Below are 56,251 nucleotides of genomic sequence, written 5' to 3' on the forward strand. Positions count from 1 at the left end.
ACGTGGCGAATTCGGTCTGAGTTCGCCAGCGAGGAGCCGCCGAACTTCTGCACGATCACAGTCATGAAATGTCCTTGTGCACCATTGCGATTCGCTAAACAGACGTCGTCGCGCGAGCGAGAGCTTTGGCGAGTATCGGCACCAGCGCAGCGTCGGTGAACATGGTGTAGTGGTTGCCGGGCACGGGCACGATCTCGACCTCTCCGGCCAGATGCGCATACCAGGCGTCCTTGCCGGTGAGCCGAATGCGCAGCGTCGCCAGCTCCTCTTCTGGATGGGCTTCTATTGCATCGAAAATTACGCAGCGTCCGGCGAATCGGGAGTCGGGATAGTAGCCCTTGAGCGCATTGTGGTTCTGCCACCAGGTGCGGGCGAAACCGGTGATATCGGCGTCGGAGATGTTCAGCCAGTCCGGCCGGGCGTCGAGGAGGCCGGGTAGCTCGGCCAGCGAATCGGCGGTCCTGCCCGGGGCGATGGTCAGCCCGGGGATGGCCGCCGAGATCATCTGGGGCAGTGCGGTGAGGAATTCGCTCTCGCTCAGTTCGTCACCGAGATAGGCCAGCGGGGCGTGAGAATCGAACAGGTACAGCTCGGTGACGCGCTGACCGTCGGCCTGCAACTGCAAGGCCATTTCCAGCGCTACATTGCCGCCGAACGAGTATCCACCCAGCCGGTAGGGGCCTTCTGGCTGAATTCGCTTCAGCTCATTCACATTTCGCCGTGCGAGCTCCCTGATGGTCGTCACCTCACCGTGCGGCGGCGCGGTGAACGCGATCATCGGCCCGGAGTCGGCTAGATGGCTCGCCAGCCGGCTGTAGCCGAAATTGGTGCCGCCGGCGGGCGGTACCAGGAACAGTGGGGTGCCGGCTCCTTCGTGGATAGTGACGGTGCCCAACGCCTGTGCGGTGCCATCGATGACCGCTCGCAAGTGGTTGGCCATGGCGCGCAGGGTGCGCAGCCCTTCGAAACCCTCGAAGTCGAATTGGACGTCGAAGTGGTCGCGCGCCGTGGTTACCAGGTCGACCATGGCGATCGATTCGCCACCGGCGTCATAGAAATCCGTGTCGAGCTCGATGCTGTTGTCTTCCAGCAGGTTACGTACGGTGTCGAGGACGAATCCGTCGATATCGTCCGCCCCGGCGCTCGCCGTGCGGGGCGGGTCCGAACGCACCTGCTCGGTCACGACCGGTCCATCGGGTGCGATCCAGTAAGAATCGGTGTCGAAGGAATAGGCTGGCAGTGAGATACGGTGCGCGGGTACCGGATCGGTGTCCGTGCCCACCGGCGCGGGCAGCTCGCCGGCGCCGAACCGTTCGAGAATATCGGCGACTTCGCCGCTGGTCTCGGCGTCGAAGGCGAGCGTCTCGGTGAATGACTTGCGCCCGGTGCGCAGCGTCCAGGCGAGATCATCGATGCGCACCGCCTCGCTCCGCAGATGCGCCGCCAACCGGGCTGCGCCGCGGGCCAGCGCCGCGGCGCTGCGGGCGCTGAGCACGATTCGGTGCGATCCGCTCGGCTGCGGACGATCATCGGGTGCGGGGGTGTGGCGGACCAGCACGGCGTGGGTATTGGTGCCCCCGAGACCGAACGAGCTCACTCCCGCGGCGAGCAGCGGCTGCTGCGGCGAGAACGGTGCGGTATTGATGGCGTATCCCGAACCATCGAGCCGCACTTGCGGATTCGGCTCGGTGAAGTTGATTTGCGGCGGCACGACCTGGTGGTGCAGTACCAGTGCGGTCTTGATGAGCCCGACCACGCCCGCCGCGGCGTCGAGGTGGCCGATATTGGCCTTGATGCTGCCGAGCAGGCACGTTCGCGGCGCACCGCCGGGGGCGTCGGCGTGGGCACGAGACAGCGCCCGGAACTCGATGGGATCGCCCAATGTGGTTCCGGTGCCGTGGGTTTCCACATAGCCGATCGTGTTCGCTGCGACGCTCGCAGCGGCCAGGGCCTCGCGGATCACCTCGGCCTGTCCGGTCACGCTGGGCGCGGTGAAGCCGATCTTGTTCGAGCCGTCGTTGTTCACGGCGGTGCCCGCGAGTACCGCGTACACATTGTCATTATCGGCGAGCGCGTCTGCCAGTCGTTTGAGCACGACGACGCCGCAACCATTGCCGCGCACGGTGCCGCCCGCGTCACGGTCGAAGGGGCGGCAGTGTCCGTCGCGCGCGCCGATACCGCCTTCCTGATAGAGGTATCCGGCTGTCTGCGGGTTGACCACCGAGACGCCGCCGGCCAGCGTGATGTCATTGTCACCGTTGCGCAGTGAGGTCACGGCCTGATGGATGGCGACCATTGAACTCGAGCAGGCGCTCTGCACGGTGACCGCGGCGCCGCGCAAGCCCAGTTTGAAGGCGATGCGGGTGGCGAGGAAGTCCTTGTCGTTGCCGATCAGGATGGGATAATTCAGATCCTCGACCCGGTAGCGGGCGTTGCGCTGAATATTGTTGAGCAGGTAGGTGCTCAATGTGGTGGCGGCGAACACGCCGATGCGGGCGGAATTGCCCGAGGCCACGATCGCCGCGTCTTCCAGCGCTTCCCAGGCGGTTTGGAGCAGCACGCGATGCTGTGGGTCGGTGATCTTGGCTTCGTACGGGGTGAATCCGAAGAATCCGGCGTCGAACTGATCGATGCCGGCGAGCTCGGTGCCCGCCGGAACGTACTGGGGATTGTCGGCGAGGGCAGCCGGCACGCCGGCTGCCAGCAGCTCGTCGCGATCGAAGCGCCGCACCGATTCCACCCCGGCGAGCAGATTTCGCCAGAGGGTCTTGTGATCGGGCGCGTCGGGCAGGCGGGTGGCCATTCCGATGATCGCGATGGGCTGGTTCGGGAATTGGTCGCGCATTTTTGCTCCGTTTATCAGCGGTACGAGTTCGAAATATGTTCGGGGTTGAGGATCAAGGCGGAAATTCGATCGAGCAGATCCATGAGTTCGCGGACCTGACGGCTCATTCCGGTCTCCCACCCGGTTGGGAGCGTGTGTTCCTCGTTGTGCTGATCGCCGATGTCACCGAGTGCTTCCATCAATTCCAGTGATTGTGAAATGAGGTCGCCGTTCAAATCTTTCAGAAGATAGTTCGATGTGTCTTCGTGAGTTGCCATGGATTCCCCCTCCGTAGCGGACGGTGCCGTGATTAGAACTCGACACCGTGTCAGACACCGGGTCTGACGCCCGTCGGAAGCCTAGCAGCCGGGTGCTGGGCCGGGGCAATATGTGTGACTGGAAGACACGTGTGTTCTGTGTCACTCGACGGATCGGCGATGTGTCGATGGCATGAGAGCGGGGGCGGCCGTCAGCCGCCCCCCGCCGTCGAATGTGCTTGCGTTCGTGCCGGTTCAGGCCGCTACAGCAGCGTTGGTTCGGATCCGGTCGAGATGCTCGGCCTGCTGCCGGGGCGTGGTGAACTCGAACAGGTCCACCATCTCCAGCGCCTCCGGTCGCGCACAAGCCGCACGAAGCGACTCGAGTACGCGCACCAGTTGAATCGAGGTCCCGCCGGCGTCGAAGAAGGCATCGTCATCGGCGAAGTCGGTGCGCTCCAGTGCATTCGACCAAGCCGCGCGGACGATTGCGAGGGTGTCCGGAGCCGTCGCGCTGGTCGGCGTTTCGACGAGCCGGGCCCCGCGCGCGGCTTCCGCCTGGGGCCAGGGCAATTCCGCGTCGGCGATCTTCCCATTGACCGTCAACGGCAGGGCGTCGAGCCGGACGTACCGGGTCGGCCGCATCGCCGCGGGCAGGCGATCGCGCAAGGCCTGGCGCAGCTGAGCATCGCCGATCTCGTGGGACTGGACCAGGAAGGCGACCAGCGCCGGTTCGTCCGGATTGCGGTTGTCTACCCGGACCGCGCATTCGCGCACCCCGTCCAGGGACAGCACCGCGGCTTCCACTTCGCCCAGTTCGATTCGCACGCCACGCAATTGGACCTGCTGATCCATGCGTCCGAGGTAGACCAGGTCGCCGTTCTCGTCCACCCGGGCCAGGTCGCCGGATCGATAGTGGATGCCGGGACGCCCGGGCAGTGTGACGAACCGCTCTGCGGTGAGATCGTCGCGGCCCAGGTAGCCGAGGCCGACGCCGCTGCCGTAGACGAGCATCTCGCCGGGGACGCCCGGTGGTACCGGGCGCAGATCGGCGTCGACAACGAGCACCCCCAGGTCGGGCAGCGGCTTGCCGATCACGCTGGGCCGGCCGGATTTCAGATCCTCGACATCGATCCGGTGGTGGGTGACGTGCACGGTGGTCTCGGTGATGCCGTACATGTTCACGAGTTCGGCTCGGTCACCGCACAACTCGAACCACCGGTCGAGGCTTTCGAAGCGCAGCATTTCGCCGCCGAAGACGACCAGGCGAACCGCGAAACGCCGGGCGTGTTCATCGGTCATGGCCTGGGTCAGCTGCCGGAACGCGGTCGGCGTCTGGTTCAGGACAGTCACGCCCTCCTCGGCCAGGAACCGGGCGAAGTCGGCCGGTGAGCGCCGCGTCCATTCGGGCACGATCATCAACCGGCCGCCGGAGAGCAGCGCGCCGAACATCTCCCACACCGCGAAATCGAAAGCATAGGAATGGAACAGCGCCCAGGTGTCGGTGTCGTCGAAAGCCATGCAGCGCCTCGCCGAGGCGAACAGGCGCAGCACATTGGCGTGCGTTACCGTCACACCCTTGGGGGTTCCGGTCGAACCCGAAGTGAAGATGACGTATGCGGGACGCTCGTGGCGATTCTCCGCAGCTGCGGGCGTGGTGTTCGGCCGGGTCGACGCATCCTGCAGCATCCGGCGCAGCTCCAAACGATCCACGGAGGCGATATCGGTGAGCGCACCACGACTGGCGATGACCGGGAGCGCGTCGAAGCGTTCGAGGATGCTCCGCACCCGCTGCGGTGGCGCCGCGGGGTCGATCGGGACATATGCCTTGCCCGCCTTGAGAATCGCCAGCAGCACTGTCACCAGATCGACCGACCGCTCCATCGAAACGCCGACGTAGTCGCCGTCGATCGTATCGAGGATCCACCGGGCCACCTGGTTGGCGCGGCGATCCAACTCGGCGTACGTGTAGTAGCTCTCCTCGTATCCGACCGCGACGGCATCCGGCGTACGCGCCACCTGATGCTCGAATTGTGCTGTCAGCGAGGGGAATTCCGGATCGATGTGCTCCGTGATGCCGGTCCGCTCGTCGGCCGCAGCCAAATCCGCTGCGTCCAGCCACGGCACGTCGCGCAGCCGCGCGTCCGGGCGGGTGGCCAGATGGGACAACACGGTGCGCAGGACTCGTTCGGGGCGGCACGGCGTCAGCGCCGTGCTGATCTGCAGGTAGTAGGTGTATCCGTTGTCGTTCTCCTCGACATTCGCCATGAAAGGGCAGATGGATTTGGTGCGGCTCAGCGGGAGCGGGTCGATCTGATAGCCGGGCAGGCTCAACGACATTCGCTGCTTGTAGAAGGTGAAGCTGCTCGAGGGCGGGGTACGCCCGGCCTCCGCGGAGCCGAAGACCGCCGCGGCGTTGGCGGACAGATCGAAGTCCTCGAATTCGATCAGGCGTCCCATTTGCCGCTCGACCTCCAGGCAGAGGTTCTCGAAGGTGTCGACAGCGGACAGATCGACAGTGAGCGGCAAGGTGTTCACGTGATAGCCGTATGCCTTGACCATCCGGCGATCGCGACGCCGATTCGACAGGGGGACACCGGTTGTCACGACCGAGGTTCCACTCAAGCAGCCGAGTACGAGTAGGTGCACGGCCAAGAAGAAGGTGAACTTTCGCACGCCCAGTGCTTCGACCGCGCCGTCGATATCCGCGCTGAGCTGCGTGCCCAGCTCGAGGGTGTGATGTGCGCCGGACAGCGCGCCGTCGCGGTCGCGGCCGGCCTCCCACTCCGGCACCGACAGTGTCTCGAGGCGGCCCACGGTGGAGCCGAAAAACTCTATGGCCGTCCGCATTCGGGCGGGGTCGGCGGCTGCATTCGTTGGAAGGATCGAACCACCGGGCAGTTCGGCGTCGGGCGAGCCGTAGACCAGCATGAGGTCCGCGATGATGTTGTAGAAGGTGGAGGCGTCAGCGATCATGTGCGATGCCACGATGGCCAGGTATACGCCGACCTCGTCGCGGATGATCTCGGCGTGGTAGAGCGGCCAGCGGTCCATCGGAATCGGAGTGTCGAGGCGGGCCGATATCTCCGCACGCAGCTGCGCGCCGGCGTCGCCGGTGCGCACTGTCAACGGGGTTCGATAGCGTTGGGCGGCATCGTATTCGGCCTGGATCGTCCCGCCGTACTCGACGAAGTACTCGTTGAGCGGTTCCGCACGCTGGGCGACCGTATCGATCGCAGTCCGCAATCTGTCGATATCGATATCGCCTTTAATACGAAGCAGGAAACCGACATTGAATGCCGGATCCTTCGGAAATAGTGTTTGCTGAGTGTGAAGCTTCCGCTGTGCGGATGTAATCGAGCGACGACGCACGGTCACCGGATCCTCCTCAAAGATGATGCGTCGAAAAATCAGGGGAGCGTCGTTGCAATCCACCTGAACAGGTAGGGAGCGCGCTGTCCCGCGCACCCATCGAGCAGTACGATCCCAGGATTGTCACCGATGACCTTGGTGGGCAAGTCCTTTCGTCACGCCCCGGAATTCGCCGATGCGGCGGCGGTGCGCGTGACGCAACCGGTTGCTTGTCCCTGAATGCCGAGCGAGTATCGGCGGCATCTGAACTACGGCAAGAAATGAGGTGACAGCGATGGAATCGTCTGCCATTCACGACCGGCGGTGGGCAATACTCGGTGTCCTGGTTTTCAGTCTGCTCGTTGTCGTCATGGACAATACGATTCTCAATGTCGCATTGCGGACCATCCAGGCCGATCTGCCCGCGACCCAGGGGCAGATGCAATGGGCGGTCGACAGTTACGCATTGGTCTTCGCGGCGCTGCTGATTCTCTCAGGTGTGCTCGGCGACCGACTTGGCCGCCGCCGCATGCTGCTGATCGGGTTGGCTGCGTTCGGCCTGGCGTCGGTGCTGTGCGCGTTCGCACGGACGCCACTGGAGTTGATTCTGTGCCGCGGATTGCTCGGCGCGGGCGCGGCGGCAGTGCAACCGCAGACGCTCTCGATCATCCAGAACGTCTTCTCGTCCTCGGAACGCGCCAAGGCGGTGGGCATTTGGGCGGGCGTCTCCGGTATGGCCATCGCCCTGGGACCGATCGCGGGCGGGGTGCTGCTGAAATACTTCTGGTGGGGATCGGTGTTCCTGGTGAACATCCCGGTGGTGATAGTCGGATTCGTGCTGACCAGACTGCTGGTGCCGGAATCGCGGGATCCGCGCGACGGCGGCTTCGATCCGCTGGGCATCGCGCTGTCCTCGGCGTCGATGGCGCTGGTGATCCACGGGATCATCGAGGGCGGCAATAGCGCTGAGTGGCTGCGCTGGCAGAGCCTGGGCACAATCGGCTTGGGCCTGCTGCTGGCCGCACTGTTCGTGCGGCACGAACGCCACGCCGCAAATCCGATGATCGACCTCGCCATGTTCGGCCATCGTCATTTCGCGGCCGGCGTCGGAGCCATTGCCGTGGTGTTCTTCGCGCTGATGGGCGCCACCTTCTACCTGTCGTATTTCCTGCAGGCGGTGCGGGGCTACACGGCATTGGCCACCGGCGTCGCGTTGATCGCCGTCGCGGCCGGGGTGATGATCATGTCGACCCAGTCGCCGCGTCTGAGCCGGCGCTGGGGAGCGAATATCGTTGCGGGCAGCGGAATGACGGTGCTCGCCGCTGCGATGCTGTCGTTCACCCTGGCGACCGCGACGATGCCGCAGTGGGTGCTGGAATTCCAGATGGCCCTCATCGGTATCGGGCTCGGCATGACGATGACGCCCGCGACCGAGGCCATCATGAGCACGGTCAGCGCCGATCGCGCCGGCGCCGGATCGGCGGTGAACAACACCATGCGGCAGCTGGCCGGGGCGCTCGGAGTCGCGGTGCTGGGATCCCTGTTGACCATGGGGTTCCAGAGTCGGTTCGGCGAGGAACGGCCCGCCGAGCTCGCCGTTGCGCTCGATCGGCCCGCCGCGATTCTGAATCTGCCCGAGAATGCCAGGGTCGCACCGCAGTTACGGCCGGACTCGCATGAATCCATCAGCGGTGCACTGGAATTCGCTCAACGATCGGTCGTCGCTCTACGGCACCGAGAGCAGCTGGCCGCTGATCAGCTCCCCGAATCCGTAGTCGATCAGCATCGGCGTGTCGCGGAGACGGAATTGCGTGATTACGTCGACGCGGCCGACACGGCCTTCGTGCACGGCATGCGGATGTGTGCGCTGGTAGGCGGTCTGAGCGGCTTGGCCGGTGCTGGACTGGCCTTCTGGTTGCTGCCCCGCCGCCGACGGGCGGCCGACGAGACGGCGATCACCGCTGGGGAATCTGCGAGGACTGGGCTGCCCAAGGCGGACGTGTCGATGGCGAACGAAAGGTGAGACCGATGGCGGTTGCCCGCAAACGCGGCGATGCGTTGGGTGTCGCGGTGCTCGGCATGGGCAATGTCGGCGCGGAGGTGGTGCGGACATTGCACGAGCACGCCGAAGAACTGAACAGGCGGATCGGCATGGCACTGGAACTCCGGGGTGTCGCGGTCCGCGATCCGCACCGGAATCGAGGCCTGCCCGAGCGGCTGTTGACGACCGATGCCGAGGCGCTGGTCGCCCGATCGGATGTCGACCTCGTGGTCGAGGTGATCGGCGGCATCGATCCGGCCCGGCGATTGATCAGGTCCGCGCTCGAAGCGGGGAAGTCGGTGGTGACCGCGAACAAAGCGCTGCTGGCCGACTACACCGGTGAGCTGGCCGCGGCGGCCGAGAATCACGGCGCGGACTTGTATTTCGAGGCCGCTGTGGCCGGGGCGATTCCGATCGTGCGTCCGCTGATCCAGTCACTCTCCGGCGACCGAGTGAACCGAGTGGTCGGCATTGTGAACGGCACTACCAACTTCATTCTCTCCGCCATGGCCGACACTGGCGCGGGCTATGCCGAAATGCTCGCCGACGCCCAAAGATTGGGATACGCCGAAGCCGATCCGAGCGCCGACGTGGACGGGCTCGACGCGGCCGCGAAGGCGGCGATCCTGGCGTCGCTGGCGTTCCATACCCGGGTGACCGCCGGTGATGTGCACCGGGAAGGCATGTCCCGGATCACGGCGGCGGACCTGCGGACCGCCGCCGAATTGGGTTGCACCGTCAAAATGCTCGCTGTCTGCGAACGGGTCGACGCCGGACCGGGCGAACCCACACCGGAGGCCGGCGGCAAGGAACGAGTCGCGGTTCGAGTCCATCCCGCGCTGATTCCGCGTGCCCATCCGCTGGCTGGAGTCGACGCCGCATTCAATGCCGTGGTCGTGGAGGCGGAAAACGCCGGCCGGCTGATGTTCTACGGCCAGGGGGCCGGCGGCGCTCCCACCGCTTCGGCTGTCATGGGCGACCTCGTAATGGCGGCGCGCAACAAGGTCTTCGGCGGTCGCGCGCCCGGCGAATCGTCCTACGCCGAATTGCCGATCGCACCTTTCGATGATGTGCTCACCCGGCATCATCTGACTCTGAACGTGACCGATCGCGCCGGCGCGCTCGCGGCGGTAGCGAGCGAATTCGCCAGGCGCGGAGTCAGTATCGCCACGGTACGGCAGCGTTTGACGGGCACTCTCGCACAGCTGACCGTCGTCACACACCGGGCCCGGGAGTCCGTGCTCGCTGAGATCGCCGCCGCGTTGTGCGAATTGGACTCCGTCACGTCCGTGACCAGTGTTCTGAGATTGGAAGGCACCGAGGAATGAGCGCAACCACACGGGCCGTCACTGCGAGTCACATGAAAGACAGTGTCGTGCAGACTGTTTGGCCGGGATTGATCAATGCCTATCGGGATCGTCTCCCGATTCCGGCCGACTGGGAAGCCGTCACCCTCTTCGAGGGCGGTACTCCACTGGTGCCCGCACATCATCTGTCCGAGCTGACCGGCTGTGAGGTGTACCTCAAGGTCGAGGGTGCGAACCCGACCGGTTCGTTCAAGGACCGTGGCATGACCATGGCCATGACCGACGCCAAGTACAACGGCAAGACCGCGGTGCTGTGCGCCTCCACCGGCAACACCTCGGCCTCGGCCGCCGCCTACGCCACCCGCGCGGGCCTGCACTGCGCGGTGCTGATCCCGCAGGGCAAGATCGCCATGGGCAAGCTGGCGCAGGCGGTCATGCTGGGCGCGAAGATCATTCAGGTGGACGGCAACTTCGACGACTGCCTGGAGCTGGCTCGCAAGGTGACCGCGGAATTCCCGTCGGTCGGCCCGGTCAACTCGGTGAACCCGGCCCGTATCGAGGGTCAGAAGACCGCGGCCTTCGAAATCGCGGACGCCCTGGGCAAGGCTCCCGACGTGCACGTGCTCCCGGTCGGCAACGCGGGCAATATCACCGCGTACTGGAAGGGCTACAGCGAGTACTACGCCGACGGCGTCACCACCTCGCGCCCGCGCATGCTGGGCGTGCAGGCCGCCGGTGCGGCGCCGCTGGTCAACGGGGCTCCGGTCAAGGATCCCGAGACCATCGCCACCGCCATCCGGATCGGCGCGCCCGCGTCCTGGAACCAGGCCATGGCCGCCAAGGAAGAGTCCGGCGGCGCGTTCCGCGCGGCCACCGACGAGGAGATCCTGGCCGCGTACCGCCTGGTGGCGTCCAAGGAAGGCGTGTTCGTCGAACCCGCCTCGGCCGCTTCGGTCGCCGGTCTGCTGGCCGCCCGTAAGGAAGGCTGGCTCGATTCCGGCCTGAGGGTGGTCTGCACCGTCACCGGCAACGGCCTCAAGGATCCGGACAACGCCCTCGAGGGCATGCCCGAGGTCCAGCCCATCGCGGTCGATCCGATCGCCGTCGCACACGCACTCGAGCTGGCTCGACAGTGAACGCATCCGCTGGATCAAGAATGGCCCGGACGCTGCCCGCCGGGTTGTCGGTGACCGTCCGGGTCCCGGCGTCGAGCGCGAATCTCGGACCCGGATTCGATTCGCTGGCAATAGCTTTAGGACTTCACGACGAAATCGAGGTCACCACTGCCGACTCCGGATTGACGATCGAGATAGAGGGGGAGGGCCGCGACGAGGTGCCCAGGGACTCCTCCCATCTGGTTGTGCGGGCGGTTCGGCGGGGTTTGGCCGCGCACGCCACGGCCGCGGCGGGCCTGCACGTGCGGTGCCGCAACGTGATTCCCCATGGGCGGGGCCTCGGCTCTTCGGCCGCCGCCGTCGTCGGCGGACTGGCGGCGGGACAAGCGTTGTCGGCGCTGATCGATCCCTGTCCGGCCGGGTCTGATCCTGGTGATCTGGTGCGGCTGGCCGCCGAATTCGAGAACCATCCGGACAATGCGGCTGCCAGTGTGCTCGGCGGCACGGTGGTGGCGTGGGCCGAGGACACGCAGTCGGTCGAACCGTACTATCGCGCGATCCGGCTGCCGGTCGATCCGGCGGTGCGTCCCGTGGTGCTCATACCTCCGCATCATTCGTCGACCAGCGAAACACGGGGATTGCTACCGGAATTCGTTCCGCACCGCGACGCGGCGTTCACAGCGGGCCGGGCCGCCCTGACGGTGGCCGCGCTGACCTCCCGCCCCGACCTGCTGTTGTCCGCCACGGCGGACCGGCTGCATCAGGACTATCGGGCGTCGGCGTGGCCGTCGAGCATGAGATGGGTCGCCCGTCTGCGCGCGGCCGGCATCGCGGCCACCATCTCGGGTGCGGGACCAACGGTATTGGCGCTGTGTGTCGCGGAATTCCCGGCGGAATTTCACGAACGCGCCGCCGCCGAGGGGTTTCTCGTGGTCGAGCCCGGAATCGCAGACGGTCTGCAGGTGATCTGAAGGGTGATCGGGTTCAGAGTCCGCGCAGGACTCGCCCGGCCGATCGATACCGGTAGGCGACCTGTGAATGTTCATTGACCACCTGGTGGATCCGATCCACCAGGGCGGTCAGCCGCCTGGTCGAGCTAGCGACCTGCGTCTCCCACTCCAAGGCGCCGCCCCGCGCCCGGCTCGTCGCATCGATTTTCACCAGGGCCGATGCCAATTGCTGTGATGTCGACTCGAATTCGTGCCGGATGGCGACGAGCCGGTCGCGCAATTGCGCCGACTCGGTCATCGCGTTCTTCACCGTCTGGCGGGCGCGGTATGCGGCTTGGCGGCAAGCGGGTGCGCAATACACCTGCGGTCGGCCGGTCGGCGGTTGCACGTATCGATTCGCGCAGACGGCGCACACCGGAGCGACGGCTGCGTTCAACGCCGCGTGCGTAGCGGTCCGAGTCATGTGAGTTCTCCGTTCCCCAAACGGTTTCCGTGATCGGTTCGGGCTCCGGGAGTGATTCGAAGTCACGATCCGAAGCGCCGCAGTGTCAAACTAACAGAAGTCTGACACTGTGTCGAACTGTTGTCAGTCGAGGTGTCGAACAATATGCTGACTGATGCGAGCAATCGCGATCACCGGAGCGGATCCGGATCGACGAGCGAGTTGGGGGAAGGTCATCAGCGCTAGCGGCGTTCCCGCGCGAGTGCGCACCAGGGAGGTCGAGGACTCTCTCGGTGTCGCGCTCGTGACCCTCTTGGGGAATGGAATGTCCTTCTCCGACATCACGATCCAGCAGTTGGCCGATCTGGCGGGGATTTCCCGTCCCATGTTCTACTACTACTTCGACGACAAACACGATCTGCTCGCGCACACCTTCGCCGCGGCGGTCCCACTCGAGCTGCGCGCGAAACAGCAGCTCGGTGGCTGGGCCTCCGGGGCGGTGCAACTTCGAACGGCTCTGGTCGCCGTGGCGCACCTGATCGACCGGGATCGAGAGCTTTTCGCCGCGGCACTTCAGGTGTCCGGTCACCACGAGGCGATCTCTGCGGTGTTCCGATCGACCTGTGAAAGCATCCGCGCCATCCTCGCCGACCGGCTTCGTTCCATCCAGCTCGGTGACGGAGACCGCGGGGCGGACCCCGACCTGACCGCGATCGGGCTGACCATGTTCGTTCGCGGGATGGTCCGCCAACTCATTCTCGACGACGGCGACCCCGACACGGTCGCCGAACTCGTCGACGTGACCACCCTGGTCATGGGGCGAGTGCTGATCGGTACCCGCGCGGCCGAGTGAATTCCCTTATTCGCGTAGAACATAGGAGAAGGCAATGACGGACTTGCTACCCGTGGTGTTGGTACACGGCATCCGGCTCAGCGGGGGTGCCTGGCGGGTCGTGGCCGCGCAGTTGGAACGGCAGCGACCGGTGCTGGCGGTCGATCTGCCCGGACACGGAACGCGCCGGGGCGAACGGTTCACCCTGTCCGGAGCGTCGGAAACCGTCCTCGAGGGGATCGACCGGCTGGGCGGTCGCGCACTGGTGGTGGGGCACTCGCTCGGCGGCTATGTGAGCATCGCGGCGGCAGCGAACGCGCCCGAACGGATCGCAGGACTGGTGGTCGCCGGTGCGACCTGTGTCCCCAATCGGCTACTGACATCGCCGTTTTCGCTCATGCATCGCATGCTGTCGACGCAGCCCGATGGCGGCGAACGGATCAGCGGGCGGATCTTCGACGCGGCACTGCCCGGTGAGGTCGCCCGCGCGGTCAAGGACGGTGGAATCGCCACCGAGGTCATTCCCGACGTCGTTCACGAGTTGACCGCCTTCGATGTACTCGGCGCGTTGGCCGACTACCCAGGCCCGGTCTGGCTGGTCAATGGAGGGCACGACCATTTGCGATTGCACGAGCGGCGCTTCGCCGGCGCGTGCGCGCACGGCCGCTTGAACGTAGTTCCCGGTGCCGGACACTATCTGCCACTGACTCGTCCGCAAGAGTTTTCGCGCACCGTCTTGGATGCCGCCGCCGCCGCGGAGGCCTCGGCGCTGGAGTGAGCCGGGGACCAGCGGGACGTCGAAGCCGGCGGTCAGGGTTCCAGTCGTGGTGAAGTAGTGCACGTTGCCATCACAGGGCACCACCGGCGGAGGGGCCATCCGGAGTGGGAGCGGTGGTGTCACGGGACCTACCGTCGCGCTTTGACTGCTGCCGGGGACGGCATTGGCACCGAGCAGGACGGCGAACGTTCCAGCCCTCGAAGTAGCAGCGAGAGCTCACCTGCTGCGGTGAGTTCGGTTCTGCGGGGGTGATGGTGAGCGCCACCTTGGGGGCCTGTTTCGTGGGTTCTTCCGGACCGAAGATTTCGGTGCGGGGGGATCGCTGGGCGGCGGCGACACTGCCGCGCAAGGTGCACGAATCAGGCCGACGGGGGTGGGCTGCGTTGCTGACGACTCATTTCGACGATGCTCTCGCGAATGCTTTGAAGATCGCGGCGACCAGTCCGTCGTCGCACAATTGCCAGCCCTGGGCGCTTGTCCGCCTGGGGCCGGAGTCCTTGCTGCTGGCTTCGGACCGGGACCGGGAGCTGCGGACCTTGCCCGCTCACCACGCGGAAATGCGGGTCAGTTGCGGACTGTTTTGGCGGCTGTTGCATCTGGCGCTTGCGGCGCAGGGCTGGGTGGTCGAAACCGAGTCGATGCCCGAGCTGTCCGAGCTGCCGCCGACCTGGACTCCCTTGCGCGTGGCGCGGTTCCACTTCACCGGCGCCCCGGATGGACCTCTCGATGACTTGCGGTCGATAGCAGGGCGACGGCACACGAACCGGGGTCCGTACCGCGATCGGTCGGTGCCGTCCACCGTTCTCGGGGAACTCGGGATGCGGGGCGCGGTCGCCGAACCCCCAGTCCTCATTCGCCACCTGACCATCGAACGAGACCGAAACCTGTTCGCCGCCTTCGTGGCTCGTCACGGCGGCAAGGAATTCGCTCATCGGGCGGCCTGGCGGGAGGCGTATTCGTTCATCCGCCGCACCGAGACCGAAGCGCGGATTCGGGGCGACGGCTATGCCTTCACCACGTTGTTCGGGCCGCTGTCGGCGGGCAGTCTGCTGTTGCGCAGGGTGGTGCTCGCCCCGGCCGCCATGAGCGCCTTACGGCTGACCGGATTCCCGAGATTGCTGTCCGGAAAGCTCGCCGCGATCGTCCGGCGGTCGCCGGTCATCGTGTCCATGAGCCTGCCTGATTCCGCCGACCCGGAGTGGGATCTGGTGACGGCGGGCGGGGTGTTGCTGGACTACTGGCTGCGCGCAACGGCATTCGGGTTGGTGCTGCATCCGGTCAGCGTCGTGATCCAGCACGAGGATCTGCGTCGCGAGCTGCAGGCCGGCTTCGATCTGCCCGGCCGGGTCTTCTTCATCGCCCGCCTGGGCTATCCCGCCGAACGGTTCCCGTCGGCTCCGCGCCGCCCTGCGGCCGCCGCGCTGCGGCCGCTATGACCGGTATTCACCCGCGCCGGTGAACCCGCCCCCGCGGGGTGATGGTGATCTCCACCTTGGGTGGCTGTTTCGTGCGTGCTTCGGCATAGAAGATTCCTTATGCAAGGTGCAAGGGGAGATCGACAGGGGGGCGGCGGAACAGCCGCGTCCATTCACGAATCAGACCACTGGGGGAGTGCACGCATGCGTTCGACTTTCGTTTCGCACGTCCGTCGACAGGCCGAGGCGTACGGCGATACAAGGCATTACACCTTTCTGCGCGAGCAGCAGCGCGGGCTGGCCGAGGAAGCGGTCAGCTATCGCGAACTCGATCGAGATGCCCGGGCGGTGGCGGTCTGGCTGTCACAACGCCCGGAGGCGAGTCAGCCGGTACTGCTGTTGTATCCGCCCGGACTCGAGTTCCTGCGGGCCTTTCTCGGCTGCCTCTACGCGGGAGTCATCGCGGTACCGGCCCCGATCCCGCACGACACGCGCAGCATGGCGCGGGTAGCGGGCATACTCGCCGACACCGGCGCCGAACTGGTGCTCACCGTCGGCGCGTGCGCGGAGCCGCTCACCGCCTGGGCACGGGAAGCGGGTGTTCCGGTGGCGATCACGGCGACCGATACCGCCGAGCGTGCGGATGCCGACGCCTGGGCGATGCCCGAGATCGACAGCGACACAGTCGCTTTCCTGCAGTACACCTCCGGCTCCACCAGCGAGCCCAAGGGCGTGGTCGTCACCCACCGCAATCTGCTGCACAACGCGGACGTCACCAACGCGGTCCTCGACCTCACCGACGCCGATACCGGGGTGGGCTGGCTACCGCACTTTCACGACATGGGTTTGATCGGCATGCTGCTGCAGCCGCTCTACAGCGGCGGGAGCTTGGTGTTCATGTCACCGCTGACCTTCCTCAAGCGGCCCACGATCCTGCTCGACGCGATCCACCGCTATCGCGCCGCGGTGACGGTCGCACCGAACTTCGCCTACGAGTTGATCGCCCGGCGAGTGCGCGCGGAACAACTGGCCGCACTGGATCTCTCGTCGCTGCGGGTTGCCCTGGCCGGCGCCGAACCGATCCGGCCGCAGACCCTCGAGACCGTGATCGAGCGGCTGGGCCCGGCCGGATTCGCCGCCGAGACCTTCGTCGCCGCCTACGGTTTGGCCGAGGTGACGCTGGTCGCCTCGGCCAGCCGGGCCGGGCACCCGCTCACCACCGTGACCTTCGATCGGGCCGCGCTGGAAGATCGCCGACTGGTGCCGGCCGACGCCGGTATCCGCTTGGTCGGCAACGGGAAACCGGGACCGGGCCTCGAGATCCGGATCGTAGATCCAGGCAGCGGGCAGGCACAGCCCGACGGACACGTGGGAGAGATCTGGATCGCCGGACCCAGTGTGGCACAGGGCTATTGGAACCGGCCCGCGGACACCGCGGAGAAATTCGGCGCGCGCCTGGCCGCGCGAGGCCCGTACTTGCGCACCGGCGATCTCGGCGGCATCCACGCCGGGGAAGTCTTCGTCACCGGGCGGATCAAGGATCTGATCATCGTCAACGGCCGCAACCTTTACCCGAGCGATATCGAGGACGCCGTCCGCGCGTTGCATCCGGCGCTGGCCGATGCGATAGGCGCCGTGGTGGGTGTCGATACCGGCCGGCAGGAGCGGCTGGTGCTGATCCAAGGCGTGCGGACCGCCGCGCTGGGCGACTGCACCACCGCCGAACTGGCGGCCCGGATCCGCACCGCGGTAGCCGAGGCGTTCGAGCTGCCCGCGCCGAACGTGGTGCTGGTGGAGCACCGCAGCGTACATCGCACGACCAGCGGCAAGGTGCAGCGCAGCTCGATGCGATCGGCCTTCCTCGACAACACCCTCGACGCGGTCCTGCACGAAGAGATCGAACCGTCCGTGCGCCGGCTGCGCGCCGACGTGATCGCCTGATCCGGCCGACCGAAACCGAAAGGAGCACAACATGATGCGCCATCCCGCGATGATCCGCGAACAGCATTCGATCGTCACCTGGCTGGCCGGCCGGGTCGCCGCCTATCTCGATGCGCCCCCGCACGCCGTCGATCCCACCGTGCCGCTGGCTGAACTCGGCCTCGACTCGGCGTGCGCGGTGAGCCTGTGCGGCGAAATCGAGGACCGGTGGGAGTTGCAACTCGACGCCACCATCGTGTTCGACTACCCGACGATCGTCGACCTGGCCGGCTTCATCGCGGACGAGACCGCCGCAGACCGGGAGTCGGCCGCATGAGGGAGCCGGAGCTCACCACGCCGCGAGACCACGCACAACCCATCGCGATCGTCGGCCTCGACTGCCGCTTCCCGCAGGCGCCGGACGCGCACGCGCTGTGGCAGTTGCTGCTGGCCGGGACCGACGCCGTCACCGAAGTCCCCGAACAGCGCTGGCGGGCCGCGGACCTGCACGACCCGGCCGGCAGGCCCGGAACGGTCAATCACCGGAACGGCGGATTCCTCTCCGACGCCGACGCATTCGACCACGAGTTCTTCGGCATCACACCCCGCGAGGCGGCGTCCATGGACCCGCAACAGCGACTGCTGCTGCAGGCCGCCTGGCGGGCCTTCGAAGACGCCACGCTCGACCCCCGCCGTCAGGCCAAGTCCCGCACCGGTGTCTTCGTCGGCGTCATGGCCAACGAGTGGGCGGCCGTGCACATGCGCGACTACACCCGCATCACACCCCAGATCGGCACCGGGAACGGCTATTTCATGACCGCTAACCGGATCTCCTACCACCTCGACCTCAACGGCCCGAGCCTGGCGATCGACACCGCGTGCTCGTCCTCCCTGGTCGCGGTGCATCAGGCGTGTGCCGCGCTGGCGGCGGGCGAGTGCGATCAAGCGCTGGCGGCCGGGGTCAATATCGCGATCACGCCGGCCCTCAACGTCTTCTACACCCAGGCCGGCGTCGCGGCCACGGACGGGCGGTGCAAACCGTTCAGCGGCAAGGCCGACGGGATGGGCCGCGGTGAGGGCGTGGCGGTGCTGGTGCTGCGCCGGCTGGCCGACGCCCAGGCGGACGGGCTGCCGATCTACGCGGTGATCACCGGCAGCGCGGTGAACAACGACGGGCGCAGCAACGGCATCACCGCGCCCAATCGCTGGGCGCAGCAACAGGTCATCGCCGAGGCCTACCGGCGGGCCGGGGTGCCCGCCGCACAGGTCGCTTTCGTCGAGGCGCACGGCACGGGCACGGTGCTGGGCGACATGATCGAGGCCAAGGCGCTCGGCGCGGTGCACGCGGTGCCGCGGCCCCAACCGTGCGCGCTCGGATCGATCAAGGGCAACCTCGGCCACACCGAGGGCGCGGCCGGTATCGCCGGGCTGATCAAAGTGGCGCTGAGCCTGCGCCACCGCCTGGTGCCGCCCACCCGGTACGCCGCCGACGAGAATCCGCGGCTGCGGCTGGCCGAGCACGGCCTGCGGCTGCTCGACGCGCCGATGCCGCTGCCGCAGGGCCTGGTTCACGGCGCTGTCAGCAGCTTCGGCATGGGCGGCACCAATGCGCACATGCTGCTGTCCAGCGCACCGGAGACCTCGATTCCGGCGGTGACCGATGGCGGCGGCGTGCTCACCGTCTCCTCGAACGACCGGGATGGGTTGCGGCGCAATGCCGCCCAGCTCGCCGCGCGCATCGGCGACGACCCCGCCGCGTTGAACCGGCTGTGCTGGTCCAGCAATCTGGCGCGGTCGTCGGGCCGGTACCGGCTGGGCGTGGCGGTCGCCGACCGCGCGCACGCGGTGTCGGCACTGCACGCCGCAGCCAACGGCGAGGACGTCGATTGCGGTGTCGCGCAGCCGTTGTCGATCGGATGGTTGTTCGCCGGTCAGGGCGCACAGTATCGGGGGATGTCGCGGGCGCTCTACGAGCGCAGTCCGGCGTACCGGGCGGCGCTGGCGGCGGTGGACGCGCACCTGACCCCGCACCTGGGGTCGTCGGTGACCGAATTGCTGCTCGGCGACGGCGAACTCGTGGATCGCACCGACTTCGCGCAGCCGGCGATCTTCGCCGTCGAGTACGCGCTGGCCCGCGTGCTCTCCGAGCTCGGCGTCGAGCCGGCGTGGTTGCTGGGCCACAGCGTCGGCGAATACGCGGCCGCCACGTTCGCCGGTGTGCTGAGCGTGGAGGATGCGTGCCGGCTGATCTGCGCGCGCGGGCGGCTCATGCAACAGCTGCCCGGCGCGGGATCGATGCTGGCGGTGCGTGGTACGGCGGAGGAAGTGGGTGCGCTGATCGCCACCGAGTCCGCAGTGGCCATGGCCGCGGTGAACGGCCCGGGCGAGGTGGTGATTTCCGGTGCCGCCGACGCCGTGGGCCGGATCGGGGCACAGCTCACCGACCGCGGGATCACGGTGCGGTCGCTGCCGGTCTCGCACGCATTCCACTCGCCGCTGATGCAGCCGATGCTCGAGACCTTCGCCGAGGTGGCCGCCGAATGCCGGTACCACCAACCCGAGATCCCGATCTATTCGACCGTCCGCGGGCGCCTGCTCGAGCCCGGCGAACCGATGGACGCCGCCTACTGGGTGGAACACGTCCACGCCACGGTGCGCTTCGCCGACGCGGCGGCGGCCGCGATGCGGGCCGAGCCCACCCATCTGATCGAAGTGAGCCCGCGGCGCGTGCTGGTTCCGATGATCGCCCGGGCACACGGGATCGACCGGCCGGTGCCGGCGCCCTGCCCCGGACCGGAGGCGACCGGCGACGAGCCGGCCGCGACCATTGCGGCGCTGTACCGCGACGGGCTGAACCCGAACTGGGATGTCCTCTACGACGACGCGGCCCGGGTGCGCCACCGGCTCGGCGGTCACGAATTCTCCACCGCCACCCGCTTCTGGACCGAACACGACACACCCACTCCCGAGCTCGAAACTCCCGCAACCCCACCGACCACGGAAGGCGTCATGAACGAGCTGATCGCACTCTTTCGGGAACAAGCCGCGGTCCTCACCGCCGTGGCCGCAGGCAGCTCGGCCCCCACGCACATCCCGTCCGCCCAGTCCCCGGACCGGCAACCGGATGCGCACGCGCCGCAACGAGCCGACGTCGCCGAGGCGGTGCGCGCGGAGGCGGCCCGGGTCAGCGGATTCCCCGCCGGCAAACTCGCGAGCGGCCAAACCCTCTCCGGCGACCTGGGATTCGACTCGATCATGATCGCCGATCTGCTCAACGCCCTCGGCCGCAAGTTTCCGGGACTGGTCGTCGAACCCGAGTGGTACACGCCTGCAACAACTCTCGGCGATGTGATCGCACTCGTACCGGGTCAGGAACCGGTCGTCCCGGAACCGCGACCGGCCGCTCTCGAACCGGTCGCGCACCCCCGCCCGGCTGTCGAAGCCCAGGACCGCATCGAGGACTTTCCCGAGGTCCAGGCGATCGCCGAGCGCATCGCGCTGGCCGAACAGCTCGGCATGAGCAACCCGTACTTCCTCGTCAACGACGGCATCAGCCGGGACACCTCGACGATCGACGGCGAGCAGGTGCTGACCTTCTCCAGCTACAACTACCTCGGTCTGTCCGGACATCCCGCGGTCGTGTCGGCCGTGCAGGACGCGGTGGCCCGCTACGGCAGCTCCTGCTCGGCCAGCCGAATGCTGTCGGGCGAGAAGCCGATTCATACCGAACTCGAGCGTGAACTGGCCGCTCTGCTGGGCACCGAGGACGCGATCACGCTGGTCAGCGGTCATGCCACCAATGTCACCGTGATCGGGCACCTGGTCGGGGAGGGCGACCTGATCATCCACGACAGCCTGGCCCACGACAGTATCGTGCAGGGCTGCAAGCTTTCCGGCGCCACCCGGCGGCCCTTCCCGCACAACGATCACGCCGCGCTCGACCGGATCCTCACCGATATCCGCCACCAGTACCGCCGTGTGCTCATCGTGATCGAGGGCATCTACAGCCAGGACGGTGACATCCCGGATCTGCCCGCGATCATCGCGGTGAAGAAGCGACACCGGGCGCTGCTCATGATCGACGAGGCGCACAGCATCGGCGTCCTCGGCGCGACCGGCGCGGGCATCGGCGAGCATTTCGGCGTGGATCGCGGCGAGGTGGAACTGTGGTCGGGCACGATGTCCAAGGCGCTGGCCGGCTGCGGCGGCTACGTGGCGGGCAGTGCCGCGCTCATCCGATACCTCAAATACACCACGCCCGGGTTCATCTACAGCGTCGGCATCACCCCCTCGAACGCGGCGGCCTCCCTCGCGGCGCTGCGGCAACTGCGTGGGCGGCCCGAACTGCTCGAACAGCTGCGGGACCGGTCGGAGCTGTTCCTGAAGCTGGCCAAGGAGATCGGCATCGACACCGGCGACAGCTTCGCCACGCCGGTGATCCCCTGCATCGTCGGCGATTCGATGAAGACCCTCGCACTGTCGTCGGCGTTGCTGCGACGCGGAATCAACGTCAACCCGATCTTGTATCCGGCCGTGCCCGAAGAGAAAGCCCGGCTGCGATTCTTCGTCACGGCCTGCCACACCGAAGACCAGATCCGGCAGACAGTGCGGGTGCTCGCTGAGGAAATGGCGGCGCTGCGATGACCCGGTACCTGGATCGGGCGGTGAGCGAACCCGGCCTGCGGCTGTTCTGCTTCCACCACGCGGGCGGCGGCGCTTCGTTGTTCCGCGGGTGGCAGCAGGCGCTGCACCCGCACGCGACGGTCTGGCCGGTGCTGCTGCCCGGCCGGGAGCGGCGCGCCGCGGAACCCTGCCGCACCGATATGGCGGAACTGGTCGCGGACCTCGACGACCAGCTCGACGAGTACCTCACCGGACCGCATCTGTTCTTCGGGCACAGTATGGGGGCCGAGATCGCCTACCGGTTGGCCTGCCGCCGCCACCGCGCCGGACGTACCGTGCCCCGCGCGCTGCTGGTATCCGGTTGTGCCGCACCGACATTGCCGCTGGCGCTACCGCTGACCGGCGAACTCGACGACGCGGCACTGGTCCGGCTGCTCACCGATCTCGGCGGCATGCCGGCGCAACTCCTGGAATGCTCCCCGCTGCTGGCCGCGATGCTTCCGGTGCTCCGTGACGACCTGCGGCTGTGCGCCGGTGACCGCGACAGCGCCGGACCGGCGCTACCGTGCCCGATCCACATCTTCGGCGGCGACGCCGACCCGATGGTCGATGAATTCGACCTGGCGGCCTGGCGCGGGCACACCATCGGTCACAGCACGGTGCGGACCTTTCCTGGCGGTCATTTCTACCTCGTGGAGAGCGGCGATGAACTGTTCGGTCACCTGCGGCCGCTGCTGCGCCGTTATGCCCGGGCGGAAGCGGGCCTGCCATGCTGAGGCGTCTGGCTCTCCTCGTCGTCGCGCATCCCAAACTGTTGCTGGCAGTTACCGTCTCGTTTCTCGCGCTCGCCGGGGTGATCGGTTCCGGGGTTTCCGAGCGTCTGCAGGTCGGCGGCTTCGATGACGTGCACTCGGAGTCCGCGCGGGTGCAGGGCATCCTCGATACCCGGTTCGGGGGCTCACCCGATCTGGTGCTGCAGGTGACCGCGCGCAGCGGCGACGTCGACGATCCGGCGGTGGCGACCGCGGTAGGGCAAGTGGTGCAACGCTTCGCCTCCGAGCCGGTGACGGTGATCGGTTCGTATTGGCCCACCGGCGCGAGCACCGAATCCGGTACGGGTTCAAGGGAGTTGCGCAGCACGGACGGCCGTTCGGGACTGATCTTGCTGCACCCCAACGGCGGTCCGGATACCGCGGCTCGGGTGACGAGCGAGATCGTGGACCAGCTGCCCGCCGACGACCCGGTGATCCAGGTCCGGGCCGGCGGCAAGCTCGGCGTGACCAACGATATCGACAACCGCGTGCACCGGGATCTCGTTGTCTCCGAATCGATCGCGGTGCCGGCGACCCTGCTGTTGCTGATCGTGGTGTTCGGCGGCGTGGTGGCGGCGCTGCTGCCGCTGACAGTCGGCCTCGTCTCGATCCTGTCCACCACACTCGTGCTGTTCTGGCTGGCCCACGTAACCGACGTGTCGGTGTACGCGCTCACCGTCGCCACCGCGTTCGGGCTCGGACTGGCGATCGACTTCGGCCTGCTGATGGTGTCGCGATTTCGCGAGGAGCGCCACCGCGGCCACGAACCCGGGGCGGCCGTCGTGGAGACGGTCGCCACGGCCGGGCGCACCATCGCGTTCAGCGCGGCCACGGTCACCGTCGCGATGTCGGGAATGCTGGTGTTCCCCACCGCCTTCCTGCGGTCGGTCGGCATCGCCGCGATCGTGGTGGTGCTGCTGGCAGCCCTGGGCGCGATCGTCGTGCTACCCGCACTGATGAGTCTGCTCGGCGCACGGGTCGACGCGCTGGGACTGCCCCGGCGGCAGGATCGGCTGGCCCAGCCATCGCCGTTGTGGCGGGGCATCGCGGCGGCGGTGACCCGCCGGCCGCTGCGGGCGGCGCTGAGCGTGATCGTACTGCTGTTGCTGATGGGCATCCCGTTCACGCACGCGCAGCTCGCGACCTCCGATGAACGCGCCCTGCCGGCCGACTCCACTGCCCGGCAGGTCACCACCTCGATCCGCGAGAGCTACCCGACCGACATCGCCGACGCGGTGACGGTGCTGTCCGAAAACGACCCGCAGACGCTCGAACCCTTGGCCCGCCAGATCTCGGCCATGCCCGGCGTCGTGCAGGTCGACGGTGCGTTCGGGCGGTACGCGGACGGCGCACTGCTGGCCGGGCCGGGGGCGGCAGCCGCCGGATTCACCTCGGAGACAGCCGGATTCATGCGCGTGCAGCTGTCGGCGGGTGCCCAGACGCCGACGGCGCAAGACCTGGTGCGCGCGATTCGAGCGCTACCGGGTGAGCACGAGGTGGGCGGGCCGACAGCGTCGCTGATCGACAGCCGCACCGCCATCACCGGGCGCCTGCCACTGGCGCTGGCCATCATGGCGGCGGCCACGCTGGTGCTGCTGTTCCTGTTCACCGGCAGCATCGTGGTGCCGATCAAGGCGCTGGTGCTGAACCTCTTCATGCTCTCGGCGGTACTGGGCGCCATGGTCTGGGTATTCCAGGACGGTCATCTCTCGGGCGTCCTCGGCTTCACACCCGCCCCGCTGAACATCGCGATGGTGGTGCTGTTGTGCTGCACCGCATTCAGTCTGTCGGTGGACTACGAGATTTTCCTGCTCGGCCGCATCAAAGAGGCGCACGATGCCGGCGCCGCCACCACCGAGGCCACCATCGAAGGCCTGAGCCGGGTCGGACGCCTGGTCAGCAGCGCGGCAGCCCTGCTCGCCGTGACCCTGCTGTCGTTCGCCACCGGCCTGTCGTTCATGAAAATGTTCGGCATCGGCACCGCGCTGGCCGTCCTGATCGACGCCACCCTGATCCGCGGCGTCCTGGTCCCGGCGTTCATGCGCATCGCCGGCGACCTGAACTGGTGGGCGCCAAAACCATTGCGCCGCCTGCACGCCCGCATCGGCTTGCACGAGTCGTCCACTCCACGCCCGCCGCTGCCGGTGACAACAGGGGCCGGCGATCGCGTCGCCGGAGTTCACCAGGATGCCGCCCCATGACCTCGCCGTCCCGCGCGACCAGCTGACTCTCCGACTCGGACATGGATTCCGGCCATTGGGGACCGGCTGTCGAAAGCCGTTGTGTCATCTCGAAATATCGCGGGGTCACTCCAGGAGCAGATCGAGGTATTTCGCCGGGTTGTCGAGGAAGGTGCGAGTGACTCGGTAGTGCTCGGTGTCCTCGTATTCGACCAGCTCGCAGCCGTTTTCGCCGATCTGGTAGATCCAGGCATCCGGATAGGCCATCAGGATGGGGGAGTGGGTGGCGATCAGGAACTGGGAACGCGCGTTCACCAGTTCGTGCAGGCGAGCGATCATGGCAAGCTGGCGGCTGGGGGACAGCGCTGCTTCGGGTTCGTCGAGCACATAGAAACCGTGCCCGCCGAACCGGTGCATCAACAGCGCGAAGAACGACTCCCCGTGTGATTGTTCGTGCAGCGAAACGCCGCCGTAGGAGTCGATCACCGGCGGTCCGGGCGCGGGTTCGCGGTCCAGGACCTCGATATTGGTGGCGACATTGAAGAAGCTCTCGGCGCGCAGGAAGAACCCGTCCCGCGGCCGGTGAATCGACTTCACCAGCCGCAGATGCTCGTTGAGTTGCGAATGCGAGCTGCGCGTTGCGAAGTTGAAGTTCTTCGTACCGCCTTCGGGGTTGAAGCCCCACGCGGTGGCGATGGCCTCCAGCAGCGTCGACTTCCCGCTGCCGTTCTCGCCGACGATGAAGGTCACCCGCGGATGCAACTCCAGCTCGGCGAGCCCCCGCACGGCCGGCAGCGAGAACGGATACTCATCGAAAGACGGCACGCCGCGCTGGTCCAGCACCGCCCGCCGGACATAAGGCGCGCTCACCGGCGCGCGTCCTTGCTCACCGGATACGCGAAGTCCATCGCGCCAGTCTGCCCGGACCACCTGAGAGCAGGCTGCGCGGCATATGAGAGAACCGGCTGCACCGTGCCAGGCCCCCGGCTCGAACGTCCTCCCGCATCGCAGGGCTGCAACGCTACTTCTGTGCGCCCACGTAGGTGACCATGCCGATATGCCGAGTCGTGGTGATGGTCAGCCCATTTCGGGTCAGCGCCGCCGCAAGCTGTGCACGACCGACGAAAGTGACACCCGAGACCGCCCGCACGACATTCGAGCTGCGCACGACCATGCCCAGCGGCCCCGGCCCCGCCGTCGGCGCCATGATCGCGATATGCCCGCCGGGCCGCACCACGCGGGCGAGTTCGCTCACCGCGCGCAGCGGATCGGGCATCAGGAACAGGGCGAGGAAGCAGCTCGCGGAGTCGAAAGTACCGTCAGCGAAAGGCAATTCGAGCGCGTCACCGCGCAGATAAGCCACATTCGGACTGCGTGAACCTGCCACGGCCTGCGCCAGCATGGTGGGCGACAGGTCCAAACCCACCGCCAGCCCGTCGGAGCCGACCACCTCTGCGAACCAGTCGGTGAAATTGCCGGGGCCGCAAGCGACATCGAGTACTTTGTCGCCGACTCTGAGATCCAGCAGATCGCGAGCGAGAGCGCGTTCGGAAGCCACCGACCGCCCCAGCATCAGCCGCGTGCCCAGGGCCCGCCACGGCCGATAGATCAGCGGATAGAACGTCGATTGCATGACGCTCTGGCCGATTCCGGACGCCCGATTCTCGGTGCCCAGCAGATTCACATAGCCGGCCGAGATATCGAAGTCGCCGGTGATGTGCGCGCGATCGCGATCGATCAGCTTCGTCAGCTTCTGGACGGCGTGCGCCGGTTGACGGTGTGTGGTGTGCGGCATGAGACCTCCTTGTCCCCTCGACACTGTATATCGTCTCAGACAGCTCTGCGCGCTGGTGTCTGCGACGTGCGGTGTCCCCGGGTTACCACTCTTCAGTCGTGGCTGGTTGCGCGGCGGTATTGGATTGCCCACCAGATCTGGAGGGCGGTGCCGGCCGAGCGGAGATTGGTGGCGGTGAGTTCTTCGAAGCGGGACAGGCGGTAGCGGACGGTGTTGGGGTGGACGACGAGGCGGTCGGCGGTGGTGTCTACGCGCATGCCGGTGTCGAGGAAGCAGGCGGTGGTGGCGATGAGGGTTTGGGCGGTTTCGGTGTGGCCCAGGGGGTCGAGGTAGCGGCGGGCCAGTTCGGCGCCCAGGTCGGTGTCGGCGGCGATGGCGGGGAGGAGGCCGACGTGGTCGAGGTCCAGGGGGCCGGGGAGGTCGAAGAGTTGGGCGGTGGTGAGGATGCGGGTGGCGAGGCGGAAGGAGCGGTCGAGGTCGGCGAGGCGGGTTGGTGGGCCGTAGGCGATGGGGGTGGGGGTTTCGGTGCGTCTGGTGATTTCCACAAAGCCTGCGAGGTCGCCGTCGATGGTGGTGGTGAAGGGGCGGGACGGCTGTACCGATCGCTTTTTGCGTTGTGACACAACAGGTGTCGGTTCATCGGCCGGGATTCGGGCGCGGTAGGCGCAATACTCGCCTTCGGGGTCGAGTTCGAATTGCTGGGCTCGAACCTGGAGATCGGCGGGACTGAGCGTGCCGAGCAGCAGCGCGCGGGTGAAGTCCGCACGGAACTGTTCGTCATTGCGTGCCAGGGCGATTTCCACGTCGCGGTGCCCGGCGCTGTAGGCGATGGTGGCTTGGTCGACGAGGTCGAGCAGGTCGGTGGTCATGTCGAGCAGGAGCCGGTCGGCGGTCTTGGCGGCGCGGGCCGCCGCGGTGAGTTCGGCGAGTATCTCGCGTATGGCGATGCGCCAGCCGTTCTGGATTTCGGCGAGTGAAATGCCCTGGTGTGCTCTGGTTTCCCCGAAATCCCGGATGGCGGCGAGGTCGTCGGGAGTGAGGGGGTGCGCGTCGAGCAGGGCGTGGGCGAGGCGAGTCAGGATCGTCTCGGTGCTGCGCGCGATGGTGACGGCGGACAGCTCGGCATAGCCGGGCATCTCGGCGCGGGCGCGGGCGACGACCCGGGCGGTCACCTCGGGGAGCCGGTCCAGTACCCGGCCGATCATCCGCTGTTTCGCGGTGGGGCGGTGCGCGCTCATGGTGTGCCGACAGTACGTGCGGGGGATTGGAGAAATCAACAAGATCCGGCGGGGGAGTTCGACGCTGTTTCCATGGCGCAGGTCACACCGGCCCGCGAATACTCATGACACCGACCACCGTTGTTCGACGAAGGATTCTCGATGTACCTGACGCAGGGGTTGCACCGCGCCGCCCAGCAGAACCCCGACGGCGTGATGACCATCTGCGGCGAACGCAGCCGCACCAACCGGGAAGTGTTCGACCGGGTGAGCCGGTTGGCCGGCGCGCTGCGCGGGCTCGGCGTGGGCGCGGGGGATCGGGTGGCGATGCTGTCGCTGAACTCCGACCGCTTCCACGAATACCTCCTCGCGGTGCCGTGGGCCGATGCGGTGCTCAACCCGGTCAACATTCGCTGGAGCGCGCCCGAAATCGCCTACAGTCTGGCCGATTCCGACAGCCGCGTGCTCCTGGTGGATGATGTGTTCGCGGCCGTGGTGCCCGCGCTGCGCGAGCACTTCCCGGGACTGGCCACGGTGATCCACTGCGGCGACGGCCCGACGCCCGAAGGCATGGAGTCCTACGAGGCGCTGATCGCGGCAGCCGACCCGGTCGAAGATGCCCGGCGCGGCGGCGATTCGCTCGCGGGAATCTTCTACACCGGCGGTACCACCGGATTCCCCAAGGGCGTCATGCTCAGCCACGCCAACCTGGCGACCTCGGCGCTCGGCGGTGTCGCGACCGGATACCTGATGGCGCCGGGCGCGGTGTTCCTGCACGCCGCCCCCATGTTCCATCTGGCGGATCTGGCCGGTTGGCTGGGCGTGCTCATGATGGGCGGCACGCACGTGATGATCCCCGCCTTCGACCCGGTCGCGACCCTGAATGCGATTGAGCAGCACCGGGTTTCCTCCAGCGTGCTGGTGCCGGTGATGATCCAGCTGCTGGTCGATCATCCGCGCGCCGGCGAATTCGACCTGTCCAGCCTCGAACACGTCATGTACGGCGCGTCACCGATCGCCGAGGCGGTGCTGCAGCGCGCCATGCGCTTGTTCCCGCACGCCGGGTTCGTGCAGGCGTACGGCCAGACCGAGGCCGCGCCGATCATCACTCTGCTCGGCCCGGGCGACCATCGCGAGGGACGCCTGCGTGCGGCCGGAAAAGCAGCGCCGCACAGCGAGATCCGAATCCTCGACCCGGACGGCCACACCGTGCCGAACGGTACGGTCGGCGAGGTCGTGACACGCGGCGGCCACGTGATGCTCGGCTACTGGAACAAGCCCGAGGAGACCGCCGCGACACTGCGCGCGGGCTGGCTGCACACCGGGGACGGCGGCTTCCTCGACGACGAGGGCTACCTGTACATCGTGGACCGGCTCAAGGACATGATCGTGTCCGGCGGTGAGAACGTCTACTCCGCCGAAGTGGAGAACGCCCTGGCCGCCCATCCGGCGATCGCCGCCGTCGCGGTCATCGGCGTGCCCGACGCGGAATGGGGCGAACGGGTGCACGCGGTCGTCACCTGCGTCCCCGGGCAGACTGTGACCCTGGACGAGGCGCGCGAGCACACCAGACAGCTCATCGCCGCCTACAAAGCGCCCCGCAGTCTCGAAATCCTCGACGCCATGCCCGTGTCGGGCGCCGGGAAGATCCTCAAACGCGAGCTGCGAGACAAGCATTGGGGTGCACACGCGCGCCTGGTCAATTGACCTCGGCCACCAGGTTCGGGGGGATCGGGACGGTGTGATCTGCTGAGGGAATGGATGCTGGTTCGCCGTCCCGGCCCTCACCTGCGGATCTGGCCGCGGCGCAGGACAAGACCATTCCCGATGTGATCGGTCCCGGCCTGCGCGTGCTGTTCTGCGGCATCAACCCGGGCCTGTGGTCCGGGGCCACCGGACAGCATTTCGCGCGTCCGGGCAACCGGTTCTGGCCCGCCCTGCACAGATCCGGCTTCACGCCCCGCCAACTGCGCCCCGACGAACAGCGGGAGATGCTCGAGCTGGGCCTGGGCATCACCAATGTGGCCGCACGCACGACCGCCAAAGCCGATCAGCTGACCGCGGAGGAACTGCGCACCGGAGGACGCGCCCTGGTCGAACGCGTCGAGCAATACCAGCCCCGGGTGCTGGCCGTACTCGGAATCGGCGCCTACCGCACGGCCTTCGGTCGCCCGCGCACCACGATCGGCCCCCAGCCCGAGCGGATCGGCGACACCGCGATCTGGGTGCTGCCCAACCCCAGCGGGCTCAACGCCCACTACACCCTCGATGCCCTCGCCTCGGAATTCCGCGTCCTGCGCGAGGCGCTCGAGGCGGGTTCGATCTGATCCCGGCTCGATCCCGCCCGTACGGCCGACCCGCCGCTACCGGATCGCAGCGCCCCGCAGCGGTAACGTCTGACAGGTACCCGAGCGTTGACATGGCTCGTAAGGAGCGGGCAGTGCGAAAACTGTTGTGGGCGTTGGAACTGATCCTCGCGATCCTCGGCGTCATCTGGCTGACGCTGTTCCTGCGCGACGAGCCGGTGACCGCGCCGCTGCTCGCCTGGAACATCGTCGCGGTCGGCTACATGGCCGCGGGCTGGACGGTCCTGCGCCGCGAACTGCCCTCACAGCCCGTGGACGATATCGCCGAACTGAGCAGTCCCCGCTGGTACACCCAGTTCTTCGCGGTCCTGGTCAGCTGTTTCGGACTGGCCGGCGGACTCATCGTCGGCACCGTCCGCGACGACGTACACGCCGACGGTCTCCTGCAAGGCTTGGCCGCAGCGACGATCGTGCTGTCGTGGTTCCTGCTGCACTCCGCGTTCGCCCAGATCTACGCGCGCGAGAACACCGCCGAAGGCGGCCTGGACTTCCCGAACTGTCCGCTGCCCCAGTTCACCGAGTTCTTCTACTTCGCGATCACCATCGGCACCTCGTTCGCCGTCTCCGACGTCACCGTCACCACCCGCTCCATGCGCCGGCGAGTCATGGTGCACAGCATCGTCAGCTTCTTCTTCAACGCCGCACTGATCGCGATCGCCATCGACTGGATCAAGAGCTGATTCGTCGCCCGGCGCAGGACGCCCGCTCGGTGTGATCGCGTGTGCTATTGCCGCTGGCGGGTGTGGGTGGGCAGGACCGCCCACACGACCTTGCCCGTGGGTCGGCGGGGTGAGCAGCCCCACCGGCGCGCCAGCCGGCTCACCGTGTGCAGGCCCAAATGCCTTGGAATGGCATGCACCCCGGGCCTGCGGGTGCCGTCGGCGGCGGGTTCGCGCAGTACCGCCTCGCGCGGGTCCTCATCTTCCACGGCAATGGCGAACAACCCGTTGTACAGCTCCAGCCGCACGATCAGATCGGCATCGCCGCGACTGTGCAGGCAGGCGTTCTCGACGAATTCGGTGACGATCAAATGAGCATCGACCTGCACCTCCGGCGTGCCCCAGCGCTCACAGATCTCGGTGACGAACCGGCGGGAGTCCTGCCCGGCGCTGGGCCGGCGGGCGACGGTGAGGTGGGTGCGGCGTCGCCGCGGGTCATCCACGGCGGCGATGGCGTCGGGCACGCCGGAGTACACGGCTATGAACCGGCTGATCGCGCTGGCGTGCAAGCATTCTCGCACCCGGGTGGACTCCGACGCGATCATGATCGGGACGGCCGGCCAGTCCTCAACCCTCATCCAGGCGCGGCTGAACGCGATCAACAGGGTCTCGGAGGCAATGTGCAAATCGTCGATGACGACGATGACCGCGCGGGGACCTTCGACGGTGAATTTCACCAGATCATCGGTGAAGCGCCGGTAGCTGCTGGTGTCGAGGCGGCCGTGCGCGGTGACGACCGCGCACCCGTCGTTGTCGGCGTGGCTCCATCGGACCTCGGTGTCCACGGATTCACTCATTTCCCCGCAGCGCTCCTTTCGCCTGGGATAGCCGCGGCAACCGTTTGCCAGGTCTGCGCAGCGCGGGTCGATCAACAATTCGCGAAGCCGGCCTCCAGCCTACTCGCGACGCGCACCCGGCCGAATCCGAAACACCCGCCATAAATCGGTTCCGACATGGGTATCGACGGAATTCGTAATCCAAATCAATTGCAGCGCTTCGTTTTCGATCGGCAACTCCGGGTAGTGCGAGGGACGGTGCATCGTTGCGCCGACCAATCGAACCCTGACGAAGGACGAGATACCCATGAGCACACGCGACACCACAACCCTGCTGACGCAGCTGCGGGCGGTCCGCGATCTGACCAATACCGAGATTCAGATCGCCGAGACCCGGATCGCCCAGGCGCGGACGGAGGCGGTGCGCCGCGAGCTGTCCGAGAACGCCGAGAACGGCCGCGCCCGCGTCGAGGCCATCGAATCCGCCATTCGCGAGCTGGGCGGCGTGCCGGCGGTGGTCGGCCCGTTCCTGGGCCGCGTCCTGGCTATGTTCAAGGCGCTGGGCGAACAGACCAGGCCTTTCGAGGAAGCGCTGCTGGGCGACCTGTCGCTCGAGCATCAGCTGCTCGACCGGTCCCGCTATATCAAGGCCCTCGCCGAGGACGCGAAGCTCTCCAGCGTCGTCACCTTGGCCGACGGACTGATCAAGGCGCACACCGCGACGGTGAACTGGCTGACCACGGTGCTGGCCGAAGACGCCCTGGGCGGCCCGGCGGCCTTGCGCCGTACCCCGCTGCAGGTCGCGACCGGAACGGCCATGAAGGTGGCCAATATTCCGGCCTCCTTGTCCGCACGCGGCATCGATCGGGTGCTCGACACCTTCCGGTCCGCGCCGCCGGCGTTGGAAGACCTGCTGGCGCGCGGCGCGCACGCCAGGGAGGTCGCGGCCAAGACCTTCAGCGCCTCCCGTGACGCCGCCCTGCAGACGGCCGAGCAGGTCGCCCGCCGGGAAGGAGCCGCCGGTACCGCCGATGCGCTGCGCTCGGTGCGCACCGCGACCGGGGTGCTCGAGCCCGGCGAACTGCCGATCCGCGATTACGACGACCTCAACGTCTCCCAGACCGTCGCGGCCGTCAAGGAATTGGGTTCGCCCTCCGAATTGCGTGCGGTGCTCGCCTACGAGGAGGCGCACAAGAACCGGCAGGGCGTCGTGTCGGCCACACAGACCCGTCTCGCCACGATCGCTCCGGAGCTGACCGGTCTGAACTGACCTGCGGCGCAATGAGATCGACCGACGGACCCCGCCCGTCCGGGAACGCGGCCAGTCCGGCCCGTTCCCGGCGGGCGTCGGCCCGGCCGGTCCGCTGTTTCGGACCGTCTGCCCGAGCCCGGACCACCGAAACGTGAACGGCGCGGCGAGAATTCGGTCAGCCAGACTGCTGACGACCGGTGATGATCGCGGCCAAGCGGCGCAACGATTCCCGGTTGCGCGGCAGGAGCATCGCATCCTGCAGCAACCCCGGCATCAGTGCGACCGGCCCGCGGTGCGCACGTTCGGCGATCCGTATCGTGGTGTGGCCCGCAGACTCCTCGTCCAGCGTCAACCAGATGCGAGCCGTGCCCGCGGGCCACACGGCGGCCTCCAATTCGATGCTGCGCGGCGGATCCACCGCGACCACCGTCGTCGAGTCCTCGACCGTCAACGGCCACAACCCCACGCTGTGATGGATGCGAGTGCCGACTCGCGGCCAGCCCTCGTCCACCCCGCGAATATGCGAGGCCCCCACCACCCATAACGCAAACAGCCAGCCGTCGGCTATCACCTCGAACGCCTGCTCGATCGGCACCGGTACCGTGATCTGCGGTTCAGCGACCATCACATCGTCCTCTCGCCGACACGGCTGTTGCTGGCCGGTCTCGATTCGTTTGCTGGCGTAGTTCCCAGGGTGCCACGGGGCGGTCAGCGGTCCGCCTCGCAGCACGGCGCCGCCCATACCGTCGGCTTACCCATTAGTTGTCGATCCACCGGCTATCCCGCGGCGGGGCGCGGGTGGGGTGGGTGGCCACCCTCGACCTCGGCTCGGTGGGGTCACGCGGTTTTCTCTGGCTCGACCGGAGGCAGGAGAAGGCCGGATTCCCATGCGCGATCGATCAGTTGGACGACATCGATGCGGGTCAGCTGGGTGAGTTGGGGATCGGTGAACACCGTATTCGTATGGTCGGCAACCTGAATCGACACCAGCCGCGCGATCGGCGCCACCAGTACGGCGGCGCGGCCGAGCAGATCGATGCCCCGCACACGCACCGCTACGTCGGCGGGGCGGACCGGATGCAGGCGCACCAGTAGGGCGCAGGGGTGGCTGAGAACCAGGTCCAACTCGGTGCGCAAGTCGACCCCGGCGACGAACCGCGCCTCGAGTTTGCCGAGCCCGGCGTCGATTCGCAGGAGCAGTGGGATCCGCAGTATCAGCCGGCAATGGTCGTTCGGATCGGGTTCGACCATGGCGTGATCGGTCCGCCCGGCCGCCCGCGCGGTCAGCAATCCGGCGGGCCCGAAGCCGATCGGACCGATGTCGAGCCGATCCCGCACCACAGCGGTCACGACGGCGCCGATGCGTTCCGGGCTGGCGGCCGCGCGCAGGATCTCGTCTGCGAATTCCAGGCGCGACAACGATTTCCGGGCCATCTCATTGCCGGTCGGTGTGCAGGTGTCGGCCATGAGGCGGTGTCCTTTCGACTGACCCGAACACCGAGCAGGCATCGGATAGTCCTCGCGTACCCCGCGGTCGCGATACCAATCGAGCGCACCCCCGGGGCGTGTCGCGGTCAGGGCCGCCGGAGGCGCGACGGGACGTCCGGCGCGGGAGATGCGCGTACATGGGCGCTGACAGGGACAATTCGGATGTGAATGCACCTGCTGAGCCGGGAGATCCGGTGTCATCGTCCGGCGAGTCGGCACCGAGCCCGCGCACGGGCAGTTTCCGATTCTGGTTCGCCACTCAGCGGTGGGAATGGTCGCCGGAGCTCTATCGCATGCACGGCTACCATCCCGGCGAGGTCGAGCCGACGACGGAATTGCTGCTGTCGCACAAACATCCGGACGACCGCGCGCACGTGGCCGAGGCGATCACCCGCTCGATCACCGAAGGCGAGCCGTTCTCGAGCCGGCACCGATTCATCGACACGCGCGGCCGCGAGCATCAGGTGATGGTGGTGGCCGACCGGATCAGCCGTGACGACGGCGCCCCGGCCGGGACGAGCGGCTACTACATCGATCTGTCCGACACCCTGGCCGAGACCGAGCGCGAGGTCCTCGACCAGTTGCTGCCCGGGATGATCGAGGCGCGCGCGGTGATCGAGCAGGCCAAAGGGGTGCTGATGCGGCTCTATCGCATCGATGCCGAGCAGGCGTTCAAAGTGCTGGTGTGGCGCTCGCAGGAGACCAACGTCAAACTGCGGGATCTGGCCACCGCGCTGATCGCGGAACTACCCGCCGTACCGCCGCCCGCGCCGGGCGTCGTGGCCGCGTTCGACCACATCCTGCTGACCGTGCACGAACGCATCCCGCGAGGCTGAGCGGCCCGGAAGATTATCTTTCGAACCCACTTGCACTCGACTATGCCGAGTGCTAAAAATTATCTATGTCAGATGACAGAGGTTATCTGAGTCTCCTACGAACGAGAATGGAGTGAGCTGGAGGTGGCGACCATGCTGATGCGTACCGATCCCTTCCGTGATCTGGATCGTTTGACCCAGCAGGTCTTCGGGACCCCCGCGCGGCCCGCCGCGATGCCGATGGATGCCTGGCGCGAGGGTGACGAGTTCTTCGTCGAGTTCGACCTGCCCGGCATCGACCCCGACTCCCTCGACCTCGATGTCGAGCGCAATGTGGTCACCGTCAAAGCCGCACGCCCGCAACTGGATCAGAGCCGGTCGATGATCGCGGCCGAACGCACCCGCGGAGTCTTCTCCCGTCAGCTGTTCCTGGGCGAGAACCTCGACACCGACGCCATCCGCGCCGACTACCGCGACGGCGTGCTGCGGCTGGTCGTCCCCGTCGCGGAGAAGGCCAAACCGCGCAAGATCGAGATCAACCGCGCCGACAGCCACGACCGCCAGGCCATCAACGCCTGATCCGGAAACGGCCCCCGGCCCGACCGAAAAGAGGTGATGCCTGTCGAACATCCCTCGCAGCAGACATTTCTCACAACCTCGTCCCCCTCGGGTGAGCCCGCTCAGCGCAAGGCTTGCGGGCTCACCCGGCCCTCTTCTTCCGATCCCTTCCCGCACTGCCCCCATGGTGAGAGAGGAGACCGTGATGAACACCGTCATTCCCGTCGGCAGCGACTTCGACCGCGCGGACCAGCAAACCTTCGTCGACGACCGCGACCACGACCTCGGCCTGGACACCGCAGCCCTACACCCCTCCGGCGAGAGCGACTGGGCCGGTTGGGATTCCGCCGATATCGCCGACCGCATCGACCAGAACTGGATCACCCCACGCCCCCGCGACTATGACCACACCGATGCCGATGATGACGACGACTACTGCCTCGCCTACTGACCCCGGCACACCCACGTGCCCACCGCGCTGGCGCCGCGCCCACGTGTCCTGGTTCGACACCGCCAAAGGCTTCGGCTTCCTCACCCCCGCCTCCGGCGGCCCCGCCGTATTCGTCGACTACACCACCATCGACGTCCCCGGCTACAAAACCCTGGCCCCCGGCCAGCCCGTCGCCTACCTCGCCACCGACACCGACCGCGGCCCCGAAGCCACCCGCGTCATCCCCGACCCCCGCTCGAACGCGGGACGTCATCACACTTCGGCGGACACAGCCCGCCGACGGCGGTCACGCTGGACTGCCCGTCGGCTGCCCGTGCGGGATGTATTCGGGCAGTGAGGTTGTGAAGGCTCGGCGGCGTCGTTAACGGGTCTTGATGAATACTCCCGGGCCGGGTGTTTCGGTAGTCGCGTCATCGGGGCAGTTGAGGGGAGTGGCGACCGAATCGCCGGGGCGGTGCCGCCGGTCCCGTGCGGGTGAATGTTCAGGTTGGCGGTCGGGGAATTCAGTGCGATCACCGGACTGCGGTCCTAATGTTGTGAGTCATCGTTCAGCCATAAGGGTTCTCAGTCTGCGGCGGCTCACGAGGAGTATCGAAAAGCGATGCGGGACCGGTCGATTCGCTGGGAGACCACCGTCGAGGCGATGTGCGCCGTCGTGCGGCCGGCCGGATGTCTCGACGCGTCGACCTTTCGCGAATTCATCGATCGCTTGGTCAAGTACGGCGCCGACGAGCCACGAGCGGTCGTGGTGGTCGCTGACGAACTTCAGGTCGTCGGCGATCCTCCGTTGACGGCGTTCACCATCGCGGCCGACCAAATCGGTGATTGGCCGGGTATTCCGCTGCTGATCGTCGCGGAGAGCCCGGCGCTGCATGCCCGTCTGACAGGCACCGCGCTCAACAACTTCGTGCGCGTATTCGCCTCGGTGCCAGAGGCATTGGCCGCGGTCACCGACCCGCCGCCGCGCCGGCGGGCCGCGATCGACTTGATGGCCGATGCCGACTCTGCCCGGCGCGCCCGCCGATTCATCGAATGCACCTGCGAGCGTTGGCATATCGGGCAAGTCCGCGCCGGCGCGCAACTGGTCGGCACCGAACTGGTCGAGAACGCCTTCCTGCACGCTCGCGTTACCGGCGATATCGGCCTGCGCCTGGAGCTGCGTGGCGAACGACTCGTCATCGCGGTTCACGACCCCGATCCCACACCGGCCGTCTTGTGTGAACCCGACCCGAACGGCCACCGCCGCTATGGGTTACACGTCATCGGTCGCCTCGCGCTGCGGTGGGGCTGTACTCCCGAATGGCTGGGCGGCAAGACGGTATGGGCGACCTTGAGCGTCGACCGACCAGCTCTCAACTGAGCGGCCGAGGCCATCCGCGGTCAGCGGTCGAGGTCGGCTGCCAGCCGGGCGGCGTGGGCTGCCGCACGGTCGGCATCGGCTCCGCGACGATGGTCGGCGGCGGCTTGCCGGTGGCCGATACCGATGCGCTCGCCGCTCGCCGCTGCGATGTCATGGACGCGCGCGGCGCGTTCGTGGACCTCGGCGGCGCGTTCGTGAGCTGCGGCCGCCCTCAGGTGGGCTGCGCGTGAACTCGCCCGGGACTGCTGTGCTCGCTCGGCCGCGACCGCCGCGTCGGCCGCGGTGACGGGCAGGCCGGTGGCCAGTTGCTCGCGGCGCCGTGCCAGCTCACGTGCACGGGCTTCGGCACGGTCGGCAGCGGATTGGGTCATCATCCAAGCCTAAGCGTCTCGTCCGGCGTCGGATGGGCGCATGAGTTTGCAGGAACAACATCAACACGCTGATCAGGCGATGGCCGCAGTTCACGCACCTGAGTGGACGCTGCCGATAACATCGAGCAGGTGGGCCGGAGGTATTGATTGGAAACCGTGTCGCAGGCTATCCGACGAATGCCGGGCGGGTTAAGGAAGCAGCTCGGCCGGTCAGGGACACATCCGCAGGTGGGTGCGTGTTCATGGTCCTCGCTGTGGTCGGTGAAGCAATCGGTGGCCGGGATGCGGCAGGAGCAGGCGCATCATCAGGAGTGACGAAGACAGCGCGGTACGGATCGCGGCCGCTCTCATGCGCGCAATACGGTGACCGTGCGACCGGAGGGAGTCCGCGCCTCGTCGAATGCGGTGCGCTCGGCGATCGGAGCCGCGAGCGGCCGGCGATCGAAGATCACCAGGACACCGGTCGTCAGCCCGAGCCGGTCGAGGTAGCCATCGATCCGACCCCGACTTCACGATCTATGTGCCCGGCGCCGTTGACGATTCGGTGCAGGTAGGCCATCAACACCAATTGCGCTGCGGCTTCATGGTAGTTGTCGCGCGCGGCCAGAATATCGCCGTGCAGGATCCAGAAGGCGGTGAATTCTCGCATCAGGTGGGGAAATCGATGCGGCCGTCCGGGAATCGGAAACTCGGCGGCTCGGCGGTCATGACCGCTTCGGTGCGCTGGCCGAGCACCCGGACGATGACCTCCTGGTAGATCGGGTTGGCGAAGCGGAGCTGTTTGCCCTGGGCGATCAGCCCGAGGTCACGCACATAAGTCAGATCATCATCGAAAGTTGTATCCATTTCCGGTATTTCGCCGGTGATGACCGGTTCGAGTACTCGCTGCACCCTGGGCTGATTCAGCTTGTCGATCAGGGAATCGAGGTGTGTGGCTCGCGCGAGTATCAGCCGTTCCTTCGCGGTTTCGACATGATCGAGGGTGACGGTGCCGCGTACCCGCATCTCGCTGATGATCTCCCAAGCCAAGGCATTCACCAGCCATGGCTGGCCTTGCGTGTAGTAGTGCGCGAGGTCGATCGCCTTGTCATCGAACTCTTGACCGGTGTCGGCCGTGTGCTGCCCGAAGAGTTGCCTCATCTCGAGCTTGTCGAAGTCGCCGATCCGGATCGATTTGATCTTGATATTGAACGGGCTCGCCGTCCCGAGCCGCTGCGGGTCGCCTCCGGAGGCCGCCTTGTAATCCCGGACATCCCGCAGTCCGCACAACACCACAGAGTGCACGAACGCTTTGCGATTTTGGGTGAATCCGGCGCGCAGCTGCTGCAACACGTTCAGCAATCCGTTACCGCGCAATGCGTCGATCTCATCGAAGAACAGGACCAGCGGCCGTGGGCACTTGGCTACCCAGGCGGCGAGGCCGGCCTTGAGCCGCGTGCCCGGTGCGGCCGCCGGCCATTCATCAGGTGGCATCAATTCCGGTGCGAAGCCTTGTAACTCGGCGGTTTGGCGAAGCTCGCTCAGTAGAACGCTCTCCACCCCCGCGAAATCGTCGCCGAATACCTGCGCGGTTTCACAGGAGATCGACAGCGCCAGGAAGTGCCCTTCGGCGGAGAGGTCGTGTGCGAGTCCCAAGAGTGCGGTGGTCTTGCCGGACTGGCGCGGTGCGTGCACGACGAAGTAGAACCCGAACTCGATATACATGCGGGCATCGGGAAGCCGCTCCTCGGCGGGGAGCATGTAGTGCAGGTCCGGATAACACGGGCCCGCCGTGTTGAAGTACCTCACCGGCTCACCCTACCGACCCGGTGCGCGAGGCAGGTGCGTGTCGGAGCTTGCCATGTACTCCGAGGATTTCGCGGCGTTGTATTCGTCTTCCGATCGTGCGCGGGGCGGGTGCCAGATGGCGTTTCATCGCCTCGAACCGGTGGGCTGTGTATGAAAGTCTTTGTCGGGCAATAGCACTGCTCTGATGGTCTCGTGGACGCGGGAGCGCAACCAGCGGTGGGCGGTGTCGGCGGTATGTCGGGGGTGCCAGGCCATGGCAAGTTCGGCGGGCGGTAGATCGAGGGGGATTGTGAAGCTACGCAGGCCGAGCGCGATCAGTGCCGGTGCGTCGGGTACCGCGGGGGCGAGGGTGATCATGTCGGTGTCGCGGATGGTGAGCAAGGCCGCGGTGAAGCCAGGGACGGTGGCCACTACCCGGCGGGTGAGGCCGAGGTCGGCGAGCCGGTCATCGATGGGTCCGGTGAGGCGTCCGCGGCGTGAGATGCCGATGTGATCGGCGGCGGCGAATGCTTCGGCCGTCACGGTTCCGGTGATGAAGGGGTGTGTGGCGGTGGCGACGCCGCGTACCTCGAGTTGAGCCAGGGGTTCGATGATGGTTTCGGGTTCGGCGTGGTCGATGACGCCGATCTCGAGATCGATTCGGCCATCGCGCAATGCTGGTGTGCCCTCGAGAGCATCTGGCAGGAAGCGCAGCGTGACATCGGGTGCATGGGCGCGCACAGTGGCGGTCAGTGGGCCGGCGAGCGTGTTCAGTACGGCGTCGCCGGCTTGGATGGCGAAGACGCGTTCGAAGGCGGCGGGCTCGGTGTCGCTGCGCGGAGTGAGAACTGTCCGGGCCTGTTGAAGCACGGCGGCCACCTGGGCCCGCAGTTCCAGAGCGCGTGGCGTGGGCACCAGGTTGCGGCCCGCCCGTACCAAGAGCGGATCGCCCAGCGTGCGGCGCAGACGGCCCAGCGCCCGGCTCATCGCCGGCGGCGAGGTCTGCAATCGCGCCGCGGCCTCGGTGACGCTGCCGGTATCCAGCAGTGCGTCCAGCGCCACCAGCAGGTTCAGGTCCAGGTTGTTCATGCGCGGGCTTCGATCCGATTCCTCTGACTGGAAAGTATCGTGCCCAATCTTGGCATTGCTGGTCATCGGCGCCGTCGTGAGGATGGGAATATCGGCCGGGCCCGACCGAATCGCTCAATTCTTGTTCGCGTGAAAGGACCTCACAGTCATGTCGACCCGATCTCCGGCCGGTGCCCAACTGGCGGTGCTCAGTCAAAGTGGTTGCACCCTGAGCTTTTTCGACCTCGACACGTATCGGCGCAGCGACGTCGTCGAGGTGTTACCCGAGGGGCACGAGCTGTGCTTCGACCCTGGCAGGCGGGTGGTGTACGCCAGCCATACCTATCGGTCCGGGCACTACCTGGCACACGAGGCGAAGGGGCACGAGGTCTCGGTCGTCGATGTGGACACTCACAAGGTCGTCGACGTTATCGATCTCGCACCCGAGCACGCCCCGCACGCTCTGCACCTCGATGCGGCGACCGGGTTGCTGTATGTCAGTGTCGAGGAGAGTTCTTGTGGCCCGGGCGGATTGGTGGCCGTTGATCCGGACGCCCGCACGATGGTGGCGCGGTATTCGGCCGAGGCGCCGGTGCCGCACTGGGCTGCGCTCACACCGGACGGCCGCAGGGCGTACACCACCAACAAGCAGACCCCGTTCGTGTCCGTTGTCGACCTCACCGGGGCAGGCTCGGTGCGCCGGATTCCGGTCGCGGGCAGCGAGGACCTCGCTCTGACCGCGGACGGGACGCGGTTGTTCGTCGCGACACCGACGATCTCGGTCCCCGCCGATACTGCGGCAACCTACGCCGTCGCGGTTGTCGACACCGCTTCCGACGCGATCGTGCACACCATTGCACTCACACAGGTTCCCAGCCCGGTACACGTCACCAATGACGGCAAGCTGCTGGTCGGGCAATGGCGGCTGGCCGATACCAGCAGCGGGTCCCCGTTCCGGAACGGGTTGCTGTCGGTCTTCGACAGCGTCTCGTGCGAACCCCTGGCCGAGATCGAGGTCGGGCTGGGGCCGATCAACATCGTCTCCGCGCCGGACGGGCGGACCGGGTATGTCGCCAACCTCCAGTCCGGCACCGTCAGCGTGATCGACCTGGGAACCTTCCGTGTCGCGAGCACGTTGGAGGTCGACCGCGGTGAGAGCCTGCCCGCGGGCCGAGGGATCCCCAACCAGGGCGCGCACGGCCTCGCCTATATCCCCGCGGTCTGCTGACCCCATCCGGCGGCGACGCATGCCGCACGGCCCCCGGGCGATGGCGTGACCTCGCCGGTGGGGCCGACTCGGCGAGGGGCTCCGGTGCGCTTGTTCGCGGTCCTGGCCCAGTCCGGCCGAAGTGCTGAGGCGCCGAACGCCGAAAAGCCCTGGGTCAGCTCGGATTCTCTCGGAACCCGATGTGCCCGGTGTCGGCGTCGAAGAAGTAGTCGTAGCCTCCGAGTAGATGCCGGCCGGTGTTGACGAAAGGTCCCTGCCGTGACCAGCGAGCGGCCGGGTTGCCCTGTGGGGCAAGCGCATCGGCGGGCGCGCCGATGGTGACGGAATAGTCGAGCGCGGGGTCGGTGAGGTTCGGCATGCCGGTGCGGATCGGCGTGCCGTTCGGGATGGCATCGCGCAGAGCGGGCGGCCGCTGGGAGGGGTCCAGGCCGACGATCATGGTGGCGATTCCGGTGTCGAAGAGGACTGTGCCACAGTGTGTCTCGTTGTCGAGCAGGGCGAAGCAACCCGGTGCGGCTCCCCAGCTGCCGGGCAGGCCGGGGGGACCTGCCGAGGGGGTCTCCGGCTTCGGCAGTGCGATCTGCTTGAAGCCTGCCGAGTCATCCGCCGAGAGTCCCAGGGTGATGCCATGGCGTGTGATGACGTAGCCACGTCGGGCAGCGCCCGACTCCGAGCATCGCGACATTGCTACAGCAGTACAGGCGAATCGGCACTAATCGGCCGAATGGCCGGGCGTCAGGCCCGCTACGGCGTGGTAACGCAAACTGGTGGGCGGCCGCTTGCGGAGGTGGGCTGCGGTGGGGGACAGGAGGAAGCCGACATGATCACCGGAGTCGACGGTGCGGGTGATACTGCCGGTGAACCAGCCTGCGGCGCCGGTGAGAATCGGCAGCAGGTGCGGGCCTTCGGTCCATTCACAGTGGTCGAATTTGTCTATCTCCGAACCTGTTTCGCTGCCGAAGAGTTCGGCGAGGGGGAGTGCCGTGGTGCCGAGCAAGTGCACGGCCAGGTGGGTCGCGTGCTGGGCGATCTCGTAGGTGCGGTTGGCCTTGGACAGGCAGGCCAGGAAGACGCGGGGTTCGATGCTGACCTGGGTCGCGAAGCCGACGAGGCAGCCCGCGCGTTGCTCGCCCGCGGCGACGGTGACCACCCACATCGGGGTGTCCGCTTGGGCGACGACGGCGTCGAATACCGCGCTGATCCCTACCGCTTCATCCGCCATCGGCACTCCCGTTTCTCGAGGGTCCATATGAATCGGTCGATTTCAGGGTAGGGGTGAACGGGCGAACGGGCCGGGTGTGAAACCCGGCCCGCTCTCGCAAGGGCGGTCAGGACCGCCGTGGCTATGCTCCCGTGGCGAGACGGTTCAGACTCGTCGCCGACCGGTTGCCAAGCCGACCAGGAACAGCAGGATGACGGCTCCCGCGAGACAGGTCAGGAAGCTGAAGATCAGGCCGCCGCCTTCGACGTCCACGCCGAACAGGCGCAACAGGAATCCGCCGATCAAGCCGCCGATCACGCCGACCACGATATTGAGCAGGATTCCCTGCTGAGCGTCGGTGCCCATGAACTTGCTGGCGATCCAACCGGCGAGTCCGCCGATCACGATCCAGCCGATGATCCCTAGTCCGAGCATGGCTCCTCCTTCGAGTGCGCGGCACCGTCGCCCGGTGCCTCCGCCGGTGCCTTACCCCGGCAAATCGGTACTAATCCGGCAAGCGTGATGTCGCCGGCTGCGGGGAGGTCAATGTCCCTGCCGGATCTCCGGATCGGCATTCCTGCCGCGATGCCGGCGTCGCCACTCCAGGAAGAGCACCACGGCGCCCGCGATGAACAGCACCGCGCAGGCGATCCCGCCGACCACGGCCCATCCTCCGAATCCGTAGCCCGCGGAGACCAGGGCCAAGGCGAGGGCGACGATGCTCAGTCCCAGCAGGGTGAGTCCCGCCACGTTGGTGCCGTCTTCGATTCCTTCGCCCGCGTGCCGCTTCGGGGTTCCCCGGCCCCAGCGTGAACCGGCACGATTCCGGCCCGCGGTACCGCGCGGCGTCGTTTCGTGGTTCGCCATCGACAACTCCTTCGCACCAGGGTCTCCCTATCGGTCCGGTACTACCCCGAGACCGATTGCCGAATCGTCCCGATTGACTGGATCGGTAGCGGGTAGATCGAGGCAGTCAGCTGTACCCGCTTCGAAGGAGACGATGGTGCGGACCGTGTCCGTGGCGAGAACGCCGCTACCGCAACCCTGTGGCGAACTGTCAGCACGGGTGCTCGAGACGCTCGGCAAGCCCGCAGGATCGCCCGTGCCCGCATTGCCCGCGCCGGCCGGCCCTTACGATCGCGATCCGCAGCTGGCGTTGTACGTCTGCTATGCGCTGCACTACCAGGGTTTCGCCGGCGTCGATGACAGCTGGGAATGGGACCCCGGACTGTTGGGCCTCCGCGCGGGACTGGAACGACGTTTCCTGGACGCGCTCTACGCCGATGCCGGTGACGGCGGTGACGTCATGGCCGAACTCGACGAACTACTCCTCGTGCCCGACGAGGAGAGCGGTGTCGCGGCGTTTCTACGCGATGAGGGCAAGCCGTGGCAGGTACGCGAATATTTCGTGCACCGATCGATCCTGCATCACCAGGAAGCCGACCCGTATGCCTGGCTGATCCCGCGATTGCGCGGGCGCGCCAAAGCAGCGCTGGTCGCGGTCGAGTTCGACGAGTTCGGCGGTGGTCGCGCGGATCGAATTCATCAGCGGCTCTTCGCTGATCTGCTGGAGGGCGCGGGGCTGAATCCGGACTATCTGCATTACCTGGACGTGGTGCCCGCACCGATGCTCGCGCTCGTGAACATGATGTCGCTGTTCGGCTTACATCGCGAGTTGCGCGGCGCGGGAGTCGGGCATTTCGCGTCAGTGGAAATCACCTCCTCGCCCGCCTCGCGCCGCATGGTCGAAGCACTCGAACGGCTCGACGCCGACCCCGCGTGCGTCACCTTCTATCGCGAACACGTCGAAGCCGACGCCGTGCACGAACAACTCATGCGGCGCGAGGTGATCGGCGATCTGCTCGAGCGCGAACCCGAACTCGACGCCTCGATGGCATTCGGCATTCGCGCCACCGGATTCCTGGAAGACCGCTTCGCCGACCACGTGCTGAAGTGCTGGCGAGCGGACCGCCGCTCGCTGCTCGGCAATGTGGAGCCCGATGGGCGGGGCGATACTTCGATGGCCCGACCGCGAATAGAGCGCGAATATGCGGCTATTCGGAACAAGTGATGTTGATTCGCATGCCCGGTGTGTACCGGCCGCAAGCCGATACCCGTTTGCTGGCAACAGCCATGCACGGTGCGGCGATACCGCCGGGCAGCCGCATTCTCGACGTGTGCACCGGGACCGGAACTCTCGCCCTCGAGGCCACCCGGATTCCCGCGGCAGCCGTGACAGCCGTGGACATCTCACGGCCCGCGCTGATCACGGCCTGGCTGAACGCCCGGGTCCGCGGGCGCCCCATCGAGCTGATCCACGGCGATTTCCGAACTGCGCTGCGCGGCAGGCACTTCGACGCGATCGTCTGCAATCCGCCGTACGTGCCCTGCCCCGGCGGTGAGCCGCCGCGTGGCGCCGCGCGCAGCTGGGATGCCGGTGCCGACGGTCGTTCGGCCATCGATTCGCTGTGTCTGCTCGCGCCTGAATTGCTCTCCAGCACCGGCATATTGCTGATGGTGCAGTCGGCCCTGTGCGGAGTGGACGACACCCTGCACCAGCTCCGGGATTCCGGTCTGAAGGCCGCCGTCGTCGCGCGCGCGGAGGTGCCGTTCGGCCCGGTGCTCAACGGCCGCTTCGGATGGTTACTGGAACGGGGCCTGATCTCGCCCGGTCAATTCAGAGAGGAACTGGTGGTTGTCCGTGCCGACCGACCCCGGAAATAGCCGCCGCACAATCACTTACACCGCCGACGGGCCTGCCCTGGTGGAGGGCCCCATCGATGTGGTGACTGCCGACGGCCGCACCCTGCATTGCGACCGCTGCGTGGTGGCCCTGTGTCAATGCCGGCGTTCTGCCATCTACCCGCTGTGCGACACGAGTCACCGCAAGCGCCGGCGGCCCGAAAGCTGATCCGGCGCTTGCGACTCGCTTACTCTCCCGGATAGTTCTGCTCGGCGAGCAACCGAGCCAGATGCGCCGCATTCCGCGCCAGTGTCGAGGTGGCAGCGGCAACCGCGCATGGCGTTTCATCCAGATCGCGATAATCCGTACTGCCCATGGCCTGATCGTTCCAATAGGTGCACCCCTGAGCGGGAATACCGAACCCGATATCGTTCAGCGCCTGGAACAGATCGGCGCAAATCTTCTGCGCCCCATCCTCATTACCGACGACCGCCACCGTGGCGACCTTGCCGGTCAGGACGGGCCGTCCGGCATCGTCGGTATTGGACAGCTCGGCGTCCAAACGCTCCAGAACTCGTTGCGTGACCGAAGACATGTGGCCCAGCCAGGTCGGCGTCGACACCACCAGGATGTCGGCGGCCAGAATGTCGGCGCGAATGGTCGGCCACTCATCCCCGGGCCCCGCGTCGGCTTCGACTCCCGGCGCCAGGTCGTAGTCGACCACTCGCAACTCACTCCTCGATTCAATGGCCTTTCACGGAAACCAGCTGTACCCCTACGTCATTCACCGACCGGGCCGCGGCACGTCACCGCGCCACGCGCCGGTCTCCTGCGGCCGGTTCTCGATGAATTCCTTGAACCGCTTCAGATCCCCCTTGATCCGATGGTCGAGGACGCCGGTCTTGTCGGCGACGTTCTCGATGAATCCCTCGGGATCGATATCCATCTGGGTGATGATGCGGGTGGTGTCGTCGTCGATGCGGTGGAAGGTCACCACACCGGCATGGCACGGCCCGCTGTCGGAATGCCAGGCCACCCGCTCGTCGGGATGCTGTTCGGTGATGGTGGCGTCGAATTCGCGCTCCACCGGCCCGATCTTGACCCGCCAGTGCGTGCGCGTCGGGCCGAGCTGCTCGACCTGCTCCACACCCTCCATGAACTCCGGGAAGGACTCGAACTGCGTCCACTGGTTGTAGGCGGTGTGCAGCGGCACCTCGACGTTCTCCGACGCGGTGATGGTGCTCATTTGATCTCCTCAATTTGTCGGCACTGTCCACCGCCTACCCCGTCATTCGCGACGGAAACGGTTCGATGGCAAGGGTGTTCGTGCTCGTTAACGGTGCGCCGGATCGCCGGCATCGCGTGCGACCACGCGCAAGGTCCGCAGTTCCGGGTCCGCCGGATCGGGGACGTTCATCCCGGCGGTGATACCCGTGCGCAAGTAGTCGACGACCGCGGCATCGATGAGCTCGCCAGGCACGATCACAGGAATCCCCGGCGGGTACGGCGTCACCTGCTCGGCCGCGATACGACCCGCGGCCTGCTCGGCCGGCACGGTTTCGACGCCCCGAAGAACGCATCGCGCGGCGACATCACGGTGTCGAGTTGCAGTTCGCGCGGTGCGGGCAGCCGGATGCCATGGGGCTTCGGGTCTTCGCACTGGACGCGCCAGGCGGCGAGTGCGTCGTGGAGGGTGTCGAGGCTGTGCTTGTCGTCGCTCATGGACAGGGTCGCGAGAATGCGGCGATGGTCGCTGTGGCCGAGGTCGAGGAGCCGGTGCTCGCGGAGCCAGTCGGCGTTCGCGGCCGTAGTCGGCGACTTGCAATGCGTCGCTCAGCAATTCGTGCCCGTGCTCGACCATCTGCCGTCGCCAGCCGTCGATCGGGGCGTACAGCAGCACATTCGGGCTGGTGGTCATCAGCAGGTCGGCGCACTCGGTCAGCCGGTCACGGTCGATGAGGTCGCCCTGTACATGGAACACCGACCCCTGCTCGAACCCAGCGCCCATCTTGTGGACGCTGACCACGCAAATGTCCGCGCCCGCGTCCATGGCCCACGTGGGTAGGTCCGGATGGAACGGCAGATGCGCGCCCCACGCCTCATCGACGATGAGCGGTTTGCCGTACTCGTGGCAGACGTCCGCGATGCCCTCGAGGTCCGCGCAGGTGCCGTACGGGCTGGGGCTGACGATGAGCGCCCCCGCCGCCTCGGGATGGTCCTGCCACGCCTGGCGGACCTGCTCGGGTGACGGCGGATGCGAAAAGTGCCGCTCCGCATCCCATCTCGGGGTGATCCAATACGGCCGCACCCCCGAGAAGATCAATCCCGCGACGATCGACTTGTGACTGTCGCGGCCCAGGATCAGCCCGCCGTCGCCGCCCGCGACCGCCATCATCGCCGCCTTCACCGACAGCGAACTCCCGCAGGTGGAAAAGAAAGCGTATTCGGCGCCGACCGCATCGGCCATCAGCTCCTCGGCATCGCTGAGATGATGCCCGCGCGCGAGCCGATCATCCATGCCCGGGGCCGCGAGCACATCCGCGCGCAGGGCGCCTCCCAGCACTTCACGGACGCGCTCATCGGCGCCGCGGCCCTGCCGGTGGCCGGGCGGAGTGAATCCGTAGCGGCCGAGCCGCTGGTATTCGGCCAGGGCGTCGAGCACCGGAGCCACCGAATGATCCATCGTCTCCTCCTTCGCATGCTTCTGCCCCGGCGATAACCGGATCCGCGGCAGTTAACCGTCAGCGTCGCCACGTACAGGCGCAGGGGAGCGATGTCGGACCGTATTTCCAGGTGCGGAGGTGGCTAGCCGACCCCGCCGGTGCCCCAGGATTGCGGCGGCGTGGAATTCGGGCGGACGCGCCTGGGGCCGGACAGGTCGGCGCGCCGGCGGGGATGCCTGCCGCTGCCGCCGATCCACGCGCCGCGCACCGCCGCCGGTGACAGCGGGAACGAGTCCCGCATCGGACAGGCCCGGTCGCCGGGACGGAATTGCAGGTCCGCATCGTCGGGATCGACGTCGAGGCGAGCGCGCAGGACGGTCATCGCGGCGTCGAGGCGTGCGAGGGTGGTTTTGATGTCGTGCGGCAGTCCGTAGCCGGCGCACAGTGAGGCTTGCTCGTCCATCATTCGACGAAGCAGTCGCAGGGCGGCGAATGTAGAAGTGAGAAGGCGTTTTTCGGCGGGGGTCATGCGTTGTTCGCTTGCGGCCGCACGGTCGCGGCGTGGAGTCCGCGCTCGTCACGCTCGAGGGTGAAGGTCACCGCCTGATGCTCGGTCAGGGTGCGATAGCCGGGAGTGTCGATATCGGAGTATTCGACGAATACGCGCCGCTCCGGCTGCCGGTCGGGAGCGATGAACCCGAAGCCCTTGGCGGTGTCGAACCACAGGACCACCCCGCCGACGCGAGGCCACGGAGTTTCGGTTCCAGCATCGCCGCCAGTTTCGGCTACCGGGGTCGTGGTCATGTCGGGCTCCTTCTGGCGGGCTCGCTTCCTCCGACAGGCGACTTCGGTGTGGCCGATCGCGCGTTCGATCCCTTTGCGCTGGTGGTGTTTACGGACAGGCGATGCCCCGCACCGGGCGTTTCAAACCTGCCCGGTGCTTGCCTCGAGCACCCGCACCCAGGCGAATCCGTGATCCTGGGGGATCACTTCTGGTGTGAGCCCTCGCGTTTCTCCAGTCCCACCGCGTCGGCGAGTTCGCTGCGGTGGCGTCCGAGCTCCGGATACTCGGCGCTGAGTTCGCCCATGAAAGCGGCCAGCGCGTCGGCGATCGCATTGAGCTTGTCCTGCACCGCGGCGTCGCTACGGCGCTGGGTGTTCTGCAGCAGCGCCACCAGCAGAAAAGTGATGATGGTGGTCGCGGTGTTGATGACCAGTTGCCAGGTGTCGATGCTCGGGAAGAGCAGAATCGACGGCGCCCAGATCACCACCAGCGCCACGCAGAAGACGAAAAACCCTGCGCGCGAAGCAAGTGCGCTGACGCTGGTGGCGAACCGGTCGAACACCGACACACTGCCGTTGTCGCGCTGTTTGCCCGCTGAGGTGTTCATCTCGCACTCCTTTGCGCCCGACGTCCCGGTTAGTGCGGTGGTACCACCGAAAACACCTGGCAAACGGTCCCGTGCGCGACGGCACTCGGCTGCGGGCAGGGGCTGAAGCCCTGGATAGCGGTAGCGCTCCGACGTCTCCCATCTGGATACGGAGGAGGAGATCATGCGCGGAATCGGGGGGTAGGCCACTGCATTGTCGGAGCGGTTGGGTTCGCGCGACCTGCGGTGTGCGGGCAGGTGCTCGCGATTCGGTCGGCCGTGACGGGGTAGTGCTCAGAGTGAACCGTGAACGCGATCTTGCCGGGAGAACACCGTGGGCTTAGCCGACACCGCCGTTTCCAGAACCTTCGAGTTCACCGCTCGGGCCCGCCGCGGACGGGTATTCCATCCCGCGGGGATGCCGTTCGCGGGCCGGGTGCAGGCGATCGACCCGTACTACCAGAAGCTGCTCGGTGCGTCGGAATGCTCTGCGGTCGTGCGGATTTCGAAAGGTCTGGGTCTGCCCGGCGGGGTTCCGGATGTGCTGGGCCTGGCTTTCCGTGTGCTCGACCAGGATGGTGAGCCTTGGGATCTGGCGCTGGCGACCACCGGTGCCGGGGATTTCACCAGGCTGGTGCCTCGGCCCGCGCGCGGGTGGGCTTCGGCACGCTATGGCAGCCTGATGGCTTACCGTTTCGGCGACGGACCGGCCGAATGGCTGACCGCTCGTCCGAGCGCGCCGCAACCGGACACCGCGCATCTCGCCGATCTCTCCGAGAGCGTCCGCACGGGTCCGACCAGTTTCGAACTCACCGCATCCCCGCGTTCCGGGCCGGAACGCACCTTGGCTCAGCTGCTGGTCACCGAGATGGAGATCGGCGGCGCACCAAGCTATTTCGATCCGGTCCGCAATTGCCCCGCGGATGTCGAGATACTGCCGCGCGCCTTGGCGACGGTGCGGGCGTGGGCGTACGCCGGCAGTCGGCGCGGCAGCCACCGGGCCGTGTCCGCGTACGACACGGATTCCCCAGTTGATTCGAGAGGATGAGGCAATGACCGCGATCGACGATCTCGCGCACCGGCTGGCCCAGGTAGCTGGCCGGACCGGCCGCACCGTGGCGGTCGCGGAATCGTTGACCTGCGGGAAGCTATCGTCCACGCTCGGCGCGGCACCCGACTCGGCAGAGTGGTTGCGCGGTGGGGTGGTGGCCTACAGCGAGCAGGTCAAACATCAGGTGCTCGGTGTCCCCGACGTGCCCGTCGTTTCCGAGACCGCCGCGCGGGCCATGGCCTCCGGGGTGCGCACGCTGCTCGGTGCCGATATCGCGGTCGCGGTCACGGGCGTCGGCGGACCCGGAGGCCAGGACGGCGAGCCCGCCGGCTCGGTTTGGCTGGCCGTGGACGCCAAGGGCGGGCAATGGGCACGGCACGAGCAATTCGATTGTGAGCCCGAGGAAGTCCTGGCCGCAGCGATCTATACCGCGCTCACCATGCTGCTCGCGGCTATCGAGGAGTGAAATTCCCACGGGCTTTCATCGCCCGGGCGATCATGATCGGTTTCGCTCGCCCGTCACCACAGCCGACCGGCAGGGCTAACGCGAACCCTAGTCCGGGCGCCCGCCCGAAGAGGGCCGCATAACAGCCTCCCACCACGAATCCAGCTCACTCGGCTCCGGCCAGTTGACCGTGGGCACGTCCTCGGCGTCCTCGGAAATCAACGGCACGGGGCGCTTTTTCCCGTCATCGCGGGCAGGAGTAGTTGGCTCGGGCGGAATTGCAGTCATCGCACATCTCCGAATCGCTTGCCCGGCGCCTGATCTCGCTGGCGCAAGCTGCATAATCAACTCGCGGCAATGATGAACGCCGGAAGTCGACCTCGTCACTGGATCCCGGCCCCCACCGTGACCGCCTCGCTGCCCCCACGCCGCCGGACGACAGGATCGACTACGGCCCAGCCTAGGCGAGCAAGGTCACCGGCAGGTCACGCCCGGCCTCATATCCGGCTTGATATATGGGAAGCGTTGGGGCGCAAGACGATCACGATCGCCTCGACGATCACCGTTTGCGGGATTGCCCACCGGGTAGGCGCTACGCGGGGGGGGGGGGGGGGGGGTCAGAACGACCATCGGATCGGGAAGGAACGATCGACATGGGTAAGAGCAACGAAACCGGCACGATCACCGGCACCAGGGACAAGGACTACAACCTGCTCTGGTTCGTGCAGGCCTCACTGGACAATGCGCTGCGCCTGGACACCTACATCGCCGATGCCGAACGCGACGGCGACAACGAACTCGCCGATTTCTTCCGGCGCGCCCAGAGCGAAAGCCGCACCGGCGGCGAGAAGGGTAAGGCGCTGCTGGCCACCCGGCTGCAGGGATCGGATATTCCGATCGCCCGCTAGCGGCTCAGCGATGAAGGCGGCCTCCGATCGGACGGCCGCCGCGCCGCCTCGTCGTCATGGGGTGAGTATCGTTTGGACGCCGGCGAAGCGGGAACCCGTTGAGCAGGGTTGAGAGGTACAGCCCGTGTTCGGCGGCGGATCCCGAGCGTCATCCGGTTGTATCCGCCTGCCTTCGCTGACGAAAGTCCGGGTCTGGCAATGACCTCTCAATTTGTACGCGGCAGCAAGCCTGTCACCGAGACCTCCGCCGCGGTCCCGATCTGCGTTATCGCCGGTGAGCTCGACGCTCTGACCGTGGAGGGATTCCGTACTCAGGTACTCGGCGCGTTGCGCGTCGGTGAGACCGTCGTCGTAGATCTGCGCTCGGTCACGTTTTTCAGCATCCGCGCGCTACGGGCCCTGCTGGAATTGCAGCGCCTGGCCGAGGTGCGCCATTGCAATCTGCTGGTGTTGGGCTCACGGTGCGTGGACCGCGTTTTCGAGATGGCCGGCGCGGCAGGCCAATGATGTGACGGCAGCCGAGAACCGGGCTCGCCGCAACTCTTCGAAGATCGGCCAAACCCTGTCGTGGCACACATCGAACCTCGGGTATGCGAACGACCCGACATGCCGCATCGTGTGTAGGTTTTCCGAATAGTGCCGCACTGCGGCTCGCCTGCTGTGACGTCTGGCGGGCAGTGCATGTCTGAGCTGGGTGAGCGCCGGGATGTCGCGGTTGTCGGGAGTGGGATCGCCGGGTTGACGGCGGCCTACGTGCTGGCGCGGACCGACCGGGTGACGTTGTACGAGAAGGATGTTCGGCTCGGCGGGCACGCGCATACACATGAGGTCGAGTTCGCGCCGGGGCGGCGGGTGTGGGTGGATTCCGGGTTCATCGTGCACAACGATCGGACGTATCCGACCGTGCGGCGATTGTTCGGGGAGCTGGGCGTGCAGACCCGGGAAACCGATATGTCGATGTCGGTGCGGGCGGACGCGGTGGGGCTGGAGTATGCGGGGGCGCGGGGGATCGGGGGATTGTTTCCGGCGCCGCGCCGGCTCGTGGACCGTCGCTATCTGGGGATGCTGGGGGAGATTCCGCGGTTCCATCGGGCGGCGCGCGCGGTGTTGCGGAATCCGGATTCCGGGATCACGCTGGCCGGGTTTCTGCGGCAGCACCGGTTCAGTGACTATTTCACGGAATACTTCATGAACCCGCTGGTCGCCGCGGTGTGGTCGTGTGAGGCGCGGGTGGCGGCCCGGTATCCGGCGCACTACCTGTTCCGGTTCCTGGATCACCACGGCATGCTGACCGTCCACGGTTCGCCGACGTGGCGCACCGTGGTCGGCGGGTCGGCCCGGTACGTGGAGAAGATCGCCGACCGGATCGACGAGATCCGCACCGGCACAACCGTACTCGCGGTCGACGAGCGGCCCGATTGTGTGCTCGTCGCCGAGTCCGGTGGCTTGCGCCGCTTCGACGCCGCCGTCATCGCGACCCACCCGCAGCAGGCGCTGGGACTGCTGGCCGCGCCGAGCCCCAAGACGCGGGCCGTGCTGCAAGCCATGCCGTACTCGGTGAACCGGGCACAGCTGCACACCGACGAATCCGTGCTGCCCAGGGCGCACGGGGCGCGCGCGTCGTGGAACTACCTGGTGCCGCCGGAGACGACGGACGCCGCGGGGGTGGTCGTCACCTACGATCTGACCCGCCTCATGGGCCTGGACCATGTGCCCGACCGCAGATTCCTGGTCACCCTCGGCGGGACGCAGTTCGTCGACCCGGGCCGGGTGATCGCGGAGATGACCTACGAACATCCGATCTACACCCCGGAATCGGTTGCCGCGCAACATCGTCTGCCCGATATCGACACCGAGCGGATCGCGTTCGCCGGCGCGTATCACGGCTGGGGCTTCCACGAGGACGGCGCGCGCTCGGGATTGCGCGCGGCCGAACACCTCGGCGGCCGGTGGGAGCACACGCCGGCACCGTCACGGGCGGTCGCACGATGAGCACCCCGGCGCTGTACTTCACCAGAATCCACCACGCCCGCCGGGACCCGATCCGGCACGCATTCGACTATCGCGGCTACAGCTGGTATTTCGACCTCGACAATCCACCCCGGTTACCGATTCCGTTGCGGCCCTTCGGATATTTCCGCGCCCGGGATCACCTGGACGGGCCGGGCACGACATTGCGCGCCCGGGTGGATGCCGTGCTGGCCGAACACGACATCGACTGCACCGGCGGCCGGGTCACCGCGCTCATGAACGCACGGGCGCTGGGTTACGTCTTCGACCCGCTCACCGTCTTCTGGTGCCACGATCGCGATCAGCGGCTGCGGTGCGTGCTCGCCGAGGTGCACAATACCTACGGGCAGCGCCATACCTACCTGCTGCGATCCGGCGAGACCGGTCTCTGCGAGACCGACAAGCGGTTCTACGTCTCGCCGTTCCACCCGGTGGCCGGGCGATACCGGCTGCGGCTCCCCGAACCCGACGGCTGGCTGTCCTTGGGAATCGCCCTGCACCGTGACGGCCTGCCACCCTTCCACGCGGCGATGACCGGTTACCGGCTGCCCGTGACCGCGCGCTCGGTCCTGCGCGCGCAATTGCGCGCTCCGCTCTCACCCTGGCTGACCGCAGCCCGGATCCGCCGGCAGGGAATCACCCTGTGGGCGAAGGGCCTTCCCGTCGTCCCGCGGCCGTGCGCCCCCACTCTCCGAAGGACTGTCTCGTGACCAGCACCTGCCCGCACACCCTCGACGGGGACCTGCTGCCGCCGATTCCCACCGGGCCCGGCACCGGGCTGCGTGCGCGGGCGGCCGCCGTCCTGTTCCGGCGCGCGGTCGCGCGGCTGCCGCTGCGCGTGGAATTCCCCGACGGCGCCGTACTGGGTGCGGGAGCGTGCGTGGACACCTTGCCGCGCATGATCATCCGTGATCCGGGCTCGTTCTTCGCGCGCCTGGGCCAGCAGGGACTGATCGGATTCGGTGAATCCTATACGGCGGGGGAGTGGACCGCGCCCGATCCGGCGGCCGTGCTCACCGTGCTGGCCGGTCGCCTCACCCGATTGATTCCCGCCCCGCTGCAACGATTCCGGGCCGCGCTGCTGCCGTCGCCGCCCGCGGGCGAACTCGGCACGCCGGCGAACGCACGCGGGCACATCGAACATCACTACGACCTGTCCAACGAGTTGTTCCAGCTGTTCCTCGACGACTCCATGACCTATTCGGCGGCACTGTTCGAGGACCCCGCCGAGGCGTCGCCGGATCTGCTGCTCGCCGCCCAGCACCGCAAGATCGACCGATTGCTGGACGCGGCGGGCGTCCGGGCCGGCACCCGGGTACTCGAAATCGGTTCCGGCTGGGGCGAACTGTGCGTGCGTGCCGCCGCGCGCGGGGCGACGGTGCGCTCGGTGACCCTGTCCCATCGGCAGCTGGACCTGGCCCGGATCCGGGTGGCCGCCGCCGGATTCGAGGAGTCGGTCTGCGTCGATCTGTGCGACTACCGCGATATCCGGGGCGAGTACGACGCCATCGTCTCGGTCGAGATGATCGAAGCCGTCGGTTATCAGCACTGGCCGGTCTACTTCGACCGCCTGCGGCGCCTGCTGGCTCCGGGCGGGCGCATCGCGTTGCAGGCGATCACCATGCCGCACGACCGGATGCTCGCGACCCGCCACACCTACACCTGGATCCAGAAGTACATCTTCCCCGGCGGCTTCCTGCCCTCGACCGAAGCCATCGCGGACAACGCCCGCGCGAGCGGCCTGCGGGTGCGCGAAAGGTATTGCTTCGGTGACCATTACGCGGAAACCCTGCGGTTGTGGCGGGAGCGATTCGACGCCCGCGCCGTCGATGTGACCGCGCT

Annotated in this window: 54 protein-coding genes and 2 pseudogenes (1 of these 56 cut by a window edge); 32 read left to right on the forward strand and 24 right to left on the reverse strand. The window is 67.2% G+C overall.

Translation table 11 applies throughout. The features are described 5' to 3' along the window. Positions 1–94: 94 nt before the first annotated feature. The 3 genes from NY1_RS31635 to NY1_RS31645 all read right to left on the reverse strand — a co-directional run bounded on the left by NY1_RS31635 (position 95) and on the right by NY1_RS31645 (position 6,549). Complete coding sequence (locus NY1_RS31635) at positions 95–2,845, reverse strand: beta-ketoacyl synthase N-terminal-like domain-containing protein (protein ID WP_067720818.1); 2,751 nt, start codon at positions 2,843–2,845, stop codon at positions 95–97. Between the two features lie 14 nt (positions 2,846–2,859). After that, positions 2,860–3,102: a hypothetical protein gene (locus NY1_RS31640; RefSeq protein ID WP_157762584.1), complete on the reverse strand. Its 243-nt coding sequence runs from the start codon at positions 3,100–3,102 to the stop codon at positions 2,860–2,862. Between the two features lie 234 nt (positions 3,103–3,336). Next, positions 3,337–6,549 carry a non-ribosomal peptide synthetase gene (locus tag NY1_RS31645; RefSeq protein ID WP_084535718.1) on the reverse strand — a complete coding sequence of 1,071 codons (3,213 nt, stop codon included), beginning with the start codon at positions 6,547–6,549 and terminating at the stop codon, positions 3,337–3,339. A gap of 178 nt (positions 6,550–6,727) precedes the next feature. On the opposite strand from NY1_RS31645, the gene NY1_RS31650 reads away from it, so the two are divergent. Genes NY1_RS31650 through thrB form a run of 4 tightly spaced genes read left to right on the forward strand, consistent with a single transcriptional unit; the run spans position 6,728 to position 11,866 of the window. Next, the gene (locus NY1_RS31650; protein ID WP_067720821.1) at positions 6,728–8,455 is read left to right on the forward strand and encodes an MFS transporter; all 1,728 of its coding nucleotides are present in this window, start codon (positions 6,728–6,730) and stop codon (positions 8,453–8,455) included. 5 nt (positions 8,456–8,460) lie between these two features. After that, entirely contained in the window at positions 8,461–9,801 is a 1,341-nt protein-coding gene (locus NY1_RS31655; RefSeq protein WP_067720822.1) for a homoserine dehydrogenase, read from the forward strand. Between the two features lie 32 nt (positions 9,802–9,833). Continuing rightward, positions 9,834–10,916, forward strand: coding sequence for a threonine synthase (gene thrC / locus NY1_RS31660; protein WP_067720823.1), 1,083 nt, complete (start codon positions 9,834–9,836; stop codon positions 10,914–10,916). Between the two features lie 20 nt (positions 10,917–10,936). Continuing rightward, on the forward strand, positions 10,937–11,866 hold the full coding sequence (thrB, locus tag NY1_RS31665; RefSeq protein ID WP_067720824.1) for a homoserine kinase: 930 nt from the start codon (positions 10,937–10,939) through the stop codon (positions 11,864–11,866). A 13-nt stretch (positions 11,867–11,879) separates the two neighbouring features. Here thrB and NY1_RS43205 read toward each other — a convergent pair whose 3' ends face one another. Further along, a complete protein-coding gene (locus tag NY1_RS43205) occupies positions 11,880–12,308 on the reverse strand; it encodes a hypothetical protein (RefSeq protein ID WP_157762585.1) in 429 nt (142 codons plus the stop codon). Between the two features lie 283 nt (positions 12,309–12,591). Between NY1_RS43205 and NY1_RS31675 the strand changes: the two genes are divergently transcribed. The 8 genes from NY1_RS31675 to NY1_RS31710 all read left to right on the forward strand — a co-directional run bounded on the left by NY1_RS31675 (position 12,592) and on the right by NY1_RS31710 (position 24,868). Beyond that, positions 12,592–13,140 carry a TetR/AcrR family transcriptional regulator gene (locus NY1_RS31675; RefSeq protein WP_169815426.1) on the forward strand — a complete coding sequence of 183 codons (549 nt, stop codon included), beginning with the start codon at positions 12,592–12,594 and terminating at the stop codon, positions 13,138–13,140. Between the two features lie 34 nt (positions 13,141–13,174). Continuing rightward, positions 13,175–13,897, forward strand: coding sequence for an alpha/beta fold hydrolase (locus NY1_RS31680; RefSeq protein ID WP_067720827.1), 723 nt, complete (start codon positions 13,175–13,177; stop codon positions 13,895–13,897). A 383-nt stretch (positions 13,898–14,280) separates the two neighbouring features. Continuing rightward, entirely contained in the window at positions 14,281–15,333 is a 1,053-nt protein-coding gene (locus NY1_RS31685; RefSeq protein ID WP_157762586.1) for a RedV protein, read from the forward strand. A gap of 183 nt (positions 15,334–15,516) precedes the next feature. Then, entirely contained in the window at positions 15,517–17,253 is a 1,737-nt protein-coding gene (locus tag NY1_RS31690; protein ID WP_067720829.1) for a fatty acyl-AMP ligase, read from the forward strand. Between the two features lie 31 nt (positions 17,254–17,284). Further along, positions 17,285–17,569, forward strand: a complete 285-nt coding sequence (locus NY1_RS31695) for an acyl carrier protein (RefSeq protein ID WP_233434580.1) — start codon at positions 17,285–17,287, stop codon at positions 17,567–17,569. Continuing rightward, positions 17,566–21,876, forward strand: coding sequence for a type I polyketide synthase (locus tag NY1_RS31700; protein ID WP_067720830.1), 4,311 nt, complete (start codon positions 17,566–17,568; stop codon positions 21,874–21,876). Before NY1_RS31695 ends, NY1_RS31700 begins: the two co-directional genes overlap by 4 nt. Next, positions 21,873–22,631, forward strand: coding sequence for a thioesterase II family protein (locus NY1_RS31705; protein ID WP_067720831.1), 759 nt, complete (start codon positions 21,873–21,875; stop codon positions 22,629–22,631). Before NY1_RS31700 ends, NY1_RS31705 begins: the two co-directional genes overlap by 4 nt. Beyond that, a complete protein-coding gene (locus NY1_RS31710; protein WP_067720832.1) occupies positions 22,625–24,868 on the forward strand; it encodes an MMPL family transporter in 2,244 nt (747 codons plus the stop codon). The genes NY1_RS31705 and NY1_RS31710 overlap by 7 nt, the downstream gene beginning before the upstream one ends. A 105-nt stretch (positions 24,869–24,973) precedes the next feature. Here the strand turns inward: NY1_RS31710 and NY1_RS31715 are convergent, their stop codons facing one another. The 3 genes from NY1_RS31715 to NY1_RS31725 all read right to left on the reverse strand — a co-directional run bounded on the left by NY1_RS31715 (position 24,974) and on the right by NY1_RS31725 (position 27,880). Further along, entirely contained in the window at positions 24,974–25,717 is a 744-nt protein-coding gene (locus tag NY1_RS31715) for an AAA family ATPase (RefSeq protein ID WP_067720833.1), read from the reverse strand. Between the two features lie 151 nt (positions 25,718–25,868). Beyond that, positions 25,869–26,642: a methyltransferase domain-containing protein gene (locus NY1_RS31720; RefSeq protein ID WP_067720834.1), complete on the reverse strand. Its 774-nt coding sequence runs from the start codon at positions 26,640–26,642 to the stop codon at positions 25,869–25,871. A 92-nt stretch (positions 26,643–26,734) separates the two neighbouring features. Further along, positions 26,735–27,880: a PucR family transcriptional regulator gene (locus tag NY1_RS31725; protein ID WP_067720835.1), complete on the reverse strand. Its 1,146-nt coding sequence runs from the start codon at positions 27,878–27,880 to the stop codon at positions 26,735–26,737. A gap of 141 nt (positions 27,881–28,021) precedes the next feature. Between NY1_RS31725 and NY1_RS31730 the strand changes: the two genes are divergently transcribed. The 3 genes from NY1_RS31730 to NY1_RS31740 all read left to right on the forward strand — a co-directional run bounded on the left by NY1_RS31730 (position 28,022) and on the right by NY1_RS31740 (position 30,905). Beyond that, on the forward strand, positions 28,022–29,566 hold the full coding sequence (locus tag NY1_RS31730; protein WP_067720906.1) for an acyl-CoA synthetase: 1,545 nt from the start codon (positions 28,022–28,024) through the stop codon (positions 29,564–29,566). A 50-nt stretch (positions 29,567–29,616) separates the two neighbouring features. Beyond that, positions 29,617–30,186, forward strand: a complete 570-nt coding sequence (gene mug / locus NY1_RS31735; RefSeq protein WP_067720836.1) for a G/U mismatch-specific DNA glycosylase — start codon at positions 29,617–29,619, stop codon at positions 30,184–30,186. 113 nt (positions 30,187–30,299) lie between these two features. Continuing rightward, positions 30,300–30,905 (forward strand): DUF1345 domain-containing protein, encoded by a 606-nt coding sequence (locus tag NY1_RS31740; RefSeq protein WP_233434581.1) that lies wholly within the window; start codon positions 30,300–30,302, stop codon positions 30,903–30,905. Between the two features lie 44 nt (positions 30,906–30,949). Here NY1_RS31740 and NY1_RS31745 read toward each other — a convergent pair whose 3' ends face one another. Further along, complete coding sequence (locus NY1_RS31745; protein ID WP_067720838.1) at positions 30,950–31,741, reverse strand: ATP-binding protein; 792 nt, start codon at positions 31,739–31,741, stop codon at positions 30,950–30,952. A gap of 286 nt (positions 31,742–32,027) precedes the next feature. Between NY1_RS31745 and NY1_RS31750 the strand changes: the two genes are divergently transcribed. After that, positions 32,028–32,990, forward strand: coding sequence for a hypothetical protein (locus tag NY1_RS31750; RefSeq protein ID WP_067720839.1), 963 nt, complete (start codon positions 32,028–32,030; stop codon positions 32,988–32,990). 157 nt (positions 32,991–33,147) lie between these two features. Here NY1_RS31750 and NY1_RS31755 read toward each other — a convergent pair whose 3' ends face one another. Both NY1_RS31755 and NY1_RS31760 read right to left on the reverse strand, forming a co-directional pair. Further along, entirely contained in the window at positions 33,148–33,714 is a 567-nt protein-coding gene (locus tag NY1_RS31755; RefSeq protein ID WP_369690460.1) for an SRPBCC family protein, read from the reverse strand. Between the two features lie 95 nt (positions 33,715–33,809). After that, the gene (locus NY1_RS31760) at positions 33,810–34,439 is read right to left on the reverse strand and encodes a hypothetical protein (protein WP_067720840.1); all 630 of its coding nucleotides are present in this window, start codon (positions 34,437–34,439) and stop codon (positions 33,810–33,812) included. 158 nt (positions 34,440–34,597) lie between these two features. On the opposite strand from NY1_RS31760, the gene NY1_RS31765 reads away from it, so the two are divergent. The 5 genes from NY1_RS31765 (at position 34,598) to NY1_RS31785 (ending at position 37,644) form a co-directional block, all read left to right on the forward strand. Continuing rightward, positions 34,598–35,296, forward strand: a complete 699-nt coding sequence (locus NY1_RS31765) for a PAS and ANTAR domain-containing protein (RefSeq protein ID WP_067720841.1) — start codon at positions 34,598–34,600, stop codon at positions 35,294–35,296. A gap of 132 nt (positions 35,297–35,428) precedes the next feature. Then, positions 35,429–35,854, forward strand: a complete 426-nt coding sequence (locus NY1_RS31770) for an Hsp20/alpha crystallin family protein (protein WP_067720908.1) — start codon at positions 35,429–35,431, stop codon at positions 35,852–35,854. 184 nt (positions 35,855–36,038) lie between these two features. Beyond that, positions 36,039–36,284, forward strand: a complete 246-nt coding sequence (locus NY1_RS31775) for a hypothetical protein (RefSeq protein WP_157762587.1) — start codon at positions 36,039–36,041, stop codon at positions 36,282–36,284. Positions 36,285–36,327: 43 nt separating this feature from the next. After that, complete coding sequence (locus tag NY1_RS45445) at positions 36,328–36,621, forward strand: cold-shock protein (RefSeq protein WP_067720843.1); 294 nt, start codon at positions 36,328–36,330, stop codon at positions 36,619–36,621. A 264-nt stretch (positions 36,622–36,885) separates the two neighbouring features. Continuing rightward, the gene (locus tag NY1_RS31785) at positions 36,886–37,644 is read left to right on the forward strand and encodes an ATP-binding protein (protein WP_067720844.1); all 759 of its coding nucleotides are present in this window, start codon (positions 36,886–36,888) and stop codon (positions 37,642–37,644) included. Between the two features lie 20 nt (positions 37,645–37,664). Here NY1_RS31785 and NY1_RS31790 read toward each other — a convergent pair whose 3' ends face one another. The 4 genes from NY1_RS31790 to NY1_RS31800 form a co-directional block, all read right to left on the reverse strand. After that, positions 37,665–38,015, reverse strand: a complete 351-nt coding sequence (locus NY1_RS31790; protein WP_067720909.1) for a hypothetical protein — start codon at positions 38,013–38,015, stop codon at positions 37,665–37,667. Between the two features lie 466 nt (positions 38,016–38,481). Then, the gene (locus NY1_RS44270) at positions 38,482–38,664 is read right to left on the reverse strand and encodes a hypothetical protein (RefSeq protein WP_218028487.1); all 183 of its coding nucleotides are present in this window, start codon (positions 38,662–38,664) and stop codon (positions 38,482–38,484) included. Continuing rightward, positions 38,664–39,803, reverse strand: a complete 1,140-nt coding sequence (locus tag NY1_RS31795) for an ATP-binding protein (protein WP_218028489.1) — start codon at positions 39,801–39,803, stop codon at positions 38,664–38,666. The genes NY1_RS44270 and NY1_RS31795 overlap by 1 nt, the downstream gene beginning before the upstream one ends. 123 nt (positions 39,804–39,926) lie before the next feature. Beyond that, on the reverse strand, positions 39,927–40,862 hold the full coding sequence (locus NY1_RS31800; RefSeq protein ID WP_067720910.1) for a LysR family transcriptional regulator: 936 nt from the start codon (positions 40,860–40,862) through the stop codon (positions 39,927–39,929). A 157-nt stretch (positions 40,863–41,019) separates the two neighbouring features. Here NY1_RS31800 and NY1_RS31805 point away from each other — a divergent pair, with 157 nt between their 5' ends. After that, the gene (locus NY1_RS31805; protein WP_067720845.1) at positions 41,020–42,078 is read left to right on the forward strand and encodes a YncE family protein; all 1,059 of its coding nucleotides are present in this window, start codon (positions 41,020–41,022) and stop codon (positions 42,076–42,078) included. A gap of 154 nt (positions 42,079–42,232) precedes the next feature. On the opposite strand, the gene NY1_RS31810 is transcribed toward NY1_RS31805, so the two are convergent. From NY1_RS31810 to NY1_RS31825, 4 genes are all read right to left on the reverse strand, one after another. Beyond that, entirely contained in the window at positions 42,233–42,763 is a 531-nt protein-coding gene (locus NY1_RS31810) for a hypothetical protein (RefSeq protein ID WP_067720846.1), read from the reverse strand. Positions 42,764–42,790: 27 nt separating this feature from the next. Continuing rightward, positions 42,791–43,300: a flavin reductase family protein gene (locus tag NY1_RS31815; RefSeq protein ID WP_067720847.1), complete on the reverse strand. Its 510-nt coding sequence runs from the start codon at positions 43,298–43,300 to the stop codon at positions 42,791–42,793. A gap of 144 nt (positions 43,301–43,444) precedes the next feature. Beyond that, the gene (locus NY1_RS31820) at positions 43,445–43,714 is read right to left on the reverse strand and encodes a GlsB/YeaQ/YmgE family stress response membrane protein (RefSeq protein WP_067720848.1); all 270 of its coding nucleotides are present in this window, start codon (positions 43,712–43,714) and stop codon (positions 43,445–43,447) included. Positions 43,715–43,822: 108 nt separating this feature from the next. After that, a complete protein-coding gene (locus tag NY1_RS31825; RefSeq protein ID WP_174567242.1) occupies positions 43,823–44,146 on the reverse strand; it encodes a hypothetical protein in 324 nt (107 codons plus the stop codon). Between the two features lie 133 nt (positions 44,147–44,279). On the opposite strand from NY1_RS31825, the gene NY1_RS31830 reads away from it, so the two are divergent. The 3 genes from NY1_RS31830 to NY1_RS45210 are packed head-to-tail and all read left to right on the forward strand — an operon-like array spanning position 44,280 to position 46,190. After that, a complete protein-coding gene (locus NY1_RS31830; RefSeq protein WP_067720849.1) occupies positions 44,280–45,350 on the forward strand; it encodes an iron-containing redox enzyme family protein in 1,071 nt (356 codons plus the stop codon). Positions 45,351–45,361: 11 nt separating this feature from the next. Then, a complete protein-coding gene (locus tag NY1_RS31835) occupies positions 45,362–46,003 on the forward strand; it encodes a methyltransferase (RefSeq protein ID WP_369690461.1) in 642 nt (213 codons plus the stop codon). Beyond that, the gene (locus NY1_RS45210) at positions 45,981–46,190 is read left to right on the forward strand and encodes a CDGSH iron-sulfur domain-containing protein (RefSeq protein WP_267888467.1); all 210 of its coding nucleotides are present in this window, start codon (positions 45,981–45,983) and stop codon (positions 46,188–46,190) included. Before NY1_RS31835 ends, NY1_RS45210 begins: the two co-directional genes overlap by 23 nt. A 19-nt stretch (positions 46,191–46,209) precedes the next feature. Here NY1_RS45210 and NY1_RS31840 read toward each other — a convergent pair. The 6 genes and pseudogenes from NY1_RS31840 to NY1_RS31865 all read right to left on the reverse strand — a co-directional run. Beyond that, positions 46,210–46,692, reverse strand: a pseudogene (locus tag NY1_RS31840) (flavodoxin family protein); the annotation flags it as partial. A gap of 54 nt (positions 46,693–46,746) precedes the next feature. Then, positions 46,747–47,208: an SRPBCC family protein gene (locus NY1_RS31845; RefSeq protein WP_067720850.1), complete on the reverse strand. Its 462-nt coding sequence runs from the start codon at positions 47,206–47,208 to the stop codon at positions 46,747–46,749. Positions 47,209–47,295: 87 nt separating this feature from the next. Beyond that, positions 47,296–48,645 (reverse strand): annotated as a pseudogene (locus tag NY1_RS45325) (aminotransferase class I/II-fold pyridoxal phosphate-dependent enzyme). A gap of 122 nt (positions 48,646–48,767) precedes the next feature. Continuing rightward, entirely contained in the window at positions 48,768–49,088 is a 321-nt protein-coding gene (locus NY1_RS31855) for a hypothetical protein (RefSeq protein WP_067720851.1), read from the reverse strand. A gap of 62 nt (positions 49,089–49,150) precedes the next feature. Further along, the gene (locus NY1_RS31860) at positions 49,151–49,429 is read right to left on the reverse strand and encodes a cold-shock protein (RefSeq protein WP_084535726.1); all 279 of its coding nucleotides are present in this window, start codon (positions 49,427–49,429) and stop codon (positions 49,151–49,153) included. Positions 49,430–49,611: 182 nt separating this feature from the next. Continuing rightward, positions 49,612–50,016, reverse strand: coding sequence for a low affinity iron permease family protein (locus NY1_RS31865; RefSeq protein WP_067720853.1), 405 nt, complete (start codon positions 50,014–50,016; stop codon positions 49,612–49,614). Between the two features lie 313 nt (positions 50,017–50,329). On the opposite strand from NY1_RS31865, the gene NY1_RS43210 reads away from it, so the two are divergent. The 7 genes from NY1_RS43210 to NY1_RS31900 all read left to right on the forward strand — a co-directional run. Next, positions 50,330–51,043 carry a hypothetical protein gene (locus NY1_RS43210; protein WP_067720854.1) on the forward strand — a complete coding sequence of 238 codons (714 nt, stop codon included), beginning with the start codon at positions 50,330–50,332 and terminating at the stop codon, positions 51,041–51,043. A gap of 4 nt (positions 51,044–51,047) precedes the next feature. Further along, positions 51,048–51,512: a CinA family protein gene (locus NY1_RS31875; protein WP_157762588.1), complete on the forward strand. Its 465-nt coding sequence runs from the start codon at positions 51,048–51,050 to the stop codon at positions 51,510–51,512. Between the two features lie 632 nt (positions 51,513–52,144). Next, complete coding sequence (locus tag NY1_RS31880) at positions 52,145–52,399, forward strand: hypothetical protein (protein ID WP_067720855.1); 255 nt, start codon at positions 52,145–52,147, stop codon at positions 52,397–52,399. A 198-nt stretch (positions 52,400–52,597) separates the two neighbouring features. Next, a complete protein-coding gene (locus NY1_RS31885; RefSeq protein WP_067720856.1) occupies positions 52,598–52,906 on the forward strand; it encodes an STAS domain-containing protein in 309 nt (102 codons plus the stop codon). A 174-nt stretch (positions 52,907–53,080) separates the two neighbouring features. Then, complete coding sequence (locus NY1_RS31890) at positions 53,081–54,391, forward strand: NAD(P)/FAD-dependent oxidoreductase (protein ID WP_067720857.1); 1,311 nt, start codon at positions 53,081–53,083, stop codon at positions 54,389–54,391. After that, the gene (locus NY1_RS31895; RefSeq protein WP_067720914.1) at positions 54,388–55,119 is read left to right on the forward strand and encodes a DUF1365 domain-containing protein; all 732 of its coding nucleotides are present in this window, start codon (positions 54,388–54,390) and stop codon (positions 55,117–55,119) included. The genes NY1_RS31890 and NY1_RS31895 overlap by 4 nt, the downstream gene beginning before the upstream one ends. Beyond that, positions 55,116–56,251, forward strand: partial view of a class I SAM-dependent methyltransferase gene (locus NY1_RS31900; protein ID WP_067720858.1) — the 5' portion only. Its footprint extends 124 nt past the window's final position; the window shows 1,136 of its 1,260 coding nt (coding positions 1–1,136); the start codon lies at positions 55,116–55,118; the stop codon falls past the right edge of the window. Before NY1_RS31895 ends, NY1_RS31900 begins: the two co-directional genes overlap by 4 nt.

Origin of the sequence: Nocardia yamanashiensis NBRC 100130, assembly GCF_001613325.1 — a bacterium.
GTDB classification, from domain to species: domain Bacteria; phylum Actinomycetota; class Actinomycetes; order Mycobacteriales; family Mycobacteriaceae; genus Nocardia; species Nocardia yamanashiensis.

What these genes read in the sequence shown, in the direction of transcription:
- NY1_RS31755 (WP_369690460.1), bottom strand. Translation starts at nt 33,714, where the DNA reads ATGGGCGGCGCCGTGCTGCGAGGCGGACCGCTGACCGCCCCGTGGCAC.
- NY1_RS31825 (WP_174567242.1), bottom strand. Translation starts at nt 44,146, where the DNA reads ATGGCGAACCACGAAACGACGCCGCGCGGTACCGCGGGCCGGAATCGT.
- thrB (WP_067720824.1), top strand. Translation starts at nt 10,937, where the DNA reads ATGGCCCGGACGCTGCCCGCCGGGTTGTCGGTGACCGTCCGGGTCCCG.
- NY1_RS31635 (WP_067720818.1), bottom strand. Translation starts at nt 2,845, where the DNA reads ATGCGCGACCAATTCCCGAACCAGCCCATCGCGATCATCGGAATGGCC.
- NY1_RS31745 (WP_067720838.1), bottom strand. Translation starts at nt 31,741, where the DNA reads ATGAGTGAATCCGTGGACACCGAGGTCCGATGGAGCCACGCCGACAAC.
- NY1_RS31705 (WP_067720831.1), top strand. Translation starts at nt 21,873, where the DNA reads ATGACCCGGTACCTGGATCGGGCGGTGAGCGAACCCGGCCTGCGGCTG.
- NY1_RS31805 (WP_067720845.1), top strand. Translation starts at nt 41,020, where the DNA reads ATGTCGACCCGATCTCCGGCCGGTGCCCAACTGGCGGTGCTCAGTCAA.
- NY1_RS31875 (WP_157762588.1), top strand. Translation starts at nt 51,048, where the DNA reads ATGACCGCGATCGACGATCTCGCGCACCGGCTGGCCCAGGTAGCTGGC.
- thrC (WP_067720823.1), top strand. Translation starts at nt 9,834, where the DNA reads ATGAAAGACAGTGTCGTGCAGACTGTTTGGCCGGGATTGATCAATGCC.
- NY1_RS31725 (WP_067720835.1), bottom strand. Translation starts at nt 27,880, where the DNA reads ATGAGCGCGCACCGCCCCACCGCGAAACAGCGGATGATCGGCCGGGTA.
- NY1_RS31700 (WP_067720830.1), top strand. Translation starts at nt 17,566, where the DNA reads ATGAGGGAGCCGGAGCTCACCACGCCGCGAGACCACGCACAACCCATC.
- NY1_RS31720 (WP_067720834.1), bottom strand. Translation starts at nt 26,642, where the DNA reads ATGCCGCACACCACACACCGTCAACCGGCGCACGCCGTCCAGAAGCTG.
- NY1_RS31710 (WP_067720832.1), top strand. Translation starts at nt 22,625, where the DNA reads ATGCTGAGGCGTCTGGCTCTCCTCGTCGTCGCGCATCCCAAACTGTTG.
- NY1_RS31655 (WP_067720822.1), top strand. Translation starts at nt 8,461, where the DNA reads ATGGCGGTTGCCCGCAAACGCGGCGATGCGTTGGGTGTCGCGGTGCTC.
- NY1_RS31885 (WP_067720856.1), top strand. Translation starts at nt 52,598, where the DNA reads ATGACCTCTCAATTTGTACGCGGCAGCAAGCCTGTCACCGAGACCTCC.
- NY1_RS31830 (WP_067720849.1), top strand. Translation starts at nt 44,280, where the DNA reads ATGGTGCGGACCGTGTCCGTGGCGAGAACGCCGCTACCGCAACCCTGT.
- NY1_RS31775 (WP_157762587.1), top strand. Translation starts at nt 36,039, where the DNA reads ATGAACACCGTCATTCCCGTCGGCAGCGACTTCGACCGCGCGGACCAG.
- mug (WP_067720836.1), top strand. Translation starts at nt 29,617, where the DNA reads ATGGATGCTGGTTCGCCGTCCCGGCCCTCACCTGCGGATCTGGCCGCG.
- NY1_RS31770 (WP_067720908.1), top strand. Translation starts at nt 35,429, where the DNA reads ATGCTGATGCGTACCGATCCCTTCCGTGATCTGGATCGTTTGACCCAG.
- NY1_RS31820 (WP_067720848.1), bottom strand. Translation starts at nt 43,714, where the DNA reads ATGCTCGGACTAGGGATCATCGGCTGGATCGTGATCGGCGGACTCGCC.
- NY1_RS31695 (WP_233434580.1), top strand. Translation starts at nt 17,285, where the DNA reads ATGATGCGCCATCCCGCGATGATCCGCGAACAGCATTCGATCGTCACC.
- NY1_RS31680 (WP_067720827.1), top strand. Translation starts at nt 13,175, where the DNA reads ATGACGGACTTGCTACCCGTGGTGTTGGTACACGGCATCCGGCTCAGC.
- NY1_RS31690 (WP_067720829.1), top strand. Translation starts at nt 15,517, where the DNA reads ATGCGTTCGACTTTCGTTTCGCACGTCCGTCGACAGGCCGAGGCGTAC.
- NY1_RS31880 (WP_067720855.1), top strand. Translation starts at nt 52,145, where the DNA reads ATGGGTAAGAGCAACGAAACCGGCACGATCACCGGCACCAGGGACAAG.
- NY1_RS31860 (WP_084535726.1), bottom strand. Translation starts at nt 49,429, where the DNA reads ATGACCACGACCCCGGTAGCCGAAACTGGCGGCGATGCTGGAACCGAA.
- NY1_RS31835 (WP_369690461.1), top strand. Translation starts at nt 45,362, where the DNA reads ATGCCCGGTGTGTACCGGCCGCAAGCCGATACCCGTTTGCTGGCAACA.
- NY1_RS31750 (WP_067720839.1), top strand. Translation starts at nt 32,028, where the DNA reads ATGAGCACACGCGACACCACAACCCTGCTGACGCAGCTGCGGGCGGTC.
- NY1_RS44270 (WP_218028487.1), bottom strand. Translation starts at nt 38,664, where the DNA reads ATGCGAGAATTCACCGCCTTCTGGATCCTGCACGGCGATATTCTGGCC.
- NY1_RS31810 (WP_067720846.1), bottom strand. Translation starts at nt 42,763, where the DNA reads ATGTCGCGATGCTCGGAGTCGGGCGCTGCCCGACGTGGCTACGTCATC.
- NY1_RS31890 (WP_067720857.1), top strand. Translation starts at nt 53,081, where the DNA reads ATGTCTGAGCTGGGTGAGCGCCGGGATGTCGCGGTTGTCGGGAGTGGG.
- NY1_RS31765 (WP_067720841.1), top strand. Translation starts at nt 34,598, where the DNA reads ATGGGCGCTGACAGGGACAATTCGGATGTGAATGCACCTGCTGAGCCG.
- NY1_RS31760 (WP_067720840.1), bottom strand. Translation starts at nt 34,439, where the DNA reads ATGGCCGACACCTGCACACCGACCGGCAATGAGATGGCCCGGAAATCG.
- NY1_RS31650 (WP_067720821.1), top strand. Translation starts at nt 6,728, where the DNA reads ATGGAATCGTCTGCCATTCACGACCGGCGGTGGGCAATACTCGGTGTC.
- NY1_RS31730 (WP_067720906.1), top strand. Translation starts at nt 28,022, where the DNA reads ATGTACCTGACGCAGGGGTTGCACCGCGCCGCCCAGCAGAACCCCGAC.
- NY1_RS43205 (WP_157762585.1), bottom strand. Translation starts at nt 12,308, where the DNA reads ATGACTCGGACCGCTACGCACGCGGCGTTGAACGCAGCCGTCGCTCCG.
- NY1_RS31865 (WP_067720853.1), bottom strand. Translation starts at nt 50,016, where the DNA reads ATGAACACCTCAGCGGGCAAACAGCGCGACAACGGCAGTGTGTCGGTG.
- NY1_RS31845 (WP_067720850.1), bottom strand. Translation starts at nt 47,208, where the DNA reads ATGAGCACCATCACCGCGTCGGAGAACGTCGAGGTGCCGCTGCACACC.
- NY1_RS31640 (WP_157762584.1), bottom strand. Translation starts at nt 3,102, where the DNA reads ATGGCAACTCACGAAGACACATCGAACTATCTTCTGAAAGATTTGAAC.
- NY1_RS31790 (WP_067720909.1), bottom strand. Translation starts at nt 38,015, where the DNA reads ATGACCCAATCCGCTGCCGACCGTGCCGAAGCCCGTGCACGTGAGCTG.
- NY1_RS31855 (WP_067720851.1), bottom strand. Translation starts at nt 49,088, where the DNA reads ATGGACGAGCAAGCCTCACTGTGCGCCGGCTACGGACTGCCGCACGAC.
- NY1_RS31785 (WP_067720844.1), top strand. Translation starts at nt 36,886, where the DNA reads ATGCGGGACCGGTCGATTCGCTGGGAGACCACCGTCGAGGCGATGTGC.
- NY1_RS31815 (WP_067720847.1), bottom strand. Translation starts at nt 43,300, where the DNA reads ATGGCGGATGAAGCGGTAGGGATCAGCGCGGTATTCGACGCCGTCGTC.
- NY1_RS31895 (WP_067720914.1), top strand. Translation starts at nt 54,388, where the DNA reads ATGAGCACCCCGGCGCTGTACTTCACCAGAATCCACCACGCCCGCCGG.